50 protein-coding genes and 3 pseudogenes (1 of these 53 only partly in view) are annotated in these 56,929 nt (G+C 67.1%); 36 read left to right on the top strand and 17 right to left on the bottom strand.

Annotated features, from left to right (window positions below; genetic code table 11):
• Window positions 1–811 carry the 3' portion of a tripartite tricarboxylate transporter substrate binding protein gene (locus CF68_RS00275; RefSeq protein ID WP_035815052.1) on the top strand. It extends 158 nt beyond the left edge of the window, so 811 of the gene's 969 nt are visible here — the last part of the coding sequence; the start codon falls outside the window, past its left edge; its stop codon occupies window positions 809–811.
• A 21-nt stretch (window positions 812–832) separates the two neighbouring features.
• Here the strand turns inward: CF68_RS00275 and CF68_RS00270 are convergent, their stop codons facing one another.
• From CF68_RS00270 to CF68_RS00260, 3 genes are all read right to left on the bottom strand, one after another.
• On the bottom strand, window positions 833–1,438 hold the full coding sequence (locus CF68_RS00270) for a glutathione S-transferase family protein (protein WP_035815049.1): 606 nt from the start codon (window positions 1,436–1,438) through the stop codon (window positions 833–835).
• A 91-nt stretch (window positions 1,439–1,529) separates the two neighbouring features.
• On the bottom strand, window positions 1,530–2,741 hold the full coding sequence (locus CF68_RS00265) for a PLP-dependent aminotransferase family protein (protein WP_035815046.1): 1,212 nt from the start codon (window positions 2,739–2,741) through the stop codon (window positions 1,530–1,532).
• Between the two features lie 35 nt (window positions 2,742–2,776).
• On the bottom strand, window positions 2,777–3,769 hold the full coding sequence (locus CF68_RS00260; RefSeq protein WP_035815044.1) for a tripartite tricarboxylate transporter substrate binding protein: 993 nt from the start codon (window positions 3,767–3,769) through the stop codon (window positions 2,777–2,779).
• Window positions 3,770–3,935: 166 nt separating this feature from the next.
• Between CF68_RS00260 and CF68_RS00255 the strand changes: the two genes are divergently transcribed.
• On the top strand, window positions 3,936–4,865 hold the full coding sequence (locus tag CF68_RS00255; protein WP_035815043.1) for a LysR substrate-binding domain-containing protein: 930 nt from the start codon (window positions 3,936–3,938) through the stop codon (window positions 4,863–4,865).
• Window positions 4,866–4,886: 21 nt separating this feature from the next.
• Here the strand turns inward: CF68_RS00255 and CF68_RS00250 are convergent, their stop codons facing one another.
• The gene (locus CF68_RS00250; protein WP_035815039.1) at window positions 4,887–6,269 is read right to left on the bottom strand and encodes a PLP-dependent aminotransferase family protein; all 1,383 of its coding nucleotides are present in this window, start codon (window positions 6,267–6,269) and stop codon (window positions 4,887–4,889) included.
• A gap of 167 nt (window positions 6,270–6,436) precedes the next feature.
• On the opposite strand from CF68_RS00250, the gene cyoA reads away from it, so the two are divergent.
• From cyoA to CF68_RS00215, 7 genes are all read left to right on the top strand, one after another.
• Window positions 6,437–7,429 (top strand): ubiquinol oxidase subunit II, encoded by a 993-nt coding sequence (cyoA, locus tag CF68_RS00245; protein WP_035815037.1) that lies wholly within the window; start codon window positions 6,437–6,439, stop codon window positions 7,427–7,429.
• Window positions 7,430–7,431: 2 nt separating this feature from the next.
• Window positions 7,432–9,408 (top strand): cytochrome o ubiquinol oxidase subunit I, encoded by a 1,977-nt coding sequence (gene cyoB, locus CF68_RS00240; protein WP_035815036.1) that lies wholly within the window; start codon window positions 7,432–7,434, stop codon window positions 9,406–9,408.
• A 2-nt stretch (window positions 9,409–9,410) separates the two neighbouring features.
• A complete protein-coding gene (cyoC, locus tag CF68_RS00235; protein WP_035815032.1) occupies window positions 9,411–10,052 on the top strand; it encodes a cytochrome o ubiquinol oxidase subunit III in 642 nt (213 codons plus the stop codon).
• On the top strand, window positions 10,049–10,426 hold the full coding sequence (gene cyoD, locus CF68_RS00230) for a cytochrome o ubiquinol oxidase subunit IV (RefSeq protein WP_035815031.1): 378 nt from the start codon (window positions 10,049–10,051) through the stop codon (window positions 10,424–10,426). Before cyoC ends, cyoD begins: the two co-directional genes overlap by 4 nt.
• Window positions 10,427–10,510: 84 nt before the next feature.
• Window positions 10,511–12,250, top strand: coding sequence for a nitrite/sulfite reductase (locus CF68_RS00225; protein ID WP_035815029.1), 1,740 nt, complete (start codon window positions 10,511–10,513; stop codon window positions 12,248–12,250).
• On the top strand, window positions 12,243–12,782 hold the full coding sequence (locus CF68_RS00220; protein ID WP_035815026.1) for a DUF934 domain-containing protein: 540 nt from the start codon (window positions 12,243–12,245) through the stop codon (window positions 12,780–12,782). Before CF68_RS00225 ends, CF68_RS00220 begins: the two co-directional genes overlap by 8 nt.
• 28 nt (window positions 12,783–12,810) lie before the next feature.
• Window positions 12,811–13,059 carry a hypothetical protein gene (locus tag CF68_RS00215; protein ID WP_035815023.1) on the top strand — a complete coding sequence of 83 codons (249 nt, stop codon included), beginning with the start codon at window positions 12,811–12,813 and terminating at the stop codon, window positions 13,057–13,059.
• Window positions 13,060–13,109: 50 nt separating this feature from the next.
• Here CF68_RS00215 and CF68_RS00210 read toward each other — a convergent pair whose 3' ends face one another.
• A complete protein-coding gene (locus tag CF68_RS00210; RefSeq protein WP_035815021.1) occupies window positions 13,110–13,490 on the bottom strand; it encodes a hypothetical protein in 381 nt (126 codons plus the stop codon).
• A 362-nt stretch (window positions 13,491–13,852) separates the two neighbouring features.
• Here CF68_RS00210 and CF68_RS00205 point away from each other — a divergent pair, with 362 nt between their 5' ends.
• Window positions 13,853–15,055, top strand: a complete 1,203-nt coding sequence (locus CF68_RS00205; protein WP_035815019.1) for an MFS transporter — start codon at window positions 13,853–13,855, stop codon at window positions 15,053–15,055.
• A 50-nt stretch (window positions 15,056–15,105) separates the two neighbouring features.
• A complete protein-coding gene (locus CF68_RS00200; protein ID WP_035815017.1) occupies window positions 15,106–15,672 on the top strand; it encodes a YbhB/YbcL family Raf kinase inhibitor-like protein in 567 nt (188 codons plus the stop codon).
• 25 nt (window positions 15,673–15,697) lie between these two features.
• On the opposite strand, the gene CF68_RS00195 is transcribed toward CF68_RS00200, so the two are convergent.
• Complete coding sequence (locus CF68_RS00195; RefSeq protein WP_035815015.1) at window positions 15,698–16,600, bottom strand: LysR family transcriptional regulator; 903 nt, start codon at window positions 16,598–16,600, stop codon at window positions 15,698–15,700.
• Between the two features lie 114 nt (window positions 16,601–16,714).
• On the opposite strand from CF68_RS00195, the gene CF68_RS00190 reads away from it, so the two are divergent.
• The 6 genes from CF68_RS00190 (at window position 16,715) to CF68_RS00165 (ending at window position 21,860) form a co-directional block, all read left to right on the top strand.
• Complete coding sequence (locus CF68_RS00190; protein WP_035815014.1) at window positions 16,715–17,968, top strand: aromatic ring-hydroxylating dioxygenase subunit alpha; 1,254 nt, start codon at window positions 16,715–16,717, stop codon at window positions 17,966–17,968.
• 4 nt (window positions 17,969–17,972) lie between these two features.
• Window positions 17,973–18,443: an aromatic-ring-hydroxylating dioxygenase subunit beta gene (locus CF68_RS00185; RefSeq protein ID WP_035815013.1), complete on the top strand. Its 471-nt coding sequence runs from the start codon at window positions 17,973–17,975 to the stop codon at window positions 18,441–18,443.
• Window positions 18,444–18,455: 12 nt separating this feature from the next.
• Window positions 18,456–18,770, top strand: a complete 315-nt coding sequence (locus tag CF68_RS00180; RefSeq protein ID WP_035815012.1) for a non-heme iron oxygenase ferredoxin subunit — start codon at window positions 18,456–18,458, stop codon at window positions 18,768–18,770.
• A gap of 31 nt (window positions 18,771–18,801) precedes the next feature.
• Complete coding sequence (locus CF68_RS00175; RefSeq protein WP_035815010.1) at window positions 18,802–20,055, top strand: NAD(P)/FAD-dependent oxidoreductase; 1,254 nt, start codon at window positions 18,802–18,804, stop codon at window positions 20,053–20,055.
• Window positions 20,056–20,094: 39 nt separating this feature from the next.
• A complete protein-coding gene (locus CF68_RS00170; RefSeq protein ID WP_035815008.1) occupies window positions 20,095–21,468 on the top strand; it encodes an MFS transporter in 1,374 nt (457 codons plus the stop codon).
• A gap of 140 nt (window positions 21,469–21,608) precedes the next feature.
• Window positions 21,609–21,860, top strand: a complete 252-nt coding sequence (locus tag CF68_RS00165; protein ID WP_035815006.1) for a hypothetical protein — start codon at window positions 21,609–21,611, stop codon at window positions 21,858–21,860.
• A gap of 54 nt (window positions 21,861–21,914) precedes the next feature.
• On the opposite strand, the gene CF68_RS00160 is transcribed toward CF68_RS00165, so the two are convergent.
• Entirely contained in the window at window positions 21,915–22,760 is an 846-nt protein-coding gene (locus tag CF68_RS00160; RefSeq protein WP_035815004.1) for a class II glutamine amidotransferase, read from the bottom strand.
• Between the two features lie 327 nt (window positions 22,761–23,087).
• Here CF68_RS00160 and rpoD point away from each other — a divergent pair, with 327 nt between their 5' ends.
• The 7 genes from rpoD (at window position 23,088) to CF68_RS00125 (ending at window position 34,374) form a co-directional block, all read left to right on the top strand.
• On the top strand, window positions 23,088–25,058 hold the full coding sequence (gene rpoD, locus CF68_RS00155; RefSeq protein WP_035815001.1) for an RNA polymerase sigma factor RpoD: 1,971 nt from the start codon (window positions 23,088–23,090) through the stop codon (window positions 25,056–25,058).
• A gap of 56 nt (window positions 25,059–25,114) precedes the next feature.
• Window positions 25,115–25,693: a DUF2760 domain-containing protein gene (locus CF68_RS00150; protein ID WP_035814998.1), complete on the top strand. Its 579-nt coding sequence runs from the start codon at window positions 25,115–25,117 to the stop codon at window positions 25,691–25,693.
• Window positions 25,693–27,540, top strand: coding sequence for an Hsp70 family protein (locus CF68_RS00145; protein WP_035814995.1), 1,848 nt, complete (start codon window positions 25,693–25,695; stop codon window positions 27,538–27,540). Before CF68_RS00150 ends, CF68_RS00145 begins: the two co-directional genes overlap by 1 nt.
• Entirely contained in the window at window positions 27,533–30,343 is a 2,811-nt protein-coding gene (locus tag CF68_RS00140; protein WP_035814993.1) for an Hsp70 family protein, read from the top strand. The genes CF68_RS00145 and CF68_RS00140 overlap by 8 nt, the downstream gene beginning before the upstream one ends.
• Window positions 30,344–30,415: 72 nt before the next feature.
• Entirely contained in the window at window positions 30,416–31,195 is a 780-nt protein-coding gene (locus tag CF68_RS00135; protein WP_035814991.1) for a protein-L-isoaspartate(D-aspartate) O-methyltransferase, read from the top strand.
• Window positions 31,196–31,220: 25 nt separating this feature from the next.
• The gene (locus tag CF68_RS00130) at window positions 31,221–33,671 is read left to right on the top strand and encodes a spermidine synthase (RefSeq protein ID WP_035814989.1); all 2,451 of its coding nucleotides are present in this window, start codon (window positions 31,221–31,223) and stop codon (window positions 33,669–33,671) included.
• Between the two features lie 103 nt (window positions 33,672–33,774).
• Window positions 33,775–34,374 carry a J domain-containing protein gene (locus tag CF68_RS00125; protein WP_035814988.1) on the top strand — a complete coding sequence of 200 codons (600 nt, stop codon included), beginning with the start codon at window positions 33,775–33,777 and terminating at the stop codon, window positions 34,372–34,374.
• 51 nt (window positions 34,375–34,425) lie between these two features.
• Here the strand turns inward: CF68_RS00125 and CF68_RS00120 are convergent, their stop codons facing one another.
• The 3 genes from CF68_RS00120 to CF68_RS00110 all read right to left on the bottom strand — a co-directional run bounded on the left by CF68_RS00120 (window position 34,426) and on the right by CF68_RS00110 (window position 35,851).
• Window positions 34,426–34,728 carry a hypothetical protein gene (locus tag CF68_RS00120; protein ID WP_035814986.1) on the bottom strand — a complete coding sequence of 101 codons (303 nt, stop codon included), beginning with the start codon at window positions 34,726–34,728 and terminating at the stop codon, window positions 34,426–34,428.
• Window positions 34,729–34,759: 31 nt separating this feature from the next.
• Complete coding sequence (locus CF68_RS00115; RefSeq protein ID WP_035814983.1) at window positions 34,760–35,212, bottom strand: PA2169 family four-helix-bundle protein; 453 nt, start codon at window positions 35,210–35,212, stop codon at window positions 34,760–34,762.
• A gap of 210 nt (window positions 35,213–35,422) precedes the next feature.
• A complete protein-coding gene (locus CF68_RS00110) occupies window positions 35,423–35,851 on the bottom strand; it encodes an ACT domain-containing protein (RefSeq protein ID WP_035814981.1) in 429 nt (142 codons plus the stop codon).
• A 206-nt stretch (window positions 35,852–36,057) separates the two neighbouring features.
• Here CF68_RS00110 and acs point away from each other — a divergent pair, with 206 nt between their 5' ends.
• Window positions 36,058–38,118, top strand: coding sequence for an acetate--CoA ligase (gene acs / locus CF68_RS00105; protein ID WP_035814978.1), 2,061 nt, complete (start codon window positions 36,058–36,060; stop codon window positions 38,116–38,118).
• A gap of 35 nt (window positions 38,119–38,153) precedes the next feature.
• Here the strand turns inward: acs and CF68_RS00100 are convergent, their stop codons facing one another.
• Window positions 38,154–40,883, bottom strand: a complete 2,730-nt coding sequence (locus CF68_RS00100; RefSeq protein ID WP_035814975.1) for a UPF0182 family protein — start codon at window positions 40,881–40,883, stop codon at window positions 38,154–38,156.
• A gap of 300 nt (window positions 40,884–41,183) precedes the next feature.
• Between CF68_RS00100 and CF68_RS00095 the strand changes: the two genes are divergently transcribed.
• From CF68_RS00095 to CF68_RS00080, 5 genes and pseudogenes are all read left to right on the top strand, one after another.
• Window positions 41,184–41,756, top strand: a complete 573-nt coding sequence (locus tag CF68_RS00095) for a cysteine dioxygenase family protein (RefSeq protein ID WP_035814973.1) — start codon at window positions 41,184–41,186, stop codon at window positions 41,754–41,756.
• A gap of 66 nt (window positions 41,757–41,822) precedes the next feature.
• Window positions 41,823–42,281: an Lrp/AsnC family transcriptional regulator gene (locus CF68_RS00090; protein ID WP_013956597.1), complete on the top strand. Its 459-nt coding sequence runs from the start codon at window positions 41,823–41,825 to the stop codon at window positions 42,279–42,281.
• Window positions 42,274–42,714, top strand: a pseudogene (locus tag CF68_RS37855) (ankyrin repeat domain-containing protein); the annotation flags it as partial. The gene CF68_RS00090 and the pseudogene CF68_RS37855, both read left to right, overlap by 8 nt.
• A gap of 70 nt (window positions 42,715–42,784) precedes the next feature.
• Window positions 42,785–43,097 (top strand): annotated as a pseudogene (locus tag CF68_RS35800) (transporter); the annotation flags it as partial.
• A gap of 246 nt (window positions 43,098–43,343) precedes the next feature.
• Window positions 43,344–44,246 carry an acyltransferase gene (locus CF68_RS00080; RefSeq protein ID WP_035814968.1) on the top strand — a complete coding sequence of 301 codons (903 nt, stop codon included), beginning with the start codon at window positions 43,344–43,346 and terminating at the stop codon, window positions 44,244–44,246.
• A 7-nt stretch (window positions 44,247–44,253) separates the two neighbouring features.
• Here the strand turns inward: CF68_RS00080 and CF68_RS00075 are convergent, their stop codons facing one another.
• Genes CF68_RS00075 through CF68_RS00065 form a run of 3 tightly spaced genes read right to left on the bottom strand, consistent with a single transcriptional unit; the run spans window position 44,254 to window position 47,641 of the window.
• Window positions 44,254–46,098: an FAD/NAD(P)-binding protein gene (locus tag CF68_RS00075; RefSeq protein WP_035814965.1), complete on the bottom strand. Its 1,845-nt coding sequence runs from the start codon at window positions 46,096–46,098 to the stop codon at window positions 44,254–44,256.
• Window positions 46,099–46,105: 7 nt separating this feature from the next.
• Window positions 46,106–47,440 (bottom strand): cytochrome c, encoded by a 1,335-nt coding sequence (locus CF68_RS00070; RefSeq protein ID WP_035814964.1) that lies wholly within the window; start codon window positions 47,438–47,440, stop codon window positions 46,106–46,108.
• Between the two features lie 15 nt (window positions 47,441–47,455).
• The gene (locus CF68_RS00065; protein WP_010811552.1) at window positions 47,456–47,641 is read right to left on the bottom strand and encodes a DUF2970 domain-containing protein; all 186 of its coding nucleotides are present in this window, start codon (window positions 47,639–47,641) and stop codon (window positions 47,456–47,458) included.
• A gap of 151 nt (window positions 47,642–47,792) precedes the next feature.
• Between CF68_RS00065 and CF68_RS37850 the strand changes: the two are divergent.
• A pseudogene (locus CF68_RS37850) lies at window positions 47,793–48,013 on the top strand (GntR family transcriptional regulator); the annotation flags it as partial.
• 4 nt (window positions 48,014–48,017) lie between these two features.
• Window positions 48,018–49,225, top strand: a 1,208-nt coding sequence (locus tag CF68_RS00060) for a PLP-dependent aminotransferase family protein (protein ID WP_235205613.1), incomplete at its 5' end; no start/stop codon positions are given.
• Here the strand turns inward: CF68_RS00060 and CF68_RS00055 are convergent.
• Entirely contained in the window at window positions 49,222–50,676 is a 1,455-nt protein-coding gene (locus tag CF68_RS00055; protein WP_235205618.1) for a glycine betaine ABC transporter substrate-binding protein, read from the bottom strand. The genes CF68_RS00060 and CF68_RS00055 overlap by 4 nt on opposite strands.
• A 247-nt stretch (window positions 50,677–50,923) precedes the next feature.
• On the opposite strand from CF68_RS00055, the gene CF68_RS00050 reads away from it, so the two are divergent.
• From CF68_RS00050 to CF68_RS00035, 4 genes are read left to right on the top strand one after another with little or no spacing between them, the layout of a single operon-like run.
• A complete protein-coding gene (locus CF68_RS00050) occupies window positions 50,924–51,934 on the top strand; it encodes a LysR family transcriptional regulator (RefSeq protein WP_035814962.1) in 1,011 nt (336 codons plus the stop codon).
• On the top strand, window positions 51,927–53,402 hold the full coding sequence (locus CF68_RS00045) for an FAD-dependent oxidoreductase (protein WP_035815114.1): 1,476 nt from the start codon (window positions 51,927–51,929) through the stop codon (window positions 53,400–53,402). Before CF68_RS00050 ends, CF68_RS00045 begins: the two co-directional genes overlap by 8 nt.
• Before the next feature lie 31 nt (window positions 53,403–53,433).
• Window positions 53,434–53,970 (top strand): CMD domain protein, encoded by a 537-nt coding sequence (locus CF68_RS00040; protein WP_035814959.1) that lies wholly within the window; start codon window positions 53,434–53,436, stop codon window positions 53,968–53,970.
• A complete protein-coding gene (locus tag CF68_RS00035; protein ID WP_010811546.1) occupies window positions 53,967–54,563 on the top strand; it encodes a peroxidase-related enzyme in 597 nt (198 codons plus the stop codon). Before CF68_RS00040 ends, CF68_RS00035 begins: the two co-directional genes overlap by 4 nt.
• 34 nt (window positions 54,564–54,597) lie before the next feature.
• Here CF68_RS00035 and CF68_RS00030 read toward each other — a convergent pair whose 3' ends face one another.
• Together CF68_RS00030 and CF68_RS00025 are read right to left on the bottom strand one after the other, a co-directional pair.
• Window positions 54,598–54,933, bottom strand: a complete 336-nt coding sequence (locus CF68_RS00030; protein WP_035814956.1) for a cupin domain-containing protein — start codon at window positions 54,931–54,933, stop codon at window positions 54,598–54,600.
• Between the two features lie 33 nt (window positions 54,934–54,966).
• Window positions 54,967–56,929, bottom strand: a 1,963-nt coding sequence (locus CF68_RS00025; RefSeq protein WP_035815112.1) for a DNA translocase FtsK, incomplete at its 5' end; no start/stop codon positions are given.

The following is a 56,929-nucleotide window of genomic DNA, read 5'->3' as shown; positions in this document are numbered from 1 at the left end:
CTCGGAGACCCTGGGCCAGCAGGTCATTGTGGAGAACAAGCCCGGCGCGGGCGGCACGCTGGGGGCGGACGTGGTCGCCAAGTCGCCGGCCGACGGCTATACGCTCCTGCTCGCGTCATCAAGCCACCAGTCCATCCACCCGCTCATCTACAAGAAGCTGCCCTACGACGCGAACAAGGACTTTGTCCAGGTGGCGCTGTTCGCGGCCGTGCCAAATGTGCTCGTGGTTTCGAACAAGGTGCCGGCGAAGACCGTCAAGGAGTTCATCGCCTATTCCAGATCGGGCGGAAAGACACTGTTCATGGGCTCCGCCGGCAACGGCAGCGTCAACCAGATGGTCGGCGAACTGTTCCAGCACAAGACCGGAACCAGTTTCGAGCATGTGCCGTTCAAGGGCGCGGGCCCTGCGACAGTCGACCTCCTGTCGGGGCAGATCGACCTGATGTTCGTGAACCTGCCTAACGTCTTGCCGCACATCCAGAGCGGGAAAGTGCGCGCCCTCGCGGTCGCAAGCGCGCGCCGGGCCGCTTCGCTGCCGGAGGTGCCGACCATGGCGGAGGCCGGCGTCCCTGACTTCGTGGTCGACTCCTGGTCCGGCGTGCTGGCGCCGGCGGGAACGCCCAAGGCTGTGATCGACAAGCTTTCGCTCGAGATCAACAAGATCGCGAAAGAGAAGTCGACCGCCGACAGTCTCGCTGCCCAGGGTGCGATCCCGCTGCCCGGCGCCAGTGCCGACTATGCCAGGCTGGTGCGCTTCGAGACCCAGCGCTGGGGCGAGGTGATCAGCAAGGCGAACATTGCGCTGGACTGAGGCCGCAGGACTTCTCGCGTCTCACTGGGCTTCCGCCGCGCGCACGAACGCGTCGCGCGCAGTGATCCGCTTGACGTAGTCCTGGATGCACGGGCTCTCGCTGATGCGCGGCGCACCGAATCGCCCCGCCCATGCCAGCGAGGCACCGAGATAGACGTCCGCCGCGCTGAAGGTCGCGCCGAGCACGAAGGGGCCTGGAGTCAGGGCTTTCTCGATGGCGTCGATCACATCGTCATAGTCGCCCCAGCCGACTGCCTGCTTCGGCAGCGGCGCCTCTTTGCGCATCATGCGGTCAGTCAGCGCGGGTTCGAAGCAACTGCCGCAGAAGAACAGCCACCGCAGCACCGTGCCGCGCGCGGACGAGCCTGCGGGCGGCATCAACCCGGCCTGCGGAAAGGCATCCGCCAGCCAGGCGATGATCGCGCCGTTCTCGGTCAGGACCGTGCCGTCCTGCAAGACCAGCGTTGGAATCTTCCCCATCGGGTTTATCGCCAGGAACTCCGGCGCGCGGCTCTCGCCCTTGGTGAAATCGATGTGCTGCAGCTTGTACTCAGCCCCGACCTCCTCCAGCATCCAGCGCGCCACCGAGGCGCGGCTCTGGGGGTTGTAGTAGAGCGTCATGGTCATACCGTCCTCCTGCCGCGTTCGGCCGTAATGTTTCGACCGCAGCAGGATAGCATCCGCCGGCCGCCACAAACCGCTTCCGTTATGGAAGCCCTCACCCGGCCCGCGCAACCGCCCGCGCGAGCCGTGCGACGCCCTCCCCGATCTGCGCCAGGTTCGTGCTCGCGAACGACAGCCGGAATGCGGCGCGCTGGCGCTGCTCCACATAGAATCCGGCACCCGGGACGAACAGCACCTTTTCCGCGATCGCGTGCGGCAGCAGTGCGGCAGCATCGTCGATGCCATCCAGCGCGGCCCAAAGGAACATCCCTCCCGCCGGCGATGCGAAGCGGATGCGGTCGCCAAAGGCCTGGCTCAGCGCCGCCGCCAGCTGGTCGCGCTTGTCACGATAGGCCGCGACTTCGCGCGCGACCTGTGCCGGCAGCCGGCCCGCTTCCAGGTACTGCGCCGCGGCCAGCTGGATCCATGGCGGCGTGCACAGGTCGGATACCTGCTTGGCAATCACCGCGCGGCGCACGATCTCGGGCGCGGCGACCATCCAGCCGATCCGCAGGCCGGGGGCCAGCGTCTTCGACAGGCTGGCCAGGTGCACCAGCCACGGCCGCGCCTCGGGGACCGACGCGCACAGCGCCAGCAGCGAAGGCGGCGGTACGCCATCGAAGCTCAGCGCCCCGTAGGGATCGTCCTCGACCAGCACCACGCGGTGCCGCGCCACCAGCTTCAGCAGCTGCAGCCGGCGTGCGGGCGACAGCGTGGCGCCGGTGGGGTTGGCGAAGGTCGGCACCGTATAGATCAGCCGGGGGCGCAACGACGGGTCGGCCAGCATGGCTTCGAGTGCAGCCACGTCCATGCCGTCGTGATCAGACGGCACGCCGCGTATGTCGGCGCCGGCCAGCCGCAAGGCCTGCAGCGTCGCGGAATAGGTCGGCTCCTCGACCAGCACCACGCTGCCGGGCTCGACCAGCGCGCGCACGAGGAAATCGAAGCCCTGCTGCGAGCCGCTGGTCACGAGCAGTTCGTCCTGGGCCACGGGCGCGCCGCGCCCGGCCATCAACGACGCCAGCGCCTGGCGCAGCGCCGGCGCGCCTTCGGTGGCGCCGTACTGCAGGCATTCGGCGGGCCGCTCGCGCAGCACCGTCGCCGAGGCCGCGCCAATGCCTTCGACATCGAACAGCGCGGCGGACGGGTAGCCCCCGGCGAACGAGATCATCCCGGGGTCGGACAGGTACTTGAACAGTTCCCGGATCGGAGAGCCTGCCGGGTTGCGCAGCGCGGGGACAAAGGGATAAGCGGCGTCGGAAGTCATGAGCGGATGCAGAACGTGCTGGACATGGGCGTGCTTCAGTCCACCGAAGCACCGGACAGGCGAACGATCTCGCCCCACTTCTGGCGGTCCTTCTTCAACACGTCGGCAAATGCCTCCGGCGAACTGGGCGCCGGTTCCGCGCCCAGTTCGCGCATTTTCGCCTGCACGCCTGGCTCGTTGAGCACGCGCGTCAGGTCCTGGCTGATCTTCTGCGCCACCGCGGTGGGCACCCCACGCGGCGCAAGCAGGCCGAACCATGGGCTGGCATCAAAGCCGGGGACGGGGCCCGCGGCGGCGACCGTCGGCACGTTTGGAAGCGCCGACGAACGCGCCGGCGTGGTCACGGCCAGCGGCTTGAGCTTGCCCGAGCGGATAAACGGCAGCGACGCCGGCAGGTTGTCAAACATCACGTCGACGCTGCCGCCCATCAGGTCGGCGATGGCCGGGCTGCTGCCCTTGTAGGCGACGTGGCTCATCTCCGTGCCGGTCATGCGCTGGAACAGCTCGCCCGCGAGGTGCGTGGACGTGCCGTTTCCGGCCGACGCCATGTTGACGCGCTTGGGATTGGCTTTCAGGTAGGCGATGAACTCGGGCAGCGTCTGCACGCGCGCGCGTTCCGCAAACGCCGGCGACAGCACCACCACGTTGGGTACGCGCGCCACCATCGCGACCGGCGCGAAGTCGGCGTCGGCATCATAGGGCAGCTTCTTGTACAAGGCCGGGTTGATGCCGAACTCGCCCACCGAGCCCATCAGCAGGGTGTAGCCGTCCGCCGTGGACTTGGCGGCCGTGCCGGTGCCGACGATGCCGCCCGCGCCGGGGCGGTTGTCGACCACCACCGACTGCTTCCATTGCGTCGCCAGTTGCTCGCCGATCAGCCGGGCCACCATGTCGGTGGTTCCGCCCGGCGGGTACGGCACGATGATGCGTACCGGCTTGGCCGGGAACTCGAGCGTGCCGGCGATGCCGGGCATGGTCGCGCCGAATGCAAGGGTGCCGGCGGCGAGCGCGCTGAACAAGTGTTTCATGCAGTCTCCTGTCTACCTGATGGTTGTCGTTATGAGGTTGTCGTGATGACGATGCCGGGAGGAGGCGGCAACGCAAGGAGCGAATGATTTCTCATCAACTCCAAGCTTTCAAGCGAGATTTCCGTATAGGATGATGACCTAAAATCATCAACTCAGCCCTTCCCCGATGCGGCAACGACTCCCCAGCCTGTCCAGCCTGCGCGCCTTCGAGGCCGCCGCGCTGCACCTGAACCTGCGCCGCGCGGCGGCGGACCTGTTTATCACCGAGAGCGCGGTGTCGCGCCAGATTGCGTCGCTGGAAGCGTTGCTGGGCGTGCAGCTGTTCCACCGCGCCAACCAGCGCATCACGCTGACGGCGGCCGGCACGCTCTACAGCGGACAGGTGCGGGAGTTGCTGCGCAAGCTGCAGCGCGACACGCTCGACCTGATGGCGCACGAGGGCGCGGGCGGCACCGTCGAGCTGGCCTGCGTGCCCACGCTGGCGGTCGAGTGGCTGATTCCGCGGCTGCCGGCCTTCTATGCGCGCCATCCGGGGATCGTGGTCAATATCAGCGCGCAGTCAGACATCTTCCTGTTCGACGGCACGCCCTACGACGCAGCGATTCACTTTGGCGAGGCGGTCTATCCCGGCGCGCGTGCCGACCGGATGTTCGACGAAGAATCGGTGGCGGTCTGCCATCCGGACTTCTTCGAAGGCAGAAAGCGGATCAGCCCGCATGACATCGCCCGGTCGCCGCTGCTGCACCTCGCCACACGCATTCTCGGCTGGAAGCAATGGATGGAAGCGGCCGGCATCGACGACGTCAACGCCATGCGCGGTGCCCGCTTCGACCACCACTCCATGGTCATCGCCGCCGCACGCAACGGGCTGGGTGTTGGTCTGGTGCCGCGCTTCCTAGTGGGGGAATACCTGGCAAACCACCAGCTGGTCATGCCCGTCGCCCATTCGCAGCGCTCCACGAGCGCGTATCACCTGGTCTCGCCGGATACGCGGCCGATGAGTGAGGCGATGCAGCGGCTACGCGAGTGGCTGCTGGAAGCCGCGGGCGAGTTTGCGACAAGGCAGTCTGCGCCTGCGGACGATGCGGGCAAGTAGCAAGCCGACGCACGCCGCAACTCACACCACCATTTCCAGACCCGGCGTCGGCCGGCGTTCCAGCAATGCGGCCAGCCTGCGCAGCGCAGCCGATAACTGCGCGCGGTCCTCCACGCCACCGAGCGAGATACGGATAGCATTCGGCGCGTCGGGTCCCTCCCAGAAGGCGTCGGACGGCGTCACGCGCAGGTCCTCCGCCAGCGCGGCCCGGGTGAGCTGCTGCGCCGACCAGTGCTCGGGCAAGCGATGCCATGCGTGGATGGCGCTGGGCGGGAGCTGGCCGATCCCGCTCAGCCATCGGCTTGCCAGCGCGCATCTGGCCAACGCTTCGGTCCTGATGCCGTCGAGCAGCTGCATGGCCGAGCCATCGTGGATCCATTGGGTCGCCAGGGCGGCGGTCATCGGTGCCGCCATCAGGGCAAAGGCCCGCAGCGATGCCAGCAGATCGTCGCCGCGCCTGCCCTCCGGCAGCATGACATACGCGGTACGCAGGCCCGGGCTGAGCGTCTTGGACAGGGTCGAGACATAGTACGTGCGCTCGGGAGCGAAGCTGGACAGCGGCGGCGGCGCCGACGGCGTCAGCAGCCAGTAGGGATCATCCTCCAGCAAGGTGACATCACAGTGCGCCGCGGCCCTGGCAATAGCCTCCCTGCGTGAGGCCGGCATGGTGTGCGTAGTGGGATTCAGGGCTGTCGGATTGAGGTAGGCCAGCGTTGCACCGTCGGCGCGGGCCGCTTCGAGGGCGTCGGGGAGCATCCCGTCGGCATCGACCTGCGCGATGATCACGCGCCGCCCGAGCTGTGCCGCGGCCGCGCGAATGCCGGGGTAGGCCAGCGGCTCGCTCACGATCGCATCGCCCGGCCGGGTTCGGGCCAGAATCACGGCGGACAGCGCAGCCTGCGCGCCCGGGCACACCACCAGCCGTGCAGTGGCGACCTGGCCGAATATCTGTGCGAGCCAGAGGGTGCCGGCCGACCGGTCGGCAGCACTGCCGCCGCCGAGCTGGTAGGTCATCAGCAGGTGCGGGTCGCTGTGCAGCAGCACCTGCGACAGGCCGCGCCGCAACAGGTCCTGGAAATCCAGCCCCGCCGGTGGCGGCGGCACGTTCATGCTCATGTCGATCACCCGCGCCAGCTCCGCCCGCGGCGCGGCAATGAAAGTGCCGAGGGCCCCGCGGGCATCGATCAGATGGCGCCGCTTGGCCTCGTTGTAGGCACGCGTCACGGTAGTCAGGTCCACGCGGAGGGTCCTGGCCAGGCTGCGCTGTGGCGGCACGCGGTCGCCGGCTACCAGCCGGCCTTCGCCGATCGCCCGCTCGATAAAGTCCACGATCTGCAAGTAGCGCGCACCACCACCGATTGTGATCTCAAGATCCCATTTAGCACTGACATCGCTTCCTTGCATGGATTTCGTCCTGTAGATTTCTTCGATGTATGGGTTTTGTCTTGCATTAGCATGCCAGACATCACCGAGGGAATCCATACAAACCACGCCCGCGCGGGGCTGAGCCAGCACTTGAATCGGAGCGCGTGGCCGGGAGCCTTCGGTGATCCGTAACCAAGGTGTCCGAAATGCTCAAACCTATTGCCGGGCCGGCAGACAAGAATCGACAAGGCCCGCTCCCCCGCCCATCCCCCGGCCCGCAGCGCCGCCTTCCCACACTGTTGCTGAGCGCCTGCCTGAGCGCGCTGCTGAGCGGCTGCAACCTGGAACTGCTCAATCCCAAGGGCAGCATCGGGGAACAGGAAAAGTCACTGATCCTGATCTCCCTGTTCGTCATGCTGATGGTCGTCATCCCCGTGATCGTCCTGACCCTGTGGTTCGCGTGGCGCTACCGTGAAACCAATACGAGCGCCACCTATGCCCCCAAATGGGCGCACTCCACCAGGATCGAGGTCGTGGTCTGGGGCATCCCCTGTGTCATCGTGGCCTGCCTGGCCGTGCTGATCTGGGACTCGACGCACAAGCTCGATCCCTATCGGCCGCTGGAATCGCAGGTCAAGCCGATCCAGGTCGATGTGATCGCGCTGAACTGGAAATGGCTGTTCATTTATCCGGAATACGGCGTCGCATCGCTGAACCAGCTTGCGATCCCGGTCGGCACGCCGGTCAATTTCCGGCTGACCGCGGAATCGATGATGAACTCGTTCTTCATCCCGCAGCTCGGCAGCATGGTCTACGCCATGGCGGGCATGCAGACGCGCCTGCACCTGATCGCCGACACGCCGGGCGTCTATCTCGGGCAGTCCGCCGCCTACAGCGGCCCGGGTTTCTCGGACATGCATTTCAAGACCCTGGCCACCTCGCGCGAGGAGTTCGATGCCTGGATCCAGGCTGCCCGCGCTTCGTCCCAGGCGCTCGACCTCAAGACCTACCGCACGCTTGAACTGCCCAGCAGCAAGGACCCCGTGACGCTGTACGCCGCCGTCGCGCCGAAGCTGTTCGACCAGGTCGTCGACAAATACATGCTGGCAAACGGCCAGATCTGCCGCGCGGACACCCCGGAATCTCTGCAGGCCTTCCAGCGCGTCCCGTCGGCGCCCGCTGGCCGCATGGAGCAATAAGAATGCTTGGAAAACTCAACCTGGACGCCATCCCTCTCCATGAGCCGATCATCATGGGGACGCTGGCCGTCGTGATCGTGCTGGGCATCGCACTGATGGGCGCCATCACGTACTACGGCAAATGGAAATACCTGTGGAACGATTGGATCTGCTCCGTCGACCACAAGAAGGTCGGCGTGATGTACATCATCCTGGCGCTGGTGATGCTGCTGCGCGGCTTTGCCGACGCCATCATGATGCGCGCCCAGCAGGCGATCGCCTATGGCGATGCCGCGGGCTACCTGCCGCCGCACCATTACGACCAGATCTTCACGGCGCACGGCGTGATCATGATCTTCTTCGTCGCCACGCCGCTGGTGCTCGGCCTGATGAACGTGATCGTGCCGCTGCAGATCGGCGCGCGCGACGTCGCCTTCCCGTTCGTCAATTCGCTGAGCTTCTGGATGTCGGCGATGGGCGCGGTGCTGGTGATGATGTCGATGTTCGTCGGCGACTTCGCGGCGACCGGCTGGGTCGCCTACCCGCCGCTGTCCGAGCTCGGCTACAGCCCCACGCCAGGGGTTGACTACTACATCTGGTCACTGCAGATATCCGGGCTTGGCACCACGCTGACGGGCATCAACTTCATCGTCACGATCCTGCGCATGCGCGCGCCGGGCCTGAACCTGATGAAGATGCCGGTCTTCACCTGGACCGCGCTGATCACCAACATCCTAATCGTGGCGATCTTCCCGGTACTGACCGCCACGCTCGCCCTGCTCACCGCCGACCGCTACCTCGGCATGCATTTCTTCACCAATGAGCTGGGCGGCAACGCCATGATGTACGTGAATCTGATCTGGATCTGGGGCCACCCGGAGGTCTACGTGCTGATCCTGCCGGCGTTCGGCGCTTTCTCCGAGATCATCGCCACGTTCTCGCGCAAGCCCCTGTTCGGCTACAAGTCGATGGTGTACGCCACCTCCTCGATCGGCGTCCTGTCGTTCTTCGTCTGGCTGCACCACTTCTTCACCATGGGCTCGGGCGCGAACGTCAATGCCTTCTTCGGCATCATGACCTCGATCATCTCGATCCCGACCGGCGTGAAGCTGTTCAACTGGCTGTTCACCATGTACCGGGGCCGGATCCGCTTCCATACCTCGACCATGTGGACCATCGGCTTTATGGTGACGTTCGCGGTCGGCGGCATGACCGGCGTGCTGCTCGCCATCCCCGGGGCGGACTTCGTGCTGCACAACAGCCTGTTCCTGGTTGCGCATTTCCATAACGTGATCATCGGCGGCGTGCTCTTCGGCTGCCTGGCCGCAATCACTTTCTGGTTCCCGAAGGTGTTCGGCTTCAAGCTGAACGAGTTCTGGGGCAAGGTGTCGTTCTGGTGCTGGCTGACCGGCTTCTTCCTGGCCTTCATGCCGCTCTACGTGCTCGGCTTCAAGGGCATGACCCGCCGGATGAACCACTATGCCAACGTCGACTGGCACCCCTACCTGGTGGTGGCGCTGGTGGGTGCCTTCGTCATCGGCGCCGGCATCCTGGCGATGATCGTGCAGTTCGCGGTCAGTATCCGCGACCGCAAGCAGAACCAGGACCTGACCGGCGACCCGTGGGATGGCCGCAGCCTGGAATGGTCGACCGCCTCGCCCGCGCCGTTCTACAACTTCGCCCACGTGCCGCATATCACCTCGCTGGAACAGCACTGGGACGACAAGGAAGCCGGCCGCGCGTGGCGCCAGCCCGCGCGCTACGAGGACATCCACATGCCTCGCAACACCTCGGCAGGCTTCATCGTATCGGCGTTCGGTCTGCTGTGCTGCTTCGCGCTGGTCTGGCACATGTGGCTGGTGGCCGCCGTCGGCCTGGTCGGCGCCATCGCCACCTTCATCGTGCGCAGCTATGACCGAGACGTCGACTATTACGTGCCGGCCGCCGAAGTCGAGCGGATCGAGCGCGCGCGCTTTGCACAACTGCAGGAAGCTGCCTGACCATGACTCCGACTCTCTCCCCTACCCTGCACCATCCCGGGCACGAGGCGGCCCACGACGCGGCGCACCACCATCACGAAGCCGGCGCGCACACGCCGCTGGGGTTCTGGCTCTACCTGATGAGCGATTGCCTGATCTTCGCGGTGCTGTTCGCCACCTTCGGCGTGCTGTCCGGAAACANCGGAACCCCCGCCGGCGGCCCCGGCGGGCGGCAACTGTTCGAGCTGCCGTTCGTGTTCGCCGAAACCATGGTGCTGCTGCTGAGCAGCTATACCTTCGGCCTGGCCATGCTCCGACAGGGCGCCGACGACGCGCCGCGGATGATCCGCTGGCTGGCGGTGACCTTCGCGCTCGGCGCACTGTTCATCGCGATGGAGGTCTACGAGTTCGCGCACCTGCTGCACCAGGGCGCGGGTCCCGGTGTCAGCGCCTACCTGTCGGCCTTCTTCACCCTGGTCGGCACGCACGGGCTGCATGTCACGTCGGGCCTGCTGTGGCTTGCGGTGATGATCCACCAGATCAGGCATTTCGGGCTGGACGATATCGTGCGCCGGCGCCTGGCCTGCCTGAGCCTGTTCTGGCACTTCCTGGACCTGGTCTGGATCTGCGTCTTCACCTTCGTCTACCTGCGGGAGTTCGCATGAAATCGTCCCATCTTCATTCCGTCCATGCGGACGAACCATCCGTGCACGGCAGCGTGCGCAGCTACACCATCGGACTGCTGCTGTCGGTCGCGCTGACGATGGCGTCGTTTGCGGCCGTGATGACCGGATCCCTGCAGACGCAAATCGCGATCGCGCTGGTCGTCGGCCTTTGCGTCGCGCAACTGCTGGTGCAGCTGGTGTACTTCCTGCACCTGGGCACCGGTCCCGGCCAGCGCGGCAACACCGCCATCTTTGCCTGTACCGGCTTCCTGATCGTCATCGTCGTGGCCGGCTCGTTGTGGGTGATGCACAACGCCGATATCAACATGATGCCGACCGACATGTCCATCGAACGGGCACGGGCAAAAGATTAGTCCACCGAATCACTGAAATTGGTCGGTGCCTGCCATCTCAATGATTCAGTGAACCAGCGCTCGCGCGCAAGGAGGCTTTCCACCATGTATGTCTATGACGCCATTGACCAGAAGCTCGTCGACGAACGCGTCGTGCAGTTCGCCGACCAGACCCGCCGCTTCCTGAGCGGCCAGCTCACCGAGGATGAGTTCCGCGTGCTGCGGCTGCAGAACGGCCTCTATATCCAGCGCCATGCGCCCATGCTGCGCGTGGCGATTCCCTACGGCATGCTGGCCTCGCGGCAGTTGCGCAAGCTCGCGGAGATCGCGCGCCGCTGGGATCGCGGCTACGGGCATTTCAGCACGCGGCAGAACCTGCAGTTCAACTGGCCGCGGCTCGAGGATGCGCCTGCCATTCTCGCGGAGCTGGCCACGGTGCAGATGCACGCGATCCAGACCAGCGGCAACTGCATCCGCAATACCACCACCGACCACTTTGCCGGCATTGCGCCCGACGAACTGGTGAACCCGCTGGTGTGGTGCGAGATCGTCAGGCAATGGTCGATGCTGCATCCCGAGTTCGCCTTCCTGCCGCGCAAGTTCAAGATTGCCATCAGTGGCGCGCAGACGGACCGGGCCGCGGTCGGCGTCCATGACATCGGGCTGCAGGCGGTTGAACAGGACGGCCAGGCCGGCTTCAAGGTCTGGGTCGGCGGCGGCATGGGCCGCACGCCGATGGTGGGCAAGCTGATCAACCCCTTCGTCCCCTGGCAGGACCTGCTGACCTACCTGCAGGCCACGCTGCGCGTCTACAACCTGCACGGCCGCCGCGACAACAAGTACAAGGCGCGCATCAAGATCCTGGTGAAGGACCTGACCCCGGAAGTGTTCCGTGCGCAGGTGGACGAGCAGTGGCAACGCATCCGCGGGGGCCCGGACACCGTGTCCGAAGGCTTTGTCGCGTCCATTGCCGAGCGCTTCACGATCCCGCCGTATGAGCCCGCTGCCGCCGACGAGCCGGACGAGTCAGCCGAACTGGCCAAGATCGACCGCGCCTTCCGCCTCTGGCTGAAGAGCAATGTGCATCGGCACCGGGTGCCTGGCTACGCGGCCGTCACCGCATCGCTGAAAGCCGCGGGCCAGGCGCCCGGCGACATCACTGCCGAGCAGATGGAAATCATGGCCGACCTGGCCGAGCGCCACGGCTTCGGCGAGCTGCGCGTGTCGCATGAGCAGAACCTGATCCTTGCCGATGTCCGCCGCAGCGGCCTGCACGCCTTGTGGCAGGCGCTGGACGCCGCCGGGCTGGCCACGCCGAACGTGGGCCTGATCACCAACATCATCGCCTGCCCCGGGGGCGACTTCTGCTCGCTGGCCAATGCGGTCTCGATCCCTCTTGCGCAGGCCATCCAGGAGCGCTTCGACGACCTCGACCATGTGCACGACATCGGCGAGCTGGACCTGAACATTTCCGGCTGCATCAACTCCTGCGGCCACCACCATATCGGCCACATCGGCATCCTCGGCGTCGACAAGGCCGGCGAAGCCTGGTACCAGATCACCATCGGCGGCCGGCAGAACGGCGGCGACGGCCAGCGCCGCCCGGATGGCGTGGCGACCAGCGGCGCAGCCATCGGCCGCATCATCGGGCCGTCCTTTGCCCAGGAGCAGGTTCCGGATGTGGTGGAGCGGCTGATCGAGACCTATTTGCTGCATCGGGACAGCGAAGCCGAACGCTTTGTCGACGTGGTTGGCCGTATCGGCATCGAACCATTCCAGCGCGCGGTGTACCCGGACCCGGACAGCGGCGCGCGGCGAACTCGCCAGGAGGTGGTGAATGCCTGACCACGACCATGCCGCCGGGCAGGACCGGCACAACGTTATCCGTGACGGACAACTGGTCGCGGATAACTGGCTGGCTCACATCGGGGATGCGCAAGACGCCGACAACACCTGCCCGCCCGACGAGCCCGGCTACCTGGTGACACTGGAGAACTGGACCGCCCACCGCCAGCGGTATCGGCTGCGACAGTATCCGCTCGCGGTCTACCTGTCGCCGGACGCGGAGCCTCAGACCCTGCTGGAACCCGGTGCCACGGCCGTTGACCCGACCGGCATCGCGATGATTGCCATCGATTTCCCGGTCTACACGGATGGTCGTGGCTATTCGATCGCACAGCTGCTCCGGCACCAGCTAGGCTGGACCGGAGAGCTGCGCGCCGTGGGTGACGTGATGATCGATACCGTGCACTACCTGGCGCGTTGCGGTTTCAACAGCTTTGCGCTCAAGCCCGGACACGACCCGGCAGCGGCATTGCGCGCGCTGGCCACGTTCTCGTCGTCGTACCAGCGCAGCTATGGCCCCGCAAGCCGATAGCAAGCGCTGCCCGGCGCCGATACGAAAGATGCCCGTCCAGCCCTGCGCAAAGCCCGACAGCTTGTGGTCCGCTATCGCCGAACTTTCGGGCGAGCAGCTGCATACGATTATCGATATCGCGCAGCTCTCACCGAAAGCGACGACGGATATGGCTTCGTTCAGGGCGCGCCTTCTCGGTGTCTTCGGAAACGTCGCCGGTTTTGAAATCAAACCGCCTTCGGCATCCATGCTGCAAGAGCTCTGGGAAAGGTATCGCTCCACACTCTCCTCGTTCTAGCTGCGCGGATCGTTCGAAAGATCGGCCCGGCCTGGAGCGATGCCGCGCGCTCAAAAGTTGGCTTCGATGGCCATCCTGGCGCCCTCTGGCACCTCGTTCGGTATGACGCGGTGCGCAAGTATCGCGTAGCTCCGGGCAGCCGCCACTGCGGTGGGATTCACCAGCCGCTTCGGGCCGCCCAGCCACGCGAAATGATCTCTCCCGTCGTCGCTACGGAACCAGGCAAAGTCGCCGATGGCGTCAAGGCCGCGCTTCACCATCTTCAGCAGCGCCAGGGCTTCCTCGGAAACCCCCAAGTGCCGCCGTGTGTCATGAATGACCGTGGCCAGGTTGCGGAGCTTGTTGGTCGAGGTGGCCTCGCCGTTCGCCTGGTCGGGTAACAGTTCGACTACCAGAATCCCCCTGTGCGCGGTGATGCGTGCGTGCTGCATAGATCCTCCCAACGGTGGCTGTCGCCTTGCGACCCTACGCATTGACCAAGCAAGTTCTTGGCCAGACCATGTGAAAAGTGCAGCTTACCGCCCGTTTATGACATTACGCACCGGCATTGGGCTACGCGAGCGGCAGTTGAGCGCGGACGCCGGTGCGGGGCTAATGGTCCGGTGTTGGTACCGGCCCGGCACTTCCCGCGGACTGTTGGACCGCAGGCGACTCACGAGGCCCAATCGCACCTGCACAACCCGCCACTCCCATGGCAAGGCGCTGCCCTATCCTTGCTATTGGAGGCTCAGCGCGGCAATCCAGCCGACGGGCACAGGAATAGGCTGTTGGTCAATCCAGGCGGGAGGGCGGCATGCGCGCGTTGGTCTTCTGCTCTGTGCAGTTCCTGTTGGCGGTGACGTGGACCCTCTACGTGGCCTTCCTGCCGCAGCTGGCCGCACAGGCCGGCATTGCGCGCGGGCACGTCGCCTTGATCCTGCTGATGGACCAGTTGATCTTTGTCGCCATGGACTTCACGGTGGGCGTCGCGGCCGACCGTGTCGCCAACGCAATGCGCAGGCTGGGAGGCTGGATGCTGGGGCTGTCGGTCATCTCCGCCCTCGCATTCGTGCTGCTGCCCAGGGTAACTTCACCGGCGCTGCTGCTGGGCCTGACCGCGCTCTGGGCGGCCACCTCTTCGGCGTTGCGCGCGCCGCCCATGGTGATCATTGCCCGGCGATTGCCTGCGACCGCGTCGTCGTTCCTGGTGGGATGCTCGCTGCTCGGCGTCGGCCTTGCCGGAGCCGTGGCGCCGCTGCTGACCGCCCGGCTGCGCGATGCGTCGCCCATGCTGCCGTTCCTGGCCGCCAGCGCGGGCCTGGTGGTAGCCGTGGCAGCGCTGCGATGGATGGAATCCGGCCCGGCGCGCAACGATGCCGACGCCGTGCCCGCGCCGGCGGCCGGCGTTGCGCTCAAGCGCATCTGGCTGCTGTTTGCCGCGGTCTGGGTGCTTGCGCTCGGCTCCCAGATCCACACCACCGTCAACTCCGCGCCGGCCTACCTGCGCTATGTCACGGCTGCCGAGCTCGAGCACGTGACGCCGGTGTTCTGGATTGGCTTCGCGCTGGGCGCGCTGCTGCCCGCGACGTCGTTGCTGCGGCACTATCCGCCCTATACGCTGCTGTTGACCGCTGCGGCCCTTGGCGCGCTGTCGTTGTTCGGCTTCACCGTTGCGGGATCGCTCCAGGCCATCCTCGCCGTGCAGTGTCTTGCCGGCGGCCTGTGGGGAATCATGTTCGCGGCGACGGCCAATGCAGCGCTCGACGCCGGTCACGTCGGCCGCGAAGGGATGTACACCGGGCTCGTATTTGCCGCCCTGGCGGTTGCGGCGTTCATGCGCATTGCCCTGGTGTCATCGGGCGCCAGCAAGACCGCCATGCTGGCAAGCCTGCTGCCATGGCTGCCGGCCGTGGCCTGGAGTGCCGGTGCCTTGCTGCTGGCGGCTTTCCTGTCAGGAAACCTGACCTACCTGATGGCGCGCAGACAGGTGCTGCGCCAGCAGGTCGATTCCGGTTAGCGGGGCCTTCCCTTTCCTGGTCCGCTGATTACCTACCTGGAGAATTCGAGATGAAGATCGCTAGCGCAGTTTCCGCTCCGGTGGCCGGGGCGTTGATATGCCTGTGCATCAGCACCGCACACGCCGTCGGCATGCAGGTGTCGTCGACTTCGTACGCCGAGGGAGCCACGATCGCCACGCAGTATGCGCACGATGGCATTGGCGGCGACCAGAAGCCCTGCGGCGGCAAGGGCGTGTCGCCGCAGGTCTCATGGTCGAAGCTTCCCGCGGGCGCGAAGTCCGTCGCCATCCTGATGTATGACATGGACGGCGGCGCCGGTCTCGGGGTCTCGCATTGGGTCGCCTACAACATTGCCGCGAATCGCGGCCAGTTAAAGGAAGGCGAAGGCAAGGCGGACGGGCCCGGCATCACGGTCGGCAAGAACGTGCGTGGCGAGGCGGCGTACCGCGGTCCGTGCGCGCCAACCGGCGAGACGCCCCACCATTACGTCATCACGGTCATCGCGACGGATCTGGAGCCGAACCTGCCTGCGGGCATGACGCGCGAGGAACTGATGGCTGCGCTCAAGGGGCATGCCCTGGAGGCACAGAGCTTTGTCGGACGGTTTGGGCGCTGAAGGGCCGTTGATCGCAAGGCTGCGCCTAATCGGAAAACAAGCCGACGAACTGCTCGCGCAGCCACTGATTCGCCGGATCGCGATGATACCGGGCATGCCAGAACAGGTTGATCTGGATTTCCGGCAAGGCGAACGGATGCTTGACGTACCTGAGCCCGAAGTACTTGGCGCATCGCTCCGCAAACGTCCAGGTCACCGTGGCTACCAGGTCGGTGGTGGCAATGATGTCCGCCAGTGCGACGAAATGGGGGACACGCAGCCGGGTCTTCCGCTGCACGCCGTGCTGGGCGAGGATCTCGTCGACCCGGGCATGCCCCGTCCCCGCCGCCGTGACCACGATGTGCTCCGCCGCCTCGAAGTCGCGCATGCTGACCGTCTTCTTGTCCATGGCATGGCCGGGCCGGAACAGGCAGACGTATCGCTGGCGGAATAGCCGCCTTTGAAAGAACGCAGTGCCGAGTTCAGGAAGATGGCCAACCGCCAGGTCGATCTTTCCCTGGCTCATCTCCGCCGCCAGGTCCACTGCCGTATTGCGCACTGTCGTTACCGTGACGCCCGGGGCGCGGTCGCCAAGCGCGCCCATCAACGGCGGGATGAAGTGCACCTCCCCGATATCCGTCATGGCGATCCGGAATGCGCGCGCGCTGCGCAGCGGATCGAACGACACCTTGTGGCTGAGCGCCGCCTGCAGCGACTCCAGCGCATAGGCAACCGGTTCCGCCAGTTCCTCTGCAAGGGGTGTCGGCAGCATGCCCTTGCTGCTTCGCACGAACAGCGGGTCACCGAACAAGGTGCGCAGGCGGGCCAGCGCATTGCTGACCGCGGGCTGGCTGAGATTCAGGGTCTTCGCGGCGCCGGACACGGTGCCTTGCCGCAGCAGGTTATCGAACACGACCAGCAGGTTCAGATCGACGTCCTTGAGTTCCATGGTGCCGTCTCTTATTGATTTGGTGAATATTAACTATAGCCAGGATTCTATTGGTTAATTTTCCTCCGTGCACCATGATCCTTCCCAGACGAAGAGACATAGCCGGAGACAAGCATGGCAACCAACCCCCTGCAAGCCGGCCCGGTGTGGGCCGACGACAGCATCAGCCGCATCCCGTTCCGCGTGTATACGGATGCACAGCTATACCAGCGTGAACTCGAACGCTGCTTCTACCGCGGTCATTGGAACTACGTCGGGCTCGAGGCGGAAATCCCGAATCCCGGTGACTTCAAGCGCACCACGCTTGGCGAGCGTTCCGTGATCCTGGTGCGCGACCAGGACGGCGAGATCAACGTCGTCGAAAACGTGTGCGCCCATCGCGGCATGAAGTTCTGCCGGGAGCGCAGCGGCAACCGGAAGGATTTCCATTGCCCCTATCACCAGTGGAACTATGACCTGAAGGGCAACCTGCAAGGCGTGCCGCTGCGCCGCGGGGTCAAGCAGGACGGCAAGGTCAACGGCGGCATGCCCGCCGACTTCCGGCCGCAGGAGCACGGGCTCACGCAACTGAAGGTCGCGACGCGTGGTGGGGTCGTGTTCGCCTCGTTCGACCATGAGGTTCCCGGACTCGAGGAATACCTCGGGCCGGACATCCTCGGCTACTTCGACCGGCTCTTCAATGGCCGCAAGCTGAAGGTCCTCGGCTACAACAAGCAGCGCATTCCGGGCAACTGGAAGCTCATGCAGGAGAACATCAAGGACCCCTACCATCCCGGCCTGCTGCACACCTGGTTTGTCACGTTCGGCCTCTGGCGCGCCGACAACAAGTCACGCCTGGTGATGGATCCGCAATTCCGGCATGCCGCGATGGTGTCGACCCGCGGCCAGGGCGGCAAGAGCGACGTGACCTCCGGTGTGTCCAGCTTCAAGGACCAGATGGCGCTGCACGACGACCGGATTCTAGACATCGTCCACGAACCGTGGTGGGGAGAGCCGACCGCCGTGATGATGACGGTGTTCCCGAGCGTGATCTTCCAGCAGCAGGTCAACTCGGTGTCCACGCGCCATATCCAGCCCCATGGGCCGGATTCCTTCGATTTCGTCTGGACGCATTTCGGCTTCGAGGACGACACCGAGGAGATGACGCGGCGCCGCCTGCGCCAGGCCAATCTTTTCGGCCCCGCCGGCTTCGTGTCTGCCGACGACGGCGAGGCCATCGAATGCTCGCAGGAAGGCTTCTCCCAGAAGCCCTGGCATCGCGTGATCGCCGAACTGGGCGGCAAGACCGCTGAGAACACGGACCACATGGTGACCGAGACCCTGATCCGCGGCATGTACGCCTATTGGCGCAAGGTGATGGAGGTCTGACGCCGTGAACTTCACTGACTACTACGCCCTGCTCTCCCTGTTCGCCGACTACACCAGCGCCGTGGACAACGGCGACTGGGACCGCTGGCCGGAATTCTTCACCGAAGACTGCCTCTACCGGGTCCAGCCCCGCGAGAACCACGAGCGTGGCTTGCCGCTGGCAACGCTCTCGCTCGAAAGCAAGGGGATGCTCAAGGACCGCATCTACGGTATTCGCGAGACCCTGTTCCACGACCCCTATTACCAGCGCCACATCGTCGGCGCGCCGCTGATCAGGGAGGCCGACGGCGACAGGATCGTGGCCGAAACCAACTACGCGGTGCTGCGCACCAAGCCGGACCAGATGACCGATGTCTACAACGTAGGCCGCTACCTCGACACCATCGTCCGGACGCCGGCGGGCCTGCGCTTCGCCTCGCGCATCTGCGTATTCGATAGCGAGATGATCCCCAACTCGCTGATCTACCCCATCTAGCAGGAGTGATTCATGACCGAAACCTGGATCGAGGCAGCGCTGCTGTCCGACGTCCCGCAGGACGATGTCATCGCCGTGGCCGTGCAAGGCCAGGAGATCGCCTTGTACGGCGTGGACGGCGACGTCTATGCCACCGACAACATCTGCACCCATGGCCATGCGCGCCTGTGTGAAGGCTTCCTGGAGGGACATGAGATCGAGTGTCCGCTCCACCAGGGCAGGTTCGACATCCGCAACGGCGCTGCGAAGTGCGCCCCGCTGACCGAGAACATTCGTACCTACCCGGTGCGGATCGACGGCGACAAGGTGTACCTCGACCTCCGCTGAGAGGCCGCGTCACCAACCAGAGGAGACAGGCATGGATACCGAGCGCTCAGACACCGCGACTGCCCTATCGCCAACCGCCACCATCGCCATCATCGGCGCCGGACAGGCTGGCGGCTGGGCCGCCCAGACGCTGCGCAACGAGGGCTTCACCGGCCGGCTCGTGCTGATCGGCGACGAGGCCCATCCACCGCATGAGCGGCCGCCCCTGTCCAAGGCCGTGCTGGCCGGCGAGGCCGCGCCCGCCAGCACGTGGCTGCTCAAGCCCGACGCGTTCGCAGCGCTTGGGCTGGAGTGGTGGCTGGACACGCGAGTCACCCGCATAGACCGGGCCGCGAAGCGCCTGGAGATAGCCGATGGAGAGATGCTGTCTTACGACAGGCTGATCCTGTGCACCGGCGGCAGGGCCCGCGCGCTCAACCTTCCGGGCGTCGACACGGCTGCCGTGCATACATTGCGCACGATTGGCGATGCCCTGGCGCTGGCGCCGGCGTTGCGGCCCGAGCGCAGCATCGTGGTGATCGGCGGTGGCTGGATCGGCCTCGAGGTCGCGGCCACGGCGCGCCGCAAAGGTGCCGACGTGACCGTGCTCGAAGCCCAGAGCCGGCTGTGCGAGCGCACCGTGCCGCCGGAAGTCTCGGAACACCTGCTCGGGCTGCATGCCTCGCATGGCACCCGTGTCATGCTCGGCGCCAACATCACAGGCATCGCCCCCTGTACCGGCGGCCGGTCCGTCGTGACGCTGGCCGATGGCAGCACGCTGGCTTGCCACGCCATCGTTGCGGGTGTCGGTCTCGTGCCGAACGACGAGCTTGCCCGGGAAGCCGGGTTGGAGTGCGACGGCGGCGTGGTCGTCGACGCAAGTTGCCGCACGTCCGACCCCGACATCTTCGCCGCGGGCGACGTCGCGGTCACGCCCAACCCTTGGGCCGGCCGACGCCTGCGGCTGGAATCCTGGCAGAACGCCCAGGAACAGGGCATTGCCGCCGCGCGCGCGGCGCTCGGCCTTGCGGTCGACTATCAGCCGCTGCCGTGGTTCTGGTCAGACCAGTACGGCATGAACCTGCAGATCCATGGCATCCCCCTTCCCTCGCACCGCGTGGTCGCACGCGGCACGCCCGGCGCGGACAGCTTCGTGCTGTTCTACCTCGACGGCGATGTGGTCAAGGCCGCGCTAGGGTCCAACGCCGCGCGCGACCTGCGCTTCGCGCGCCGCCACATCGAGCAGTGCAAGCCGGTCGATGCCAGCCGCCTGGCCGACCCGAACGTGCCGATGTCCAGGCAGTAAGCCCAACCATAAGAACAGACCGACCGGAGACAAGCCCCCATGCAGCAAATCGACATCCACAAGCTGGCCGACAACGCCCGCTTCAACCGCTTCCATGCGCTCGTGCTGTTCTGGTGCGCACTCATCATCATCTTCGATGGCTATGACCTCGCGGTCGTGGGTATCGCGCTGCCTTCGATCATGAAGGACCTCGGCGTCGCCCCGACGCAGGCGGGGCTTATGGTCAGTTCCGCGCTGTTCGGCATGGTATTTGGCGCGATCTTCCTCGGCACCATGGCAGACCGGATCGGCCGCCGCTGGACCATCGCGATCTGCGTCGCCCTGTTCAGCGTCTTCACTGCCGCGGCCGGCCTGGTCAAGGACCCGCTGCTGTTCAGCATGGCCCGCTTCCTGGCCGGGCTTGGCATCGGCGGCGTGATGCCGAATGTGGTCGCGCAAATGACCGAGTACGCGCCGAAGAAGATCCGGGCGACCCTGGTCACCGTGATGTTCAGCGGCTATGCCGTCGGCGGGATCCTGGCGGCGCTGCTCGGCAAGAGCCTGATCGAGGCCTACGGCTGGCAGTCGGTCTTCCTGGCGGCCGGCCTGCCCGTGCTCCTCATTCCTGTCATCCTCAGGTCGCTCCCCGAATCGATGCCGTTCCTGCTGGCCAGGGGCGACCACGAAGCGTTGCGGCGCATCGTCTCCAGGCTGGCGCCAGAGCAACGGTGGTCGGCCACCGACTGCTTCGCAGTGCCGGCGCAGGACAAGGCCGCCAGCGCGCCGATCCGGCACCTGTTCCACGAGGGCCGTGGCTTCAGCACCATCATGTTCTGGATCGCGTTCTTCATGTGCCTGTTCATGGTGTATGCGCTCAGTTCATGGCTGACCAGGCTGATGGCGGGCGCCGGCTACAGCCTGGGTTCCGCGCTGACCTTCGTGCTGGTCCTCAATCTCGGCGCGATGATCGGCGCCGTGGGTGGCGGCTGGCTCGCCGACCGATACCACATCAAGTACGTGCTCGCCGCCATGTACGCGCTGGCCGCGGTCTCGATCACGCTGCTCGGCTTCAGGATGCCGACCGGGCTGCTGTTCGTCGTGGTGGGCCTGGCCGGTGCGTCGACGATCGGCACGCAGATCGTCGCCAATGCCTACACCGGGCAGTTCTACCCGACCGCGATCCGTTCCACCGGTCTTGGATGGGCCCTGGGCATCGGCCGCAGCGGGGCCATCCTCGCGCCTATCGTCATCGGGGTACTCGTCGCCATGGAACTCCCGCTGCAGCAGAACTTCATCGCGATCGCCATTCCGGCCGTGATTGGCATGGGCGCGGTCCTGCTGATCGATCACAGGCGGTCGGCATCGGTCCGCTACGGCGAAATGAGCGGGCTGCCGGCGTCGCCGGTCGGGCTGTCCATCGCGGACCGGAACTGATTCCCCAGGCCGGCGCGGCCCGGCGGGCTAACGCTCCGGGGGCAGACACCGGGCACGGCTAGAATGTAGTCATGGGAACCACGTCGGGATCACTTCCAGGCCCCGACCCCGGTTCAGTCAGAATCGAAGAGGTTGTCGCGATGAAGGCAAGAGCCTCGATCATTGCATTCGTATTGGTGACCCTGGCCACCCCGATGGCGCATGCGGGCGTGGCCGAGGACGCGCGCGGGTTCAAGCACGGCGTCAAGTCGGCTGGCAAGCAGGCCGGGCATGCGGTGCGCGACGGCGCGCATGCCATTGGCCGCGGCGCGAAGGCGGCCGGCCATGCGATTGCCGATACCACCAAACAGGGCTATCGCGCGACCAAGAAGGCCGTGAAGGGTCACGAGTAAGGACTTGTCCTGCGGAGCCGGATCCCTGCCGCGCTCCCTTACTCCCTTATACCCTCAAGCCGACTGGGATGGCATCCGCGGCACGAAGCAGCTGCGCTCGATCTCGCCACCCCGGGCCACCAGGGTGGTCGCCTCGGGAATCTCCTCCCATACCCCCTGCACCTCGATCAGCGGCTCGGACAGTACCAGGAAGGCATTGTCGCCGGCGGCGATGATGCGCGGATCGTCCGGGTAAAGCGCGCGCAATTGCCGGAACGAGGTGCTGTGGAACAGCGAGCGCGAGGCCGCCTCGCTCGAATAGCGCACCGCCACGATCTGCTGGCCGTCGGTCACGCAAACGGTCATGTTGAGCGGAAACTGCACGTCGTAGCGGTGGCCAACGTCCTCGATCAGGCCGGCCATCTGTTCCAGCGCGCCGCCCGGGTCGCGCTCCAGGCCGAAACTCAGGGCCAGGAAGAACATCACCTCGGAATCGGTCGATCCCTCGATCCAGCGGAACAGGTGCGGCGCCACAGCCATCATCAGGTCGCGCCGCAACAGCGGGTATTCGCGGATCAGGCCGTTGTGAACGAACAGCCAGCGGCCGAAGCGGAACGGATGGCAGTTGGTCTCCTGCGTCGGGGTGCCGGTGGCCGCGCGCACGTGGGCAACGAAAAGTGGCGCCCTCACCGCCCGCGCGGTCTCGCGCAGGTTGGTGTCGCTCCAGGCCGGATGCAGGCAGCGGTAGCGGAACGGCACCTCGGAGTGACGTCCGTACCACCCGACGCCGAATCCGTCCCCATTGGTCGTGGTATGACCCAGCCGCGAATTCAGGCTCTGGTCGATCAGCGAGTGTTCCGGCTGGAACAGCACCGTTTCCAGCGCAACGGACTTGCCCGAGTAAGCCAGCCAGCGGCACATGATGCTCCTCCTTGACTGGTGCGGCCCGGTGGCTTCCGGCCCACACTTCCAGTTGTAGGACGGCAACGCGCGAACGCAAAGCACGCGCAGGCTGTGACGCACCGGCTACCCTCAATCCTGAGCCAGTTCCACCTGGATACGGCGAGTTGGCGCCGCAAAGCAGCAATGGCTGTAGAATACGCGTCCTCCCCGATTCCAATGGTCACGGCGTCCGATATCGGCCCGCGCCGCACCGGTACCCTCACGAGCCTTGACAGCAGGCCCGATAGCGCACGCACAGCGTGCGCGCTGCTGTCGAAACGCGATTCACGAAGGAAACAGTAGTAAATGACAAGCGGCGCACAACGAACGGCAGCTAAAACACGAGAAGCAGGCGTAGTCAAGGACCTTGGCCAGACCAGCGCAGGGTCGACGGCGCAGCCTGATCCATCGACGGAAGCCGCCGCGCGTAGCCAGCAGTTGCGCGCCCTGATCCAGCTGGGCAGGCAGCGCGGCTACCTGACCCACGCGGATATCAGCGACCACCTGCCGGAGAACTTCACGGACACGGCGGCGATGGAGAGCATCGTCAGCACGTTCGCCGAGATGGGCGTGAAGATCTATGAGCAGACGCCCGATGCCGAGACGCTGCTCCTGAGCGATGGCCCGGTGGTGGCCTCGGACGACCAGGCCGATGAGGAGGCCGAGGTAGCGCTTGCGACCGTGGACTCCGAGTTCGGCCGGACCACCGACCCTGTGCGCATGTACATGCGCGAAATGAGCTCGGCAACGCTGCTCACTCGCAAGCAGGAAGTCGAGATCGCCAAGCGCATCGAGGAAGGCCTGAACAATATGGTTCATGCCATCTCGGCCTGCCCGTTCACCATCGCTGCGATTCTCGAGCTGTCGGGCAAGGTCGCCAGCAATGAAATCAGCATCGACGACCTGGTCGATGGCCTGAGCGACGAGAGTATCGCCGAAGCAGCCGTAGCGGCGGCAGCTGACGAGACCGACGACAGCGTCGATAGTGCCGACGAGGCCGATGACGATTCCGAAGACTCCGACGACGAAGGCTCGACCCAGCAAAGCAACGAAAAGGCCCTGGCCCAGCTGCGCGACGAATGCCTGAAGCGGTTCGCGCGCGTCACCGCGCAATTCGAGCTGATGTGCCAGGAAAGCGCCGCCAATGGCGCGGGCTCGGCAGCCTTCCTGTCCGCAAGGGATGCGGTGCGCGAAGAACTGCGCACGATCCGCTTTACCGCGAAAACCATCGAGCGCCTGTGCGCCAACGTCCAGGCCATGGTCGACGAGGTGCGCACGGTCGAGCGCCAGGTGGTCCAGCTGCTGGTCGAGCGCTGCGGCATGGAGCGTGAGGAGGTCATCGCCCGCTTCCCCGGCAATGAAACCAACCTGGCCTGGGGGCAGGAGCTGGTCGCCCAGTCCCGTCCGTACAGCGCGGCGGTCGCGCGGGCCCTGCCGGACCTTGAGGCGCATCAGCAAAAGCTGATCGACATCCAGGCCCGGGCGGCGCTGTCGCTGCCCGACCTGAAGGGCGTCAACCGCAAGATGCTGGCTGCCGAGCGGCAGATGCGCCAGGCCAAGCATGAGATGACGCAGGCCAACCTCCGGCTGGTGATCTCGATTGCCAAGAAGTACACGAACCGCGGGATGCTGTTCCTGGATCTGATCCAGGAAGGCAACATCGGCCTGATGAAGGCGGTCGACAAGTTCGAATACCGCCGCGGCTGGAAATTCTCCACCTACGCGACGTGGTGGGTGCGCCAGGCCGTGACGCGGGCGATCGCCGACCAGGCCCGCACCATCCGCGTCCCGGTGCACATGATCGAGCAGATCAACAAGCTCAATCGCCTGTCGCGCGAGATCATGCAGCAGACCGGCAAGGAGCCAGATCCGGCGGTGCTGGCCGAGCGCCTGGACATGACCGAAGACAAGGTCCGCTCGATCATGAAGATCGCGAAAGAGCCGGTCTCGATGGAAACCCCGGTTGGCGAGGATGGCGATACCAGCCTGGGCGACATGATTGCCGACTCGGACACGGCCACGCCCGCCGACGCCGCATTGCAGGCGGGCCTGCGTGCCGTCGTGCGCGAAATGCTCGACGAGCTCACGCCGCGCGAAGCCAAGGTGCTGCGGATGCGCTTTGGCATCGATATGTCCACCGATTACACGCTGGAAGAAGTCGGCAAGCAGTTCGATGTCACGCGCGAGCGGATCCGCCAGATTGAAAGCAAGGCGATGAAGAAGCTGAGGCATCCCAGCCGGGCAGACCAGCTGATCACCTACCTGCGTGACGCCTGATACCTGCCGGCAACAGCCGCCTGGCCGACTGACACAGAGCAGACAGGAGCTTTCGGATGACTGACTCGAACCTATCTTTCTTCGGCAGGGTCTCGCTTGCCATGGGCACCTTCTTCGCCATCCTTGGCAACCGCGAGCTCGCGGCCGGCGTCAGGCGCCTGCGTGACGGCGAGGGATTCGCCCCGGCGCCGGCGCCTGTATCGGCACCCGCACCCGCCCCGGTGGCGGAGGCTGCCACACCCGTGCTGAAGGAAGCCAGCCCGGTGGCTGCGCTGCAGTTGCTGGGACTGCTCCAGCGCGATGCACGCTTCATCGACTTTGTCGAGGAAGACATCGCACGCTATTCCGACACGGAGATCGGTGCCGCCGCGCGCCTGGTGCACGATGGCTGCCGCGGCGTGCTGCGCGAGCACTTCACCATTCGGCCGGTGCGCGAGGAAGCCGAGGGCAGCCGCGTCACGCTGGCCGACGGCTTCGATGCCACCGCCATCCGCCTGACCGGCAACGTGGTAGGCAGCGCGCCGTTCCATGGCAGCATCAGCCACCGCGGCTGGAAGGTCGAGGAAGTCCGCCTGCCGCGCGTGGCCGAACGCCATGACGCCACCGTGATTGCCCCCGCCGAGGTGGAGCTTTGATGAGCGAAGCACGCTATGCCATCGGCATCGACCTGGGCACCACCCATAGCGCGGTCTCCTACGTCGACCTGGCCGCCAGCGATGGCGAGAAGACCAGCCAGCGCGTCCTGCCCATCACGCAGCTGACCGCGCCGGGGGCCATCGAAGACCTGGACCTGCTGCCCTCCTTCCTGTACCTGCCGCACGCCAGCGAACTCGCCCCGGGCGACCTGGCGCTGCCGTGGAACGCCGCGCGCGACTTCGCGGTGGGCGAGCTGGCGCGCAGCCGCGGCGCGGCCACGCCGATCCGCCTAGTGTCGAGCGCGAAGAGCTGGCTGTGCCATCCCGGCGTCGACCGCCGCGCGCCGGTCCTGCCCAACGACGCACCGCCCGAGGTGACGCGCGTGTCGCCGCTGGAGGCTTCCGTGCGCTATCTCACGCACCTGCGTGAAGCCTGGGACCAGGCCCACCCCGAAGCGCCGTTTGGCGAGCAGGACGTCACCGTGACGATTCCCGCATCGTTCGACCCCGCCGCACGGGAGCTGACGGCCGAGGCGGCCGCCGCGGCCGGGTATGCCCGCATGACCCTGCTCGAGGAGCCCCAGGCCGCGCTCTACAGCTGGATCCAGAAAAGCGGCGGCCAATGGCGCAAGCAGGTCAAGGTCGGCGACATTATCCTCGTCGTCGATGTGGGTGGCGGCACCACCGACCTTTCGCTGATCGCCGTGATCGAGCGCGAAGGCAACCTTGAGCTGCATCGTATCGCGGTCGGCGACCATATCCTGCTCGGCGGCGACAACATGGACCTGGCGCTGGCCCACGTGGTGGCGCGCAAGCTGGCGGCCCAAGGCACGCAGGCCGATCCGTGGCAACTGCGCGCGCTGACCTATGCCTGCCGCGCGGCCAAGGAAACGCTGCTGACCGACCCGGCTACCGATACCGTGCCGCTGGTCGTGCCCAGCCGCGGCTCGAAGCTGATCGGCGGCTCGATCCGCACGGACCTGACCCGCGCCGAGCTGACCCAGACCATCCTGGAAGGCTTCTTCCCGCAAGTCGAGGCCTCGGCCTGCCCGGTGAGCCGGGCACGCGCGGGCCTGACGCAGCTTGGCCTGCCCTATGCGCAGGATGCGGCCATCACGCGGCACCTGGCCGCGTTCCTGGGCCGGCAGGTGGCGGCGCTGGCCGAAATCGAAGGCTTGCAGGGCGCACAGCCGGAAGGCGCGACCTTACTCCACCCGACCGCAGTCCTGTTCAATGGCGGCGTGTTCAAGTCCGGCCTGCTGGCGGACCGCATCCTGCAGACCCTCAACGGCTGGCTCGCCGCGGAAGGCGCGGCCCCTGCCCGCCTGCTTGACGGCGCCGAACTGGACCTGGCCGTGGCACGCGGCGCCGCCTATTACGGCTACGTGCGGCGCGGCAAGGGGGTGCGGATTCGTGGCGGCACCGCGCGCGCCTACTATATTGCCGTGGAATCGTCGATGCCCGCCGTGCCCGGCTTCGAACCGCCGATCCAGGCCCTGTGCGTGGCACCGTTCGGCATGGAGGAAGGCACCGAGGCCGCGCTGCCGCCGCAGGAATTCGGCCTGGTGGTGGGCGAACCCGTGCACTTCCGCTTCTTCGGCTCGTCGGTGCGCCGCCAGGACCAGGTCGGCACCCTGCTGGACTACTGGGGACCGGAAGAATTGCAGGAACTGGAAGAAATCCAGGCGACCCTGCCAGCCGAAGGCCGCACCGCAGGCGAAGTGGTACCGGTCAGGCTGCATGCGCGGGTGACCGAGGCCGGCACCCTGGAACTCGAAGCCGTACCCAGCGGCAGCGCTGAGCGCTGGAAGGTCGAGTTCGACGTGCGCGGCAGCGCCGATGCCTGAGCAAGCGGCCGGGCCGGCGACGAAGCAATACGTCGTCGGCATCGACCTCGGCACCAGCAACACGGTCGTCGCCTACGCGAAGGCCGGATCCGACGATATCCGCGTCTTCGATATCGACCAGCTGGTCAGCCCGGGCGAGGTCGCGGCCCGTCCCCTGCTGCCCTCGGTACGCTACCACGCGGCACCGGGCGAGCTCAGCGGCGACGACCTGCAATTGCCCTGGCAATCCGCCGCCAGCGCCGCCGCTCGCCGGACCGTGTTCGGCCGCCTGGCGGCCACGCTCGGCGCGCAAGTGCCCGGCCGGCTCGTAGCCAGCGCAAAAAGCTGGCTGTCGCATGCTTCGGTCGACCGCACCGCGGCCATCCTGCCATGGGGCGGGGACGACGATCTCGACAAGATCTCGCCGGTGGTCGCCAGCGCCAGCTACCTGGGCTATGTGTGCGCGGCATGGAACCACCGTTTTCCCGATGCCCGGCTCGAGGACCAGGACGTGGTCCTCACCGTGCCCGCCTCGTTCGACGAAGGCGCGCGCGCGCTGACGCTTGAGGCGGCGCGCCTGGCCGGGCTGCCCGCGCTGCGCCTGCTCGAAGAGCCGCAAGCCGCGCTCTACGACTGGCTGTTCCATCATCGCCAGAGCCTGGACACGGACCTGGCGCAAACCCGCCTGGTGCTGATCTGCGACGTGGGCGGCGGCACCACTGACCTCACCCTGATCCGGGTGGACATGCAGGACGGGCAGCCGCAGCTGACCCGCATCGGCGTGGGCAATCACCTGATGCTCGGTGGCGACAACATGGATCTTGGCCTGGCGCACCTGGTCGAGGCGCGCCTCGGGGCCGCGGGGGCCGCTCAGCCGCGGCTGTCGGCGGCCGGCCTGTCGCAGCTGGTCGCGCGCTGCCGCGCCGCCAAGGAACAGCTGCTCGGCGCGCAGGCGCCGGACTCGGTCGCGGTGACGCTGCTGGGCGCTGGCGCCAGGCTGATCGGCGGCGCACGCTCGGTGGAAGTGACGCGGCAGGAGGTCGAACAGCTTGTCGTCGACGGCTTCTTCCCCAAGGTGCCTGCCAGCGAAAGGCCGGGGCGCGCACGGGGAGCGATTGTCGAGTTCGGCCTGCCGTATGCGTCCGACCCCGCCGTGACCCGGCACGTTGCGGCGTTCCTGAGCCAGCACGCGGCGCAGTCGCAGGCGGCACTGGACGCACCACAGGCGCCGGCCGATGCCTTGCCGATGCCCGATACCCTGCTCCTCAACGGCGGCGTATTCAGGGCGCAGGCGCTGGCCGGCCGCATCGCCGACACGCTGGGCACGTGGCGCGGCGCGCCGCTGCAGGTCCTGCACAATGACAATCCCGACGTTGCCGTGGCCCGGGGCGCGGTCGCGTATGCCCGGGCCCGTGCCGGGCAGGCCCCGCGCATCGGCGGCGGCTCGCCGCGCAGCTACTTTCTGGTTCTCGATGATGGCGCGTCAGGGCAGCAAGGGATCTGCCTGCTGCCGCGCGGCACTGAGGAAGGCCACGAGATCCACCTCAGCGACCGCACCTTCGCCCTGCGGCTCGGCCATCCGGTGCAATTCCACCTGGCGTCCTCCGTCGCCGACACGGCCTATCAGCCCGGTCAGCTGACCGACCTGTCGACGGGCGACTTCGTCCGCCTGCCGCCGATCGCCACCGTGGTTCCGCCGCGCGGCGCCAGCGGCCCGCGGGAAACGCCGGTGCAGATCACCACCTCGCTGACCGAGGTCGGCACGCTCGAGGTCCACTGCATCGACATTGCGGATGCCTCGCAGCGTTGGCGCCTTGAATTCCAGTTGCGCGGCAATGACACCCAGGCGGCGGCACCGGCGCCCGATACGGCACACCCGTCGCTGCCCCAGGCCCTGGAGGCGATCGACCGCACCTTTGGCGCGCGCTCGCAGGACGTCGGCCCCAAGGAAGTCAAGCGGCTGCGTGCGCAGCTGGAACAGCTGCTGGGTGCGCGCGAGCAATGGGACAGCGCCCTGCTGCGCGAGCTGTTCGGCGCGTTCTGGGAGCGCGCCCGCCGCAGGCGGCGCACTGCCGACCATGAACGCCTGTGGCTGAACCTGGCCGGCTATTGCGTGCGCCCGGGGTTCGGCTATCCGCTCGACGAATGGCGCGTCGAGCAACTCTGGTCGCAGTACGACCAGGGCATCCAGTACGTCAACGAAAGCCAGAACTGGTCCGAGTGGTGGACGCTGTGGCGGCGCGCGGCAGGTGGGCTGGATGAAAGCGCGCAACTGCGCCTGCTGGAAGACATGGCCTTTTACCTGCAGCCACCCGGCAGCACCCGCTACAAGAAGCCCGCCGGGCCCGCCAGGGCCGGCTATGCCGATATGGTGCGCCTTGCCGGCTCGCTGGAGCGCATTCCCGCCGACGCCAAGATCGAGCTGGCCGAATGGCTGCTGGCCCGGCTGCGCAAGCCATCCGAAAACAGCCAGGGCTGGTGGGCCGTGGGCCGCATCGGCGCGCGCCGGCCGTTCTATGGCAGCGCACACAGCGTCGTGCCGGCCGGGACCGCCGCCCAATGGGTGGACGCGATCCTCGCCCTCGACTGGAAAAAGGTCGAGCCGGCCGCGTTCGCCGCCGTGCAGATCGCGCGCATGACCGGCGATCGCAGCCGGGACCTGCCTGACGAGATCCGGGCAACCGTGGTGCGCCGGCTGGAAGCCGCCAACGCGCCGCCAAGCTGGATCGCCATGGTGCGCGAAGTGGTGGAACTCAATACCGCGGACGAGGGACGGGTGTTTGGGGAGGCGCTGCCCGCCGGCCTCAAGCTGATCGCGGGGTAGCAGACCAGCGCGAAGCGACTGGCAGGCGCCTCTTTTATCACTTATCTGCGCCAGCCAGACCGATGATCTACGATGACGGTAGGCTCCTTGCCTGTCCCACTCGTGAAGCCATCAGCGCCCCGCCCACCCCTTCCAATCCTGGTTGCCACCATCGCGCTGGCCTTGCTCTGCTCGACCACCGCCGCGGACGACGCCCTCGCCCCACAGCGCGCCGACATGGTCAAGGAGATCGCCGCGGTCGCCGCAGGCGCCGCCGCCCAGAGCGGCAGGCATGCCATCGACCCGCGCGTCATGGCCGTGATGGGGCAAGTGCCTCGCCACGAGTTTGTGCCGGACGGGCAGAAGCCGTACGCCTATGAGAACCGGCCGCTGCCGATAGGCCATGGCCAGACCATTTCGCAGCCGTATATCGTCGCCCTGATGACCGACCTGATGATGGTCAAGCCTGGCGACACGGTGCTAGAGATCGGCACCGGCTCCGGCTACCAGGCCGCGGTGCTGACCGGGCTGGCGCGTGCGGTTTATACCATCGAGATCATCGAGCCACTGGGACGGCAGGCCTGCGACCGCCTGAAGCGGCTGGCCTACCGGCAGGTGGCGTGCAAGGTGGGCGACGGCTACTACGGCTGGGACGAGCACGCGCCCTATGACGCCATCGTCGTCACCGCGGCGGCCAGCCACGTGCCGCCGCCGCTGATCCGGCAACTGAAGCCAGGCGGACGCATGGTGATCCCGGTGGGCGCCCAGTTCCTGACCCAGTACCTGCTGCTGGTCGAAAAATCCGCGGACGGCACCGTTTCCACCAGGCAGATCCTGCCGGTCAGGTTCGTGCCGCTGGTTGGCAAGCACTGAGGCATCAGCCCTGCCAGCTGAAGCCATGCCCCGCCCCCCGCTGTTCGCCCTGGCCTTGCTCTCTGCCGCCGCGCTGGGCTACGAGATCCTGCTGATGCGGCTGCTTTCCATCATCCAGTGGCATCACTTCGCCTACATGATGATCAGCGTGGCACTGCTGGGCTATGGCGCGGCGGGTGCGCTGGTGGCACTGGCGCAGCGAACGCTGGTCCGCCATTTCGTGCCAGTGTTCGCGGGCGGGTCCCTGCTGTTCGGCGTCAGCGCGATGGCCTGCTTCGCCCTGGCCCAGCACGTGGCGTTCAATCCCCTGGAAATCCTGTGGGAGCCATCGCAGCCGCTGCGCCTGTTGCTGATCTACCTGCTGCTGTTCGTGCCGTTCTTTTGCGCCGCCACCAGTATCTGCCTGAGCTTTTCCCGCTTCACCGAGCAGGTTCCCCGCATCTACAGCTTCGACATCCTTGGCGCCGGGCTGGGCTGCCTGGGCATCATCGTGGCGCTGTTCGCGCTGCATCCGGTCGATGCGCTGCGGCTGGTCGGCACGGCGGGCATGGCGGCGGCGGCGCTGGCATGCGTGGAATGCCGCTGGCATCGGCCCTGGCTGCCGGCGCTGCTGCTGTTGGCGGCAATCGTTCCGGCCGGCGTGCCAGGTGACTGGATTGCGCTGCGGCCGTCCGAGTACAAGGAGCTGAGCCAGGCCCTGCGCATCGGCAACGCGCGCGTGGTGGCGCAGCGCTCAAGTCCGCTCGGCCTGGTCACGGTGGTCGAGAGCCCCTCGATCCCGTTGCGGCATGCGCCCGGGCTGAGCCTGAATGCCAGCCAGGAGCCGCCAGCACAACTGGCCGTGTTTACCGATGGCGACGGGCTCAGTGCGCTCAACCGCCATGACGGCCGGCGCGAACCGCTGGCCTACCTGGGCGACCTCACCTCTGCCCTGCCTTACCACTTGCTGCGGAATCCGAAGGTGCTGGTGCTGGGCAGCGGTGCGGGTGCGGACGTCTTGCAGGCGGTCTACCACCAGGCCAGTGCGGTCGATGCCGTGGAACTGAATCCGCAGGTGATCGACCTGGTGCAGGGCCGCTTCGCTGCGTTTTCCGGCAAGCCGTACAGTGCGGCCGGCGTGCGTGTCTTTGCCGGCGAGGCGCGCGGATTCCTGGCGGCCAGCACGGCACGCTACGACCTCATCCAGGTGGCCCTGCTGGATTCATTCAGCACGTCATCGGCCGGACTGTACGCGCTCTCCGAGAGCTATCTCTATACCGTGGAGGCCTTCCAGGGCTACCTGCGCCATCTTCGGCCCGGCGGCCTGCTTGCGATCACGCGCTGGGTCACGCTGCCGCCCCGTGACATACCCAAACTGTTCGCCACCGCCGTCGCCGCCATGGAAGGCGCGGGCGTGCCCGATCCGTCCCGGCGGCTGGCACTGGTCCGTGGCTGGAAGACGGCCACGCTGGTCGTCAAGAACGGGGAATTCAGTGCCGCGGACCTTGCCGCCCTCGCCGAGTTCTGCCGCGCCCGTTCCTTCGACGTCGAATACTTTCCCGGCATCCAGCCCGGCCAGGCGAATCGCTACAACGTGCTGGACCGGCCCTACTTCTTCGACGCCGCGCAGGCCCTGCTCGGCCCCGAACGCGATCGGTTCCTGTCCCGCTACAAGTTCGACGTGCGGCCCGCCACCGACGACAGGCCGTACTTCTTCCACTTCTTCAAATGGCGCACGCTGCCTGAACTGCTGTCGCTCAAGGCGCAAGGTGGACTGCCCTTGCTGGAATGGGGCTATCCGGTGCTGGTGGCCACGCTGCTGCAGGCCACCGCCCTGGCCTTGCTGCTGATCGTGGTCCCGCTCTGGATCCTGCGGCGGCGCCCCCGGCCGCAGCCCGCCGCGGGGCCTGGCGGCAATGGCGCAGCCGTGCGGCGCTTGCCCGAATGGCGAGCCGGCTTCTACTTCCTGGCGGTCGGCCTCGGCTTCATGTTCGTGGAGATCGCCTTTATCCAGAAATTCATCCTGTTCCTGAGTCACCCGCTCTATGCGGTCGCGGTGGTGCTGTGCGCCTTTCTCTGCTTTGCGGGACTAGGGAGCCGATACGCCCAGCGCATGCCCGCGCGCGCTGGCGATGACCGCGGCAGGCGGCAGGCGGCGCTGGCCGTCAGCGGCATCTGCGTGGCCGCGCTGGTCTACCTGGTGGCGCTGCCGACGGTCTTCAGGCTGCTGATCGGGTTGCCGGACCCGGCCAGGATAGGCGTCTCGGTGCTGCTGATCGCGCCGCTGGCGTTCCTGATGGGGATGCCGTTCCCGCTCGGCCTGGCCCGGGTCGCGGCCCGCGACGAAACGCTGGTGCCCTGGGCATGGGGCATCAATGCCTGCGCCTCGGTGGTGGCGGCAGTCCTTGCCACGCTGGTCGCGATCCACGTCGGATTCACCGCCGTGGTGCTGCTGGCGCTGCTCCTGTACGCTGCCGCCGCGCTTTCGTGCCCGTGAACCGGGGCCGGGATCGATCCTGCATGCCATTGCTGCGGGTCACCCCATGCTAGGATGAATGCCCGCCCGGCAGCCGCCCAGCAGACAGACGCCCAATCGGCCCATGACCACCCTCTACACGACCCTCGGCGTGCAACCGGACGCCACCCTGGACGAGATCAAGCGCGCCTACCGCCGCGCCGCGATGAAGTGGCACCCCGACCGCAACCTTGGCCGCGAGTCTGAGGCGCATGCGGCATTCCAGGAAATCCGCGACGCCTACACCATTCTTTCGGATGCCGGGCAGCGCCAGATCTACGACGAGGTATTCGAGCGGGAGATGCGGCGCTGGCAGGCCGAGCGCGAGGCCCAGGAAGAGCAGGAGCGCGAGGCGCAACGCGAGAGCCAGCGCATCGCGCAGGAACACTACGAGAAAATGCTCGGTATCGCGATGCGCTTTGCCGACGACGGCCACAACCGCGACGTCATCTTCGGCGTGCTGCTTGGCCGGGACTGCGACGCGGAACTGGCGGCCCGCATCGCGGACAGCATATGGGCCCTGCAGGAGTCGCGGCGTGCAAGTGCGCGGGCCGCGCACACGCAGGACACCGAGACCGCGCAGGCGCCCACCGGGGCGGGAGCTTCAAACCCCGACGAGCGGCCCAGGCGTCACGCCGGCGCCTTCGATTCGTTCTGGCACGGCTTGTTCGGCATCCGCTCGTAGCGGGGAGCTTTCAGGGCTGCCCCTCTGGCGCGCAAGCCGATAACAAAAGCACTAGATGTCGGGTGCGACCAGGAGCCCGCTTTTCACTGTGTGGATCAGCGCAAGGCGATCTTCGACAGCCTTGCGCAGGACTTCGCGTCCCCTGAATGGATCCGTCAGGTAGCTGGCGTACTGGCTTGACCGAATCTGCACCTTGAGATGCATCGTCGTCGGCCCGCTCTCCGGCCATGTCACCAGGAACGCCGGATGGCTGTCCGCGCACTCAACGAACGCAGCGTCAGGGGACGGAAAACAGGAGTCAGCGCCCTGGGCAAGGAACTGGAGATCCTTGTCCTTGAACTCGTAGGTTGCCATTGCCTTCTCCCATCGCTCGCAAGGCGGGCCCTCAGTGAATCTGCATCCCGCGCATGGCATGAATCCGGCCATGATGCTGCGTCAACGCCTCATACTGGCGCTGAAGCGCCGCGCTGGCCTCTGGTGGCAGCGGCTTCATCATGACGGACTGATACTCGCGCCTGGCGGCATCTTCTTCGTGCTCGCACATTCCCAGCACGGCGTCGTCGTTGTTCGGCGACAGCATGTGGCGGAATGCCATCCAGCGGCGGAACAGCATGCCATTCATGCTGCCCCGGTCTGCTGGCGCGCCGCCCATGGCGCTGACCATCGACTGCAATTCCTTCACCGACGCCCGGTACGATTCCGCGGTGCTGGTCAGGATGTCGCGCAGCGCTGCATCGCGCACTTCGCTGGCTCCGCTCATGCAGGCCAGTTCGCTGTCCTTGCCAGCCTCGATCAGCTGGTTCAGCGCCAAGACAGTTTGTTGCTGGTTGTTGCCCATGGAATTCTCCCAACTTGCATGCCAGCGACGCGCACCCTCGGCGCAAATCGCCAGGTCTCGCCAACGGACGGACCGCCACGGCGCAACCGGCCGTGAGGGGATCGTCGGAGACGCCATCAACATGAATCAGCCGGTTCGCGCCGGGCCCCATCTGCCTGCCTGTTCAGAGGCAAGGCGTGATTCCATGATAGGAGATGGCCGAACCCCGCTTCAGCCCTTGCCCAGGATTGCCATTGCCTTGTTCGCATCGTCGAGCGAGTCCACCGACACGTACGCGACAAACTGTACCCCAATGACGGAGGCAGAGAATCCGCGCAGGTTGATTCCGCCTTGCGCAAGCTTGCGGGTCAGTTCCGCCACGATGCCCGGCCGGTCCCCGCCCGTGATTCGCACCGAATGCAGGCTGTGCGTGACATTGAAGCCAACCTGGGCAGCTGCACGGATTTCCCTGTCATTCTGCAGCGGTGTCACGAACACGACACCCTTGCCGGGGTCCTCCGGCGTGCGGCGCGCAATCGCGAATTGCAGGTCCGCCCCGGCATCGCGCAAGGTCTCCAGTACCTCCGCGAGGCCGCCGGGCCGGTCCGGTATGGTTGCCGCCCACACGTCCACGCGTTCCACGAGAAGATCGTTGGTCATTGCTCATTCTCCAATGCCCCCCACTATGAATCTAGCGTATGGCGGCCCGCAGGCAAGCTCTGGGCTCGGCCGGCAGCGGCAGGCCGATTTCCTGGCAACTGCCCGTGCCCGGACTTAATATGGACTAGTCGTTTCAGGCAGCTATCGCGAGATAGTGGTACCAACACTACCTGGGTGGATGCCATGGAAAGTGAAGGGGAATCGTCATGTCTGAAGGCAAATCGCCACGCCATGCTGCACAGCAGGAATTGGCCGATGTGTCCGAGGCCGAAATCGCGGTCCATTGGCCCGAGGAGGACTATGTCCCGCCAGCCGGCCAGTTCATTGCGCAGGCCAATTTGACCGATCCTCGCATTTTCGAGCGCTTCTCCCTCGATCGTTTCCCCGAGTGCTTCAAGGAATTCGCAGACCTGCTGGACTGGTACAAATACTGGGAAACGACCGTGGATACCAGCGACCCGCCTTTCTGGCGCTGGTTCGTCGGCGGCAGGGGCCCCCCCCCCCCCCACAACTGCGTGGATCGCCACCTCGCCGCGTACAGGAACAAGACCGCGATTCATTTCGTGCCCGAGCCGGAACATGAGGCGGTGCATCACCTCACCTACCAGGAGCTCTTTGTTCGCGTCAATGAGCTGGCCGTCCTGCTGCGCGAGTTCTGCGGCCTGAATGCCGGCGACCGCGTCACGCTGCATATGCCCATGGTGGCCGAGCTGCCCATCACCATGCTCGCATGCGCGCGCATCGGCGTGATTCATTCGCAGGTATTCAGCGGCTTCAGCGGCAAGGCCTGCGCCGAGCGCATCGCGGACTCCGAGAGCCGGCTGCTGATCACCATGGACGCCTATTACCGCGGCGGTGAATTGCTCGATCACAAGGAAAAGGCCGACATCGCCGTGGCAGAAGCCGCCAGCGCCGGTCAGCAGGTCGAGAAGGTCCTGATCTGGCAGCGCTACCCGGGCAAGTATTCCAGTGCCGCCCTACTGGTGAAGGGCCGCGATGTCATTCTCAATGACGTGCTCGCCGGGTTCCGCGGCAGGCGTGTCGAGCCCGAGCCGATGCCGGCGGAGGCACCACTGTTCCTGATGTACACGAGCGGCACCACGGGCCGGCCCAAGGGCTGCCAGCATTCCACCGGCGGCTACCTGTCCTACGTGGCGTGGACCTCGAAGTACATCCAGGATATCCACCCCGAGGACGTCTACTGGTGCATGGCCGATATTGGCTGGATCACCGGGCATTCCTACATCGTCTATGGCCCGCTCGCGCTTGCCGCTTCGTCCGTCGTCTATGAAGGCGTGCCGACCTGGCCCGACGCCGGCCGGCCCTGGCGTATTGCGGAAAGCCTTGGCGTCAATATCTTCCACACCTCGCCCACCGCAATCCGCGCGCTGCGGCGCAACGGGCCCGACGAGCCGGCGAAGTACAACTACCATTTCAAGCACATGACCACGGTGGGCGAGCCGATCGAGCCCGAAGTCTGGAAGTGGTACCACCGTGAAGTCGGCAAGGGCGAGGCGGTCATCGTCGACACCTGGTGGCAAACCGAGAATGGCGGCTTCCTCTGCAGCACGCTGCCGGGCATCCACCCGATGAAGCCCGGCAGCACGGGCCCGGGGATTCCGGGCATTCATCCGGTGATCTTTGACGAGGAAGGCAAGGAGATCCCGGCCGGCTCGGGCAAGGCGGGCAATATCTGCATCCGCAATCCCTGGCCGGGCATATTCCAGACCGTCTGGAAGGATCCGGACCGCTACGTGCGCCAGTACTATGCGCGCTATTGCAAGAATCCCGACAGCAAGGACTGGCGCGACTGGCCGTATATGGCGGGCGATGGCGCAATGCAGGCGGCGGACGGCTACTTTCGCATCCTTGGCCGCATCGACGATGTGATCAACGTTTCCGGCCATCGCCTCGGCACCAAGGAGATCGAATCGGCAGCACTGCTGGTGTCCGAGGTCGCCGAGGCGGCGGTGGTGCCGGTGGCCGACGAGGTCAAGGGCAAGGTGCCTGATCTCTATGTGTCGCTCAAGCCGGGACTGTCGCCATCCACGAAGATCGCGAACAAGGTCTCGGCCTCGGTGGTATCCCAGATTGGCGCAATTGCGCGTCCGCATCGGGTCGTGATTGTTCCCGACATGCCCAAGACACGCTCGGGCAAGATCATGCGCCGCGTGCTGGCAGCGATCTCCAACCAGCAGGATCCTGGCGACGTGTCCACGCTTGCCAATCCGGAGGTCGTCGAGAAGATCAGGGAGCTGGCGCCATAGGACGGCACGCCTCCCGGCGGCTCCCGGCAGGCCGCTCACTTCCGCTCATCGGCCCCCCCGGCCCCGAGCGCCTCAAGCAGCGGCCGCAAGGCATCGAGTTCCGCGCCGAAGCCGCTCCAGTCCCCCGCCTTCAGGCGCTCGATGGCGCGGTCATAGTGCGCGAGTGCCTCGCGGGCGCGGGCGTTCGCTGCGCCCTGCGCCGGTAGCGCCGCCGGGGCGGATTCCTTGAAGAGCGCCGCAAGGGCCGCGCCCAGGGTGTCCTCCATGACCACGCGATCGCCATAGGCGGCGATCACCCGCTTGAGTTCGGGCAACTGGCCGGACTCCGCGCGCAGGTAGAGCGGCGAGACATAGAGGATGGAGTTCTCGATCGGCACGACCTGTAGATGGCCGCGGATGACGCGCGAGCCCATCTGGTTCCACAGGGAAATCTGCTGCGAGATCTCGGTATTCTGCTGGATGCGCGCCTCGATCTGGAACGGCCCGTAGACCAGCTTTTCCTTGGGGAAGGTGTAGGCGACGAGCTTGCCGTAGTTGGGAGGATCGGAGCGCGCCGCCAGCCAGGCGATCATGTTCTCGCGCTGGCTCGGCACCATCGGCAGCATCAGGACGAACTCGGCGCGCGCTTCGTCCGGCAGCCGCAGGATCATGTAGTAGGGCATCATCCGCGCGGCGGGCGTGTTCCCGGTGCTCATGCCTGTCAGCTGGCGTGGGAACTCCCACAGATCCTCGCGGTTATAGAAGACTTCCGCCGCTTCCATGTGGTAGGCGCGGTAGATCCGCACCTGGATCAGGAAAAGGTCTTCAGGGTAGCGGATATGCCGCTGCAGGTCCTGCGGCATGGCGCCCAGCGGCCTGAACACGCCCGGGAAGATGCGCTGGTACACCTGCAGGATCGGATCGGCCGGGTCGCTGATGTAGAAGTCGACCGTGCCGTTGTATGCATCGATCACTACCTTGGCTGCGTTGCGGATGTAGTTGTGGCCGTTGCCGGTGCCAGGCTGCGAATAAGGGAACCAGCGGCTGGTGGTGTAGGCGTCCTGGATCCAGTAAAGGCGCCCTTCACTCACGACCACATAGGGGTCATGGTCGAGGATCAGGAACGGGGCAAGCGTGCGCACGCGGTCCCGGATGTTGCGATGGAGCAGGATGCGGCTTTCCTGCGTGATGTAGCCGCTCAGCAGGATATTGGGATCGCCGAGCTCCCAGGCGAACAGCGCCCGGCGCGCGATGCCGCCGATGTCGATGCCGTCGCGCCCGCGGTAGGCCGTATAGACGTTGTCCTTGCCCTTGGGGTAGTCGAACTCGGGCACGCTGCCTTTGACGATGACATAGCCTTTGCCGCCTTCACCGAAATAGAGGCGCGGCTCCTGGATGACCGGGCCGCCGTCGGCGAGCGGAGGAATGTCATGCAGATAGAGCGAGGGCAGGCCTTCGGCGGATTTCTCGGTGACTGGCGACATCACCACGCCATTGCCATGGGTGAACAGGAGATGCAGGTTCACCCAGGTCTGGGCATTCGCCGGAATCAGTGCCGGCTCCAGCTCGCGCGCCGACAGCATGACCTGCTGGTAACCTGCGCCGAGCTGGTAGCGGTCGATGTCCGTCGCGAGGAACTTGTAATAGGTCCTGATCTCCTGCAACTGCGCATAGGTATCGCGCAGCGGCTGCAGGTCCCACAGGCGGATGTTGTCGATGGTCGGCCGATTGGCCTGGAGCGCGGCGAGATTCAGGCCCTGTTCGACCGGAAACGGCTTCACCTCGATCTGCGTCACGCCATAGGCCTCGCGCGTCAGCGCGATATTGTGTTCGAGATATGGCGTCTCCAGCTGCAGCTCGTTCGGCTTCACATAGAAACGCTGGAACAGTGCCGGCCAGATCGTGCCGAGCAGGATTGCGCTGCCGACCACCAGGAGCGCCGCGGCCGCAGGCACCCGATAGTCCCGCCAGCGCATATTGGCCCATGAAGCGGCGGCAGCGGCGGCAGCCAGGCCGCATTGCAGCCACAGGACCGGCAGCCCGACATGGACGTCGGTATAGCTCGCGCCGACCACGACGCCGTTGTCGCCGTAGAGCAGCATGAAGCGGTCGAGCCAGTAGGACCACGCCTGCAGCGCGAAGAACAAGCCGAGCAATGCCGATCCATGGGTAGCCGCCGCCGGTGAAAGCCCGCGTGGCGACCGCACCAGCGCGATGTCGCCGCGCAACCCGTAGACCACGCCGGCAACCACTGCGCTGCAGCACAGCAGCAGGAGCAGCCAGTTCCTGAGTGCAAGATACGCCGGCAGCGTGAAGAAGTAGAAACCGATGTCCTTGCCGAAGATCGGATCGGTCTTGCCGAAGGGCACCTGATGGATATAGCGCAGCGCAATGGCCCAGCTCGACAGTTCACCGACGGCCATGAGCAGCCCCACAAGGACGGCGGCGGCGGCAATGGCGGCGCGCCACGGAAGGCGCGCTGCAATCTCGCCAACCGGCTGGCCCAGGACCTCCGGCCTCCAGGCCTGCGCCTGACTCGCGCAGCGGTGCGCCAGCCAGCCCGATACCCAGAGCGCGCCTGCCGAAACGGCGAATACGGCAAGGAACAGAAGCGCCTGGGTGGCGAATATCGTGCGGAACACCCCGGCGTAGCCAACCGAGGCAAACCACAACCAGTCAACAACGAGGCCGGTGACGCGGCCGACAGCAACCAGCGCGACGATGACGGCAACAACCCAGGTCGCAAGGCGTCTCACACGCGTGGCGTCTCTCGCTGGCGAGCGCATCGATCATGCTCCTTTGCCGCACCGTCGTCCGTGACCCGGCCATTCGGGCTGCCTGTCCATATCAGCATATATGCCTTCGCTGCACAGCGCACCGGGTACGCCACCCCAGCACGGCCGTGGCGTTATCGGCGAGCACCCATTCACCATGTTCGGCCTGATTAGAGCATATGATTCTCAAAATTCAACCAATAGAGAAATAGAATTACAATCTCCGGCGACATTGAACGACAATTCGCATGCCTGTGCTCCGGCCCGCAAATATCATGGCTATGTACCCAGAACAAGACCAAGGTGCCCGCCATGACCGGATCCCCCCTGACTGCCGCAGCCCCGGCAGCGTTTCCCCATACCGCCCCGCCAACTGCGCCGCTCGACCAGCTGGCGCTCGACCTCGAGGCCACCTTCGCCCACAGTGCGCGCATGGTGGCCAGGCACATCGCCGTGCATCTGCCGGACACCGACACGCTGCTTGCGACACTGCCGCCAGGCGCCCTGCTCGGCAGGCCGGATACCTATGCCCGCCACCTGGTTCATGCCGACCCGCTGGAGCGCTTCTCGGCGATGGTGCTGGTCTGGCGCCCGGGCCAGACCAGCCCCGTGCACGGCCATCGCACCTGGTGTGCCTACCGCGTGCTGCGCGGCACGCTGAGCGAGCAGCACTACCGGTGGGATCCCGCCAGCCGGCAGGCGCGCCATGCCAACTCCGTCTTGCGCACGGCCGGCGATACCTTCAGCGTGCCGGCCGGGCTGCAGCACATCCATGCGCTGGGCAATGCCAGCGACGAGATCGCCGTGTCCCTGCACCTCTACGGCGTGCACCGCGACCACATTGCCACCGGCGTGAACCTGCTGGTGCCGACCGCCGACGCCTAGCATCTGCCGCGCATACCAGCGCCGCGTGCGGGCGCCGGCCCACCCTCACCTGACCCGCTACGCGCCATGGACCGCTACGACAAACAGATTCTCGCCATCCTGCAGGAAGACGCCACCGTGCCGGTGGCGGAGATCGGGGAACGGGTCGGCCTGACCTCGACGCCGTGCTGGCGCCGGATCCAGCGGCTGGAAGCGGCCGGCCTGATCCGCAAACGCGTGGCACTGCTCGACGCCGACAAGCTCAATGCCGGGGTCACGGTCTTTGTCTCGGTCCGCACCAGCCAGCACAACGTGAAATGGCTCGCGCAATTCCACGGACTGGTGGCATCGATCCCGGAAGTGACCGAGTTCTACCGCATGGCCGGCGATACCGACTACCTGCTGCGCGTGGTGGTGCCGGATATTGCCGCCTACGACCGCGTCTACAAGAAGCTGATCCAGGGCGCCGAGTTGGCCGACGTCAGTTCCAGCTTTGCGATGGAGCAGATCAAGTACACCACGGCGCTGCCGCTCGATTATGCGTAGGCCGGACATCGAGCGCTGCGAGGCGTACCGGCAGTTCGAAAAGGTCCATGCCGCCTTCCGTGCCGGCGATATCGAAGTGCTGCGAGCAGCGGTTGATGATCCGGCCTGCATTCCCAACGGAACCATGCTGCCAGGGATTGGCGCTTGCCTCGAATACGCGATCTACCATAGCCCGCAGCCCTTTATCCGCACCCCGCTCGAAGCCGGCGCGGATCCCCGGCCGGCGGATCAAGCGGGCTTTCCGCCGCTGATTGCCGCGCTGTCATGCACGCTCGCCGCGCCGGGCGGCAGCGCACGCTCGGACGTGGTCGAACTGCTCCGGCTGCTGCTGGACTTCGGCGCCGATCCCGCGCAGCGCGGCATCAACGACTACACCGCGCTGCATATGGCGGTGAGCGTGCGCAACTTGCCCGCGGTGGCGCTGCTGCTCGTGGCGGGGGTGGATGCGCCTTGCCGCACGCGCATCGACGACTGCGAGACTCCGCGCGAGATGGCCGAAGCCAAACGCCACCGATTGCCAGGACACGCCGCTGTTCACGCTCGACACCATGCTGCTCAAGCGCTTTGCCACGGTGCCGGCCTCGGGCTGATCGCCGGCACGACGCAGCATCTGGGCGATGACAGCGGCCCGCTGGCGACCGCCTGAACGGCTTCCGCGGCCATGACTGGGCGGTGGGCCCGATCGTCACCTACGACACCAAGATCGGCGCCAAGAGCCTGCTGTCGCTGGGCCTGCGCTGGGTGCCCTCGGTGGCCAACAAGAACCGCCTGAAGCGCACGAATACGTTCATGGGAACGGCGACCATCGTGTTCTGAGTCCTGCAAGTTCCCAGGCGGCAAGGCAGAATGCGTCCCACGCTCCCCATCGGGCGAGTTAAAGTACGCACCCAATAGTGCCTGCGTTGATCACGCGCAAGCCCGCAACCCTTGCAAGCCTGCAGACTGGCATCCATGACCTCAGTCCCATCCTCGTCAACACGTGCCACCGGCACGAGTGCCTCAACGCCCTCGGCGCCATCAACACCCGGGGAACCCACCCCCTTGTCTCGCCGCCGGGCTCCGGTGCCGCGCGGCCGCTTCGCCTGGATCACCGGGATTCTCAGCTGGACTCTGCTGATTGCAAGCACGCTGTTCTGGTGCGCGCTGCTGTTTCCGCTGGCGCTGCTGAAGCTGGCGCTGCCGTTTGCCGCCGTCAGGCGGCGCATCGATCCGCTGCTCAACGGCATCGCGACCGCCTGGATCTCCGGCAACACCGGCTGGTTCGCGTGGATCCAGCGCGAGCCGTGGGATGTCCAGGGCAATGAGGGGCTGCGCTATGCCGACTGGTACCTGGTGAACTGCAACCATCAGTCGTGGGCGGATATCTTCGTGCTGCAGCGCTCGCTGAACCGGCGCATCCCGCTGCTGAAGTTTTTCCTGAAGCAACAGCTGATCTATGTGCCGGTGATCGGGCTGGCGTGGTGGGCGCTGGACTTTCCGTTCATGAAGCGCCATGGCAAGGCGCAACTGCGGCGCAATCCGGCGTTGCAGCGCCAGGACCAGGAAACGGCGAAGCGCGCCTGCGCGAAGTTTTCGCTGGTGCCGACCAGCGTGATGGTGTTTGCCGAAGGCACCCGCTTTACCGAGGCCAAGCGCGCGGCCCAGGACTCTCCGTACCGCCATCTGCTCAAGCCCAAGGCCGGCGGACTGGCGGTGGCACTGAATGCGATGGGCAACAAGTTCCGCTCGCTGATCGACGTCAGCATCGTGTATCCGGAAGGCGCGCCAGGCTTCTGGGACCTGGCCTGCGGGCGCGCCGGCCCGGTGCTGGTGCGCATGCGGCAGTTGCCGGTGCCGCCGGCCTTCTGCGAGGCTGATTACGGTAGCGACAAGGCCTTCCGCAGGGAATTCCACAACTGGCTGGCACGCCAGTGGGAAGCCAAGGATGCAGAGATCGATGCGCTGATGCCGCCGCGTGCCGGCTGAAGTCTCGCTACCCGGGCAGGCGGTCGACTGCCCGCTTTCCCTGCCCCACCGCCGCGGTCAGCGAAGGGCTGCCGGCGTTGTCGCTGTTCGCGATGCTGATATTGCCCACGCCGGCCAGCCCCGGCCACGCCGCGTCGGGCGCCACGTTCTCACCCGCCAGGCTGTCGGGCATATAGCTGTATCCGTGTGCCCAGCGGTTGACGGTGATGCCGCGGATCACGTCCTTCGAAGCAAAGCCTTTGTGGCCGAGCATGCGGTCCAACTGCGCACGGATGTCGCGTTCCAACGTGTCGAAGGGCGTGCCGAGCAGCAAGGCACGGCCCGCGCGGAAGCGGTCGCGCGCCTGCATGCCGCTGTCAGGCACGGTCGGCACATAGAGCATATGCAGCACGGCGGGATCGGAGGGATGTTTGCCCGCCGGCGGTTCCAGCCACAGGTCGGTATAGGCCATGGCCGGCGCGTGGATGCGGCGCGTGCGCAGCGCCGCGAACGCCTGCCAGTGGTCCAGCGCCACCTTGGTGTAGACCAGCGGCGCCTTGGCCTCGTTGTGCAGCATCTCCTTCTGCTTCGCCGGCAGCGACGGCAGCAGGTACGGGATCATCATGTTGTAGCCGGCCAGCACCACGTGGCGCGCCTCGACGCGGTGCAGATTGCCGCTGAATCCATAAGTCACGCGCGTGATATTGCCGTCGGGCTCGACCGCGATCGCGGTGCTGTTCAGGCGCAGGCGCACCGGCTGCCCGTCGCGGTCCAGGCGGCTGTAGTCGAACGCGGCCGACACCACATCGGCCGGCCGGGCGAACGACGCCACGCCAGGGATCAGGCTCTGCACCAGTAGCCGCGCCAGCGAGGCATTGCCATCCGGAAACCACAGGCGCGAAGCCGGCGACTTGCCAAGCCGCAGGTTTCCCGCCGGCGCGGGCATGTTGGCGCCGGCAGGCAGACCGATGGCAATAGCGTCGGCAACGGAGATCCCATCGGCATCCAGCGCATAGGCATCGTTGCTGCGGCTGCGCAGGAAGCGTTGCCCGGCCAGGCCGATGCCGGCCTTGTCACGCAGAAAACTTGCGTAACGCATGGCGCGCAGCGCTGCCGCTCGCTCGGCGCCGGACAACGCCGGCAGGTAATCGGTGGTGCCCGCGGCCAGCCGCGCCAGAGCGGCGCGGTCCGCCGCAGGCAGAGGCGCGCTGTCCAGGAAGCGCGACAGGGCAGCCGCATCCGGGCCACCGGCCTGCTGCCCGCTGCGAACATCGATCAGCTCGCCGAACGGATCGCCCGCGACCCACTGGTCGCGCCCGAAATGCTCGGCATCGAAGAACACGGCGCGGCCCAGGCCGAGCGCGGCATAGGGATCCGCGGGCGCCGTGCCAGGCGCGCGCGTGGCGTCGAGCCCGATCCCTGCCAGCAGTTCGCGCACCGCGGCGTCGCCGGCAGCGCTTGCCGGCATCTCGGCGCTGCCGCCAAAGGTCACCAGCCGCTGGCCGCGCACCGTGAACTCATTGCGCTTGGCATGGCCGCCGAAATCGTCGTGGTTGTCCAGGATCAGGATGCGGCGGTTGGCGCCGAAGCGGCGCCGGTAGAACCACGCTGCCGCCAGGCCGCTCAGGCCGCCGCCGACCACCACCAGGTCGAAAGCCTCGCGCGCCAGCACGACCGGGTATTTCGCGCCCTCGCGCGCCAGGCTGTGCGCCAGCGTGTAGGTGCCGGCATGGTTGCCGCGCAGGCCGGTCAGCGCGGGCGGATACGCCACGCCTGCCCCGCCGTGCTGCGCGTGCAGCAACTGCACGGGCGCAAGGCCGGCGGCAATGGTCAGGGCGGTGCCGTTGAGGAAGTCTCTGCGCGTAATCGTCATCGGGTGCTCATCGGGATGCGTCGCCTGCCGCGGCCGGGTGCTGCGCGGCCAGCGCCTTGCGCCGTGCCGCCACGGCGGCTTCCGGCACCGGCGCGGCGCGGTTGCCCCAGCTGCCACGGATAAAGGTCAGCACATTGGCCAGTTCCTGGTCGTCCAGCGTCCAGCCATAGCCGGGCATGTGGTAATCCGCCGGCGCGGTGCCCACGCGCGCGGTCACGGCGCCGTCGAGCAGCAGGTTCACCAGCGAGGCCGGGTCGGGATCGGCCACGGTCGGGTTGCCGGCCAGCGGCGGGAACACGCGGGCAAAGCCCTTGCCGTCGGCGGCATGGCAAGGCATGCAGAACACCGCGTACTGGCGCGCGCCGGGCACATCGAAGCGGCCCTGCCGCAGTTGCTGCGCGGTGGCGGCATCGTGCCGGAACGGCTTGTCCTCGCCCCGTGCGCCGGGCAGGGATTTCAGGTAGGCGGCCACGGCATCGAGGTCGGGCGCGCTCATGTACTGGGTGGCGGTGGAGATCACCGTGGACATCGGCCCGAACGAGGTTGCGTGCCCGTTGCGCCCGGTGCGCAGGAACTCGGCGATATCCGCGCGCGACCACGCGCCCAGGCCGGTGACCTGGTCGCCGGTCAGGTTGGTGGCGGACCAGCCCTCCACGCTCGCCCCGGACAGGAAATGGCGGCTGCGCTCGTCCAGCCCCTTCTCGGCGAACAGGTTGCCGCGCGGCGTATGGCAGGCGCCGCAGTGCGCCACCGCCTGCACCAGGTAGGCACCGCGGTTCCAGGCTGCGCCGCGCGCGGGGTCGGTGCGGACCGGGTCGTCATCGACGAACAGGACGTTCCACACCGCCAGCAGGCTGCGCATGCTGAACGGCCAGCGCATCTGCGGCGCGGGATTGCGCTGGGTGACCGGCGCCACCTCGGCACGCAGGTAGGCGTACAGCGACGCCACGTCCTCGGCGCGCATGCGCGCGTACGAGGGATACGGCATCGCCGGATAGAGCCGCTTGCCGTCGCGCGCCACGCCATGCCGCAAGGCGCGGTCGAACTCGGCCAGCGTATAGGCGCCGATGCCGCTGCCGGCATCGGGAGTGATATTGGTCGAATGGATCGTGCCGACCGCCGTGCGGATCGGCAGCCCCCCGGCGAATGGCTTGCCGCCTTCACTGGTATGGCAGGCGGCGCAGTTGGCGATGCGCGCCAGGTAGCGGCCACGTTCGATCTGTTGCGTGTCGGCGGCGGCCAGCGCCATGCCCACGGGCAGCAGCACCGCCAGCGTCAGGCAGGCCAGCTTGCGCAGTGCGCGGGATGTGGCGATACCAGGTCCTTGAGGCAGGAGATGCATGAGAGCAGTTTCAGGTCAGGCAGCCGACACCGCCCAGTTTGCCGCAAGCACCAGGCACACCACCAGCCCGGCGGCGACGGCCACGCCGGTCAGGATCAGCGGCACCGGGCGCAAGGTGTCCAGGTCGCGCTGGTGCTCCTGCCCCTGGCGCAGGCCAAAGAAGCCCCACAGCACGGTCCGCAACAGCCTCAACGGGTTCATGGCATCTCCTTGCACAACGCCTTTGTGTACGAGTGCCGATTATGGGCCGTCCGCGCCAGCCATAACAGCATCAGATAACAGGAAAATTTACGTATCAGTTTGCCTGCCCGGGAGATAATGCGCTCAACCGCCCCGCCCCCGCCAACCCGCCATGAAACGCTACGAAGCCCTTGCCGAGACCCTGGCCGCTGATATCCGCAACGGCAGCCTGCCGCCGGGCACGCGCCTGCCGTCGATCCGCAAGACCGTGGCCCAGTATGGCGTCAGCCCCTCGACCGCCTTCCAGGCCTATTACCGGCTGGAAGAGCGCGGGCTGGTGCGGGCGCGCGAGCGCTCCGGCTACTATGTGGCGGGAGCGGCGCGGCGCGAGCTNNNNGGCGCGGGCTGCCCCAGCCGCAGGCGCGGCCGTCGCGCCAGGTGTCGACGCAGGTCGACATCTCCAAGCTGGTCTTCGCCGTGCTGGAAGGCGCGCGCGACCGCGAGCTGGTGCAGTTCGGCTCGGCCTTTCCCTCGCCCGAGCTGTTCCCGTGGGAGCGGCTGGGCAAGTCGCTGGCGCGCGCCGGCCGCGCGCTCGACCCGTGGTACTCGGTCAACGACCTGCCGCCGGGCAATACCGCGCTGCGCCGCCAGATCGCGCTGCGCTACCTGGGCGCGGGTGCGCCGCAGCCGGCCGAGGACCTGATCGTCACCAACGGCGCGCTCGAGGCGCTCAACCTGTGCCTGATGGCGGTGACGCAGCCGGGCGACGTGGTGGCGATCGAATCGCCCGGCTTCTATGCCTCGCTGCAGGCGCTGGAGCGGCTGCGGCTCAAGGCCGTTGAGATCCCGGTCGACCCCGCCGAAGGCATCGACCTGGGCGCGCTCGACACCGCACTGTCACGGCACCCGGTCAAGGCGTGCTGGTTCATGACGCAGTTCCAGAATCCGCTCGGCGCCAGCATGTCGGAAGACAAGAAGAAGGCGCTGGTGGCCTTGCTTGCGCGCCACCAGGTGCCGCTGATCGAGGACGATGTCTATGGCGAGCTCTACTTCGGCAACCGCTGCCCGCTGCCGGCCAAGGCCTTCGATACGCAGGGGCTGGTGATGCACTGCAGCTCGTTCTCGAAGACGCTGGCGCCGGGCTTCCGCATCGGCTGGGTGGCGCCGGGCCGCTTTGGCGAAGCGATCCAGCGGCTCAAGCTGATGACCACGCTGTCGGCCGGCGTGCCCACGCAGGTGGCGCTGGCCGAATACCTGCAGCACGGCGGCTACGACAAGCACCTGCGCAAGCTGCGCCACATGCTGGAAACGCAGCAGGGCCGCATGATCGATGCCATCGGCCAGCATTTCCCGGAAGATGTGCGCGTGTCCCGGCCGGACGGCGGGTATTTCCTGTGGGTCGAGTTTGCGCCCGGCTTCGATGCGCTGGCGCTGCACCATGCCGCGCTCGACGCCGGCATCGGCATAGCGCCGGGTCCGATCTTCTCCGCGCGGCAGGGCTACCGCAACTGCATCCGGCTCAACTACGGGCACCTGTGGAGCGACGAGACCGAGGCCGCCGTCGCCACCCTCGGGCGGCTCATCGCGCAGCAGCAAGGCAGCTAGCGCGCCTCGCGATGGCGGCGCAGGGCCCACTCCAGCGTCTCGAACGCAGCCTGCACCACTAGTGCCAGCACAGCCGCCGGGATCGCGCCAGCGAGCAGCAGCGTGGTGTCGTTGAGCGCCAGCCCGGTGGCGATGCGCTCGCCGAAACCGCCCGCGCCGACAAAGGCCGCGATCGTGGCCGTGCCGACGCTGATGATGGCCGCGGTCTTGACTCCGGCCAGCAGCACCGGCAAGGCCAGCGGCAGTTCCACGTAGCGCAGAACCTGTCCGCCGCGCAGCCCGAGCGCCCGCCCCGCATCACGCATGCCCTGCGGCACCTGCTCCAACCCGGTCGCGGTATTGCGCACGATCGGCAGCAAGGCATAGAGAAACAGCGCCACCATGGCCGGCCAGACGCCGATGCGGCCCAGCAGCGGGATCAGCATCGCCAGCAAGGCCAGCGACGGCACCGTCTGCAGCACGTTGACCACGCCCAGCACAGCCTGTCCGGTGCGGCGCCGCCGCGCCGCCAGCATCCCCAGCGGCACGCCGACCAGCGTGGCGGCACCGACCGCCCCCGCCACCAGGCCGACATGGCGCCGCGCCAGGCGCGTGGTGTCGGGCCCGAACAGCGCAGCAGCCAGCCGGCCGCGCGGTTCGGCACCGTCATGCGTTGCCTTTTGCCCCGCAGTGCCGGCCAGGAACGCGCGCGCGATCGCGTCGAATGACTGGCCATCGATCTCCGCCGCCGCATTCATGGCGATCATGTCGTCGGCGCTGACGCGCCCGGCCAGCCGCTCCAATGCCTGCCAGGCCTGCGGGAAGCGCTGCGGAACGTCGAGGCGGTAGACCACTACCGCGTCGTAGCGCGGGAAGTAGTGCCGGTCGTCTTCCAGCACGTGCAGCTTGTACTTGCGGATCTTGGCGTCGGTGGAATAGATGTCGATGGCATCGACCTGCCCCGCGGCCAATGCCTCGTAGGCAACACCATGGTCCAGCCCGAGCGGGCGTTGCGGCAGCCCATAGCGGCTGGCCAGCCCCGGCCAGCCGTCGGCGCGCCCCAGGAACTCGTGGGACAGGCCGAGCCTGAGCTGCGGCTGCGCGGCGAGATCGCTCAGCCGGCGCAGCGCGCCGGCGCGGGCATTGGATACGGCCAGCGCGTAGGTGTTCTCGAAACCCAGCGGAATCGCCGCGCCCAGCCCCATCGGCGCCAGCGCCCGCTGGATGGCATCGAGCCCGGCCCCAGGAGGCAGTTTCAGGATCTCGGCGGCGAGCGTGCCGGTGTAGTCGGGATAGAGGTCGATGCTGCCGGCCTTCAGCGCCTCGAAGACGATCGCGGTATTGCCCAGCCCTGGCTGGTGTTGCGCGGCGCCGGGCGGCCCCGCGGCCTGGGTCAGCAGTTCGCCAAGGATGTACGACTCGGTGAAGCGCTTGGAGCCGACGCGCAGCGGATCTGCCGCGCGCGCCGGCATCGCGCCCGCGAGTGCGGCAGCCAGCACCCATGCCACTGCCTGCCACAGCGTGCGCCCTGTTCTCCCGATCTCCCGACTGCCGCGGATCCAAGCCAAAACGTCTGTCCCGATAGGGGGCCGGTGTGCGCCCGGCATCGCTACATCATAGCTGCCGCATGTCCTTATCCCGAAATAGTATTTGCCATTTGCATGATGAAGGCGTAAAAATCCGGATTACACATACATCAATTCCGAGACCCAGCCCGCCATGGAAATCCGGCAACTGGAAGCCTTCGCCGCAGTCGTCACCACCGGCAGCGTCACCGCCGCCGGGCGCCTGCTCGGCCGCTCGCAGCCGGCCATCACGCGGCTGATCCAGGAGCTGGAGGCCGAGCTGGGCTTTGCCCTGTTCACCCGCAGCGGCCCGCGCGTCAGCCCGACCGAGCAAGGCTTCCTGCTCTATGACGAAGTCGAGCAGACGCTGGCGGGCATGCAGCAGATCCGCACACGCGCCGCGGCGCTGGCGCGCGGCGATGGCCGGCCCCTGCGCATTGCCGCGACCCCGGCGCTGGCGGCCGGCCTGCTGCCGCCGGCGCTGGCGCTGGCCTTTGAACGCGGGCTGTGCGCGCCGGAGCGCGTGGCGGTGCAGAGTGTGTCGCCCGAACAGGTGGTGCACGCGGTGCTGACCGGCGCCGCCGACATCGGCCTGAACAGCCTGCCGCTCGAACACCGCGGCGTGACCGTGCACTGGATCGGCCAGTCCGCGTGCGTCGCTGCCGTGCGTGCCGACGACACACTGGCCGCGCAGCCTGCCATCGCGCTGCAGGACTGCCGCGGGCGCCGCATCGTCACCATGCAGAACCCGTACCGGCTGCGCCGCCGCGTCGATCGGGCCCTGGCTGGCGCCGGCGTGCCCGAAGCGGGCGTGATTGACACCAATACCTCGATCAGCGCGCTGACCCTGGTGCGCGCCGGGCTTGGCATCGCCGTGCTGGAACCGGTGACCGCCCGCGGCCTGCCGCTGGCAGATATCGCCGTGCGGCCCATCGATGCCGATATTCCTTTCTACTTCGGCGTGATCACGCCACAGGCCCGCCCGGCCAGCACGGCGGTGCTGGGGCTGGTGCAGGCCGTGGCCGACGCCGCCGCCGGGCTGCTGCCCGACCTGGTGCGGCGCGATCCCGCCGAACACGGCGCGCTGCTGCAATCGCTCTATGGCGATGCCAGCGACGACGCTGACACGCCTACACAAGATGCCGGACTTTCCAGCCATGACTGACCTATCCGCCCCCGCCCTTACCCCCGCCGCCGGCCTGGCCGCGCTTGAAGCGCGCCTGCGCCAGGACCTGTCCTGGCTGGACCTGCCCGCCAGGGCCTGGACCATGCCGCGCAGCCACGATGGCCAGGACGTGCTCGACGTCGCCGTCATCGGCGGCGGGATGGCGGGACTCGCGGCCTGCGCCACGCTGACGCACCTGGGCATCCGCGTGCGCGCCTTTGACCGCGCCCCGGCGGGCTTCGAAGGCCCGTGGGCCACCACCGCGCGCATGGAGACGCTGCGCTCGCCCAAGCAGCTGACCGGTCCCGCGCTGGGCCTGCCGGCCCTGACCTTCCATGCCTGGTTCGAGGCCCAGTTTGGCGAGGCCGCCTGGCAGGCGCTGGACAAGATCCCGCGGCTGCAATGGATGGACTACCTGCGCTGGTACCGCCAGGTGCTGGCGCTGGATATCCGCAACCAGCACCAGGTCGATGCCATCGTGCCGCGCCCGGACGGACTGGTGGCGCTGTCGATGCAGACCCCGGACGGCCCGCACACCGTGCTGGCGCGCCGCGTGGTGCTGGCCACCGGCCGTGACGGCCTGGGCGGTGCCTACGTGCCGCCGGTCGCGGACACGCTGCCGCGCCACCTGTGGGCGCATTCGTCGGACGAGATGGACTACGCCAAGCTGCGCGGCAAGCGCGTGGGCGTGGTCGGCGCAGGCGCCTCGGGCATGGACAGCGCCGCGACCGCGCTGGAGGCGGGCGCCGCCAGCGTCGAAATGCTGATCCGCCGCCCGGACATTCCGCGCGTCAACAAGAGCAAGGGCGCCGGCAACCCTGGCCTGACCTTCGGCCACTACGGGCTGTCCGATGCCTGGAAATGGCGGCTGCGCAATTACATCAACACCCAGCAGGTGCCGCCGCCGCGCGGCAGCACGCTGCGCGTGTCGCGCCATGCCAATGCCTACTTCAACCTGGGCGCAGCGCTGGAAGCGATCGAGGCGCAAGGCGATGTCCTGCACGTGCAGACACCGCAGGGCACGTTCGAGCTGGACTTCCTGATCTTCTCGACGGGCTTCCGCATCGCGCTGGAATCACGGCAGGAGTTCGCCGCCTTCGCCCCGCATATCCGCTTCTGGCGCGACCGCCATGCGCCGCCCGCAGGCCAGGAAGACCGCGAGCTGTCCGACTCTCCCGATCTCGGCGAAGCCTTCGAATTCCAGGAGAAGACGCCCGGCGCCTGCCCCGGCGTCACGCGCATCCACTGCTTCTGCTATCCGGCGGCGCTGTCGCACGGCACCGTGTCCGGCGACATCCCGGCGATCAGCGACGGCGCACGCCGGCTCGGCCAGGGCATTGCCGCGCTGCTGTACCAGGAAGACGTTGAGCTGCACTACGCCGCGCTGCAGGCCTATGCCGAACCCGAAGTCTTCGGCGACGAATGGGTGCCGGCCCCGCCGCCGGCGCTGCGCGCAGCCAAGGCCTGAATCCCACCCCGACCTGAACCTGGAGAGTCCGATGACCCAGCCCCCGACTTCCACGGTCGACCTGATCGACCAGCTCACCGGCCTCGCGCCGGGTAGCGCCACGCACGCGCTGCGCCACCAGCGCAACAAGGTCGTGGCCGCCACGCAAGGCAGTTACGACGCCCTGTTCGACCCCGCCCTGCCTGGCCTGTCGCTGGCAGAGCGCCTGCTGGTTGCGCTATACGCGGCACGCCTGACCCCATCGCCGGCGCTGGCCGCACACTATCGCGCGCGCCTTGAGCAAGCCGGCGCAGATGCCAGCCAGGTCCGCGCCGCAGCCGAAGGCCAGCCGGAAGATATTGCCGACACGCGCCTGCGCGCCATGTTGGACTTCACCCGCAAGCTGATCGAAAAGCCCGTTGAGGGCGACAAGGCCGCGCTGCAGGCCCTGCCCGCCGCCGGCCTGAGCACGCCGGCGGTGGTCACGCTGGCGCAACTGATCGCCTTCCTGTCGTACCAGGTCCGGCTGGTGTCCGGCCTGGATGCCCTGAAAGCACTGAACGACAACGCCGCAGGAGCCCAGGCATGAGCGAGATCATCAAATCCCACGGCTTCACCAATGAAGTCCTCGACTGGAAGGCCTGGCTGGACGTGGTCGAACTCGACCAGGCCACGCCCGAGCAGGTCGCCGTGCTCGAAGAGAGCCACCCCAAGGCCAAGGTCCAGGACTACTACCGCTTCCTGGTCCACCAGCCCGAAATCCTGCGCCAGCGCTCCACCGCCTTCAACGCCATCATGTACGCCCCCGGCGGCATGCCGCGCGCCGAACGGGAGCTGTCCACCACGGTGGTGTCCCGCATCAACGGCTGCGTCTACTGCGCGTCGGTCCATGCGCAGCGCTTCGAACAACTGGCCAAGCGCAACGACGTGATCCGCCAGGTGTTCGACGATCCCCATACCGCCGGCACGACTGCGCGCGAGCAGGCAATCGCGAAGTTCTCGATCGAACTGACCGAGCGGCCCGCCGAAGTCACTGCCGAGCAGCTCAAGCCGTTGCGGGAAGCGGGCGTCACGGATGCGGAAATCCTGGACCTGATCCACTCGATCGCCATCTTTGCCTGGGCGAACCGGCTGATGCTGAACCTGGGCGAGCCGGTGTTTCCGGAGCAATCCGGGGAGTAGGCCGTCAGGCGCCAGCCGCAACGCACGCGGGCGCTCAGCCCGCGTTGTGGTGCACCGCCAGCCAGACACTGGGCTGGCTGGCATCAGTCCATGACACCCGGTGGCGGCAGTGGGCGGGAAGGTGCAGCCAGTCACCCGGCTTCATGGGATGCTGGCCGGACTGGCCTTCGATCTCGATGGCGGCGCTGCCGCTGACCAGCAGCACCCATTCCGCCTCTGCACTGTCGTACCAGAAGCCTTCGGGACTGGCCTGCCCGTTGGAGACGATGCGCTCGATCCGCAGCCCGGGCCGTTCCAGCAGCGGCTGGAAGAGTTCCTGCGCCGAGCCGGCCGGCACATCCGCCAGCAGGTTTCCGTGTTCAGGCTGCATGCTGCCTCCGGGAAGTCGTGGTTGCGGGACCCGTCAGGTGCCCGGCCCCGGCGCGAGTACGTCGCGCGCGCCGTTGCGGCCCATCGGCGACACCAGCCCGGCCACCTCCATCTGCTCGATCAGGCGTGCCGCGCGGTTGTAGCCGATGCGCAGCTGGCGCTGCACGGCCGAGATCGAGGCGCGGCGGCTGGTCAGCACAAAGCTGGCGGCTTCGTCGTAGAGCGGGTCGGCCTCGCCGTCGCCGCCGCTGTCGCCGAACAGGTCGGCGCTGCCGGCATCGGCCGGGTCGCCGGCAAGGATGGCTTCATCGTAGTCCGGCTCGCCGAATTGCTTCCAGTGCTCCACCACGCGGTGCACTTCGTCGTCGGCAACAAAGGCGCCATGCACGCGCTGCGGATAGCCGGTGCCAGGCGGCAGGAACAGCATGTCGCCCTGGCCGAGCAGGCTCTCGGCGCCCATCTGGTCGAGAATGGTGCGCGAATCGATCTTGGACGAGACCTGGAACGCCACGCGCGTCGGGATATTGGCCTTGATCAGGCCGGTGATCACGTCCACCGAGGGGCGCTGCGTGGCCAGGATCAGGTGGATGCCGGCGGCGCGCGCCTTCTGTGCCAGGCGCGCGATCAGTTCTTCGATCTTCTTGCCGGCGACCATCATCAGGTCGGCCAGTTCGTCGATCACCACCACGATCATCGGCAGGCGCGACAGCGGCTCGGGCGCGTCCGGCGTCAGCGAGAACGGGTTCGGCACTTTGCGCTCGGCGGCCTCCGCGGCGCGGATCTTCTGGTTGTAGCCGGCCAGGTTGCGCACGCCCAGCGCGGACATCAGCTTGTAGCGCTTTTCCATCTCGCCGACGCACCAGTTGAGCGCGTGCGCGGCCTGCTTCATGTCGGTGACAACCGGCGCCAGCAGGTGCGGGATGCCCTCGTAGACCGACAGTTCCAGCATCTTGGGGTCGATCATGATCAGGCGCACGTCTTCGGGCGTGGCCTTGTACAGCATCGACAGGATCATGGCGTTGACCGCCACCGACTTGCCCGAGCCGGTGGTGCCGGCCACCAGCAGGTGCGGCGCGCGGGCCAGGTCGGTCACCACCGGATTGCCGGTGATGTCCTTGCCCATGGCCAGCACCAGCCGCGAATGGTGCGCCTGGAACGAGGCCGCGTTGACGATCTCCGACAGCCGGATCATCTGCCGGCGCGCATTGGGCAGCTCCAGCCCCATGCAGGTCTTGCCGGGAATGGTCTCGACCACGCGGATCGAGGTAACGCCCAGCGCGCGCGCCAGGTCTTTCATCAGCCCGACCACCTGGGCGCCGCGCACGCCCATGGCGGGCTCGACCTCGAAGCGGGTGATCACCGGGCCGGCACCGGCGCCGACCACGGCGACTGGCACCTTGAACTCGGCCAGGCGCTGGGCGATCAGCTCGCCGGTTTCGCGCAGGCGTTCTTCCGACACCTGTTCGGCACTGTCGACCCCGGTCTCCAGCAGTTCGGCCGGTGGCAGGCGGTAGTCGACGACGGGGCGCGGAGGCGGCGGCGCAACCGGCACCGGCACGGGCGCCGGCTGGGCGGCAGCCAGCGGCACGGTGCGGCCGACCACGGCGGGCAGCACGATGCGCGGCTTGGCGGCCGGGACCGGAGCCTGGTTCAGTGCAGGCGCCTCAGCGGGCTCAGGGACTTCCGGGACTTCAGTCGCTGCAGGCGGCTCTGCTGCCTCAGCAGGCTCGGCCGCATCCGCTTCCGCCTCCTCGGCGATCAGGCCGTTGCCGTCCATCAGTCCGTCTGTTTCGTTGTCCTCGGCCGGTGCCGGGGCGCTGGCATCGAGAGCGCTGCCCTCTTCCATCGCGGAGCTTGCCACGGCCTGGGCTACGGCCTCGGCCTCGGTGACATCCAATTCGGGTGCGGCCGCTGCCAGCGCTTCAGGTTCAACAATGACAACGACGTGATCTCCGCCCCCGGCTTCGGTTTCGGTTTCGGTTTCGGTTTCGGCTACT

The sequence above is a fragment of the Cupriavidus sp. SK-4 genome (assembly GCF_000611125.1).
Taxonomy (GTDB): domain Bacteria; phylum Pseudomonadota; class Gammaproteobacteria; order Burkholderiales; family Burkholderiaceae; genus Cupriavidus; species Cupriavidus necator.
This window is presented reverse-complemented; position numbering and strand designations above follow the sequence as displayed.

Bases quoted from the DNA above. Each gene is read 5' to 3' on its own strand.
- cyoA (WP_035815037.1), top strand. From the start codon at position 6,437: ATGCTCAAACCTATTGCCGGGCCGGCAGACAAGAATCGACAAGGCCCG.
- CF68_RS00215 (WP_035815023.1), top strand. From the start codon at position 12,811: ATGCCCGTCCAGCCCTGCGCAAAGCCCGACAGCTTGTGGTCCGCTATC.
- CF68_RS00210 (WP_035815021.1), bottom strand. From the start codon at position 13,490: ATGCAGCACGCACGCATCACCGCGCACAGGGGGATTCTGGTAGTCGAA.
- CF68_RS00250 (WP_035815039.1), bottom strand. From the start codon at position 6,269: ATGCAAGGAAGCGATGTCAGTGCTAAATGGGATCTTGAGATCACAATC.
- CF68_RS00140 (WP_035814993.1), top strand. From the start codon at position 27,533: ATGCCTGAGCAAGCGGCCGGGCCGGCGACGAAGCAATACGTCGTCGGC.
- CF68_RS00095 (WP_035814973.1), top strand. From the start codon at position 41,184: ATGACCGGATCCCCCCTGACTGCCGCAGCCCCGGCAGCGTTTCCCCAT.
- cyoD (WP_035815031.1), top strand. From the start codon at position 10,049: ATGAAATCGTCCCATCTTCATTCCGTCCATGCGGACGAACCATCCGTG.
- CF68_RS00190 (WP_035815014.1), top strand. From the start codon at position 16,715: ATGGCAACCAACCCCCTGCAAGCCGGCCCGGTGTGGGCCGACGACAGC.
- CF68_RS00260 (WP_035815044.1), bottom strand. From the start codon at position 3,769: ATGAAACACTTGTTCAGCGCGCTCGCCGCCGGCACCCTTGCATTCGGC.
- CF68_RS00130 (WP_035814989.1), top strand. From the start codon at position 31,221: ATGCCCCGCCCCCCGCTGTTCGCCCTGGCCTTGCTCTCTGCCGCCGCG.
- CF68_RS00170 (WP_035815008.1), top strand. From the start codon at position 20,095: ATGCAGCAAATCGACATCCACAAGCTGGCCGACAACGCCCGCTTCAAC.
- CF68_RS00200 (WP_035815017.1), top strand. From the start codon at position 15,106: ATGAAGATCGCTAGCGCAGTTTCCGCTCCGGTGGCCGGGGCGTTGATA.
- CF68_RS00175 (WP_035815010.1), top strand. From the start codon at position 18,802: ATGGATACCGAGCGCTCAGACACCGCGACTGCCCTATCGCCAACCGCC.
- cyoB (WP_035815036.1), top strand. From the start codon at position 7,432: ATGCTTGGAAAACTCAACCTGGACGCCATCCCTCTCCATGAGCCGATC.
- CF68_RS00115 (WP_035814983.1), bottom strand. From the start codon at position 35,212: ATGGGCAACAACCAGCAACAAACTGTCTTGGCGCTGAACCAGCTGATC.
- CF68_RS00180 (WP_035815012.1), top strand. From the start codon at position 18,456: ATGACCGAAACCTGGATCGAGGCAGCGCTGCTGTCCGACGTCCCGCAG.
- CF68_RS00030 (WP_035814956.1), bottom strand. From the start codon at position 54,933: ATGCAGCCTGAACACGGAAACCTGCTGGCGGATGTGCCGGCCGGCTCG.
- CF68_RS00150 (WP_035814998.1), top strand. From the start codon at position 25,115: ATGACTGACTCGAACCTATCTTTCTTCGGCAGGGTCTCGCTTGCCATG.
- CF68_RS00110 (WP_035814981.1), bottom strand. From the start codon at position 35,851: ATGACCAACGATCTTCTCGTGGAACGCGTGGACGTGTGGGCGGCAACC.
- CF68_RS00220 (WP_035815026.1), top strand. From the start codon at position 12,243: ATGCCTGACCACGACCATGCCGCCGGGCAGGACCGGCACAACGTTATC.
- CF68_RS00205 (WP_035815019.1), top strand. From the start codon at position 13,853: ATGCGCGCGTTGGTCTTCTGCTCTGTGCAGTTCCTGTTGGCGGTGACG.
- CF68_RS00070 (WP_035814964.1), bottom strand. From the start codon at position 47,440: ATGCATCTCCTGCCTCAAGGACCTGGTATCGCCACATCCCGCGCACTG.
- acs (WP_035814978.1), top strand. From the start codon at position 36,058: ATGTCTGAAGGCAAATCGCCACGCCATGCTGCACAGCAGGAATTGGCC.
- CF68_RS00045 (WP_035815114.1), top strand. From the start codon at position 51,927: ATGACTGACCTATCCGCCCCCGCCCTTACCCCCGCCGCCGGCCTGGCC.
- CF68_RS00225 (WP_035815029.1), top strand. From the start codon at position 10,511: ATGTATGTCTATGACGCCATTGACCAGAAGCTCGTCGACGAACGCGTC.
- CF68_RS00145 (WP_035814995.1), top strand. From the start codon at position 25,693: ATGAGCGAAGCACGCTATGCCATCGGCATCGACCTGGGCACCACCCAT.
- CF68_RS00125 (WP_035814988.1), top strand. From the start codon at position 33,775: ATGACCACCCTCTACACGACCCTCGGCGTGCAACCGGACGCCACCCTG.
- CF68_RS00055 (WP_235205618.1), bottom strand. From the start codon at position 50,676: ATGCCGGCGCGCGCGGCAGATCCGCTGCGCGTCGGCTCCAAGCGCTTC.
- CF68_RS00195 (WP_035815015.1), bottom strand. From the start codon at position 16,600: ATGGAACTCAAGGACGTCGATCTGAACCTGCTGGTCGTGTTCGATAAC.
- CF68_RS00165 (WP_035815006.1), top strand. From the start codon at position 21,609: ATGAAGGCAAGAGCCTCGATCATTGCATTCGTATTGGTGACCCTGGCC.
- CF68_RS00050 (WP_035814962.1), top strand. From the start codon at position 50,924: ATGGAAATCCGGCAACTGGAAGCCTTCGCCGCAGTCGTCACCACCGGC.
- CF68_RS00270 (WP_035815049.1), bottom strand. From the start codon at position 1,438: ATGACCATGACGCTCTACTACAACCCCCAGAGCCGCGCCTCGGTGGCG.
- CF68_RS00035 (WP_010811546.1), top strand. From the start codon at position 53,967: ATGAGCGAGATCATCAAATCCCACGGCTTCACCAATGAAGTCCTCGAC.
- CF68_RS00065 (WP_010811552.1), bottom strand. From the start codon at position 47,641: ATGAACCCGTTGAGGCTGTTGCGGACCGTGCTGTGGGGCTTCTTTGGC.
- CF68_RS00160 (WP_035815004.1), bottom strand. From the start codon at position 22,760: ATGTGCCGCTGGCTGGCTTACTCGGGCAAGTCCGTTGCGCTGGAAACG.
- CF68_RS00040 (WP_035814959.1), top strand. From the start codon at position 53,434: ATGACCCAGCCCCCGACTTCCACGGTCGACCTGATCGACCAGCTCACC.
- CF68_RS00135 (WP_035814991.1), top strand. From the start codon at position 30,416: ATGACGGTAGGCTCCTTGCCTGTCCCACTCGTGAAGCCATCAGCGCCC.
- CF68_RS00255 (WP_035815043.1), top strand. From the start codon at position 3,936: ATGCGGCAACGACTCCCCAGCCTGTCCAGCCTGCGCGCCTTCGAGGCC.
- CF68_RS00120 (WP_035814986.1), bottom strand. From the start codon at position 34,728: ATGGCAACCTACGAGTTCAAGGACAAGGATCTCCAGTTCCTTGCCCAG.
- CF68_RS00265 (WP_035815046.1), bottom strand. From the start codon at position 2,741: ATGACTTCCGACGCCGCTTATCCCTTTGTCCCCGCGCTGCGCAACCCG.
- CF68_RS00100 (WP_035814975.1), bottom strand. From the start codon at position 40,883: ATGCGCTCGCCAGCGAGAGACGCCACGCGTGTGAGACGCCTTGCGACC.
- CF68_RS00090 (WP_013956597.1), top strand. From the start codon at position 41,823: ATGGACCGCTACGACAAACAGATTCTCGCCATCCTGCAGGAAGACGCC.
- rpoD (WP_035815001.1), top strand. From the start codon at position 23,088: ATGACAAGCGGCGCACAACGAACGGCAGCTAAAACACGAGAAGCAGGC.
- CF68_RS00075 (WP_035814965.1), bottom strand. From the start codon at position 46,098: ATGACGATTACGCGCAGAGACTTCCTCAACGGCACCGCCCTGACCATT.